Genomic DNA, 54534 nt, shown 5'->3' on the forward strand with positions numbered 1-54534 from the left:
TGTTGAAAGGCTGGGGTATCCATGATGGTAGACCTCAAGGTGATGGCCTACTTCAAGCTTAGCCTTTCAACACGTAATTGGGACATAGCCAAACTATTCTGGTGGTGGACGACTCGGCCTTTATCCGCAAGATGATCGAGACCACCCTGCGTACCGCTGGCTACAACGTGATCACGGCCAAGGATGGGGGAGAGGGGCTGGAGATGATGACGGATTTCGATCGTCTGGCCCAGGAGGAGAGAATGCCGGTGACCGGCTTCGTCAATGCGGTGATCACCGATGTGGAGATGCCGCGCATGGATGGCATGCACCTGCTCAAGCGGCTGCGGGATACCCCCTCCTACAAGGAGATGCCCATCGTGATGTTCTCCTCCCTGATGAGCGATGACAACCGCCAGAAAGCGCTGCAACTGGGGGCGAACGATACCATCACCAAGCCCGAGATAGGGCGCATGGTGGGGATGATGGATCACCTGCTGCTGGGGATTGCCCCGCCATCACCAGCCAACAACATTTAATGTCGGATTACCCGACCGCAGAACGGCCACTCCGACAGGGTGGCCGTTCTTTTTGGGCGGGCTAACCCGGATAGCCGGGAATCTGGTTTATCAGGAGGAAGAGCCGGCGCTGGCAGCGGAAGGGGCTAGTGGTAAAGTGGGCAAGAGCGCGGTGGGGGCCTTGGCGGCGGCTTCTGCCACGGGTTTGACGGGCGTGACCGGTTCAGTCGCCGCTGCGGATACAGCAGGAGTGAGTTGCTCAGTCACGGCCGAGGCAGATGGGGTCGCCGACTCGGTGGCAACCGCGGCCGATACCGCCGCTGGCTTGGTCTTATCCACGGCTGGTTTGTGCTGTTTGAGGCAGGGTTGCAGGCTGCCGATGGTGCTCAGTGACTGGCAAGGCACAGGCAGACCGATGGGGACCGGTGCCCCGAGGAACTTGGGCCCCTTGTCCAGTACATAGAGGTCGAGCAACCCCATCAGGCGGGCAAAAACTTCCCGCACCCGGGTGCGGATCCCCTGATAGGCGCTGGGATCCTCGGCATTAAAGCCGACCGCGTCGATACCGAAATGGCGGGCGATGAAAATGGCCCGCTCGTTATGAAAGCCCTGGGAGACCACGGTAAAGCGCTCTTGGCCGAACACTTCCTTGGCGCGAACCACTGAGTCGAGGGTGCGGAATCCGGCGAAATCCATATAGATGGCGGAGGCGGGGATGCCCGCCTTGATCAGGGCGCGGCGCATCTGGCGTGGCTCGTTGTACTGCACGGTAGCGTTGTCACCGGAGACGATGATGAAGTCCACCTTGGCATTGTTGTAGAGCTCGGCAGCCGCCTTGATGCGGTATTTGAAGTAGTGGTTGGGGCCGCCACCGGAGAGATATTTGGAGGTACCCAGCACCACCGCAACCCGGTTGTAGGGCACCTTGTCCACCCGATCGTAGGTGTAGTGACGGGCATCCGAGACGATCCACTCGCTGTAGCCCAGCAGCATGGCAATCAGGGTCAGCAGCAAAACAAGGCAGGCGAGGAGGATCTTGGCAAACTTCTTCATGCGCGGTGCGGTCAGGGTCTGAAGTTGGGAGTGGCTATCGGCATTCTATTACAACTCGGCCGCTGGCGTCAGGCTTGATAACGGGCGGGCACCTCATTCGGGCAGAGGTTGTCGCAGCAGAGGCGGGAGTGCGGGAAGATAACGTTAGGGGCTGCGGTGGCCGCTCACCTCGGCCACGGTGCTTGTTATCCTTTCAGGACAGACCCTGAATGGCGGCAAGCGTCTCACTCAGACGTTTTGGGCATGACTGTTTGCAACCGGGCAAGCTGGCCCAGTCGTTGGCGGGAAGGTTTGAGATTACCGCCGAGATCGGGCCAGGGGAGCCACTGGTCGGGCACCATAAAGCCGGGCAGGGTGTTGCGGATCCAGGCTGCCAGTTCGGGGTTGGGAACCGGTTCGCCGTGCCAGTCGATAAAGGCGGCGGGGCGTTGCCCCCACTCCTCGCTCGGTACCGGCACCACCAGCGCCTGGGCGACAGCGGGATGATCCACCAGTCGCTGCTCGATGGTCTCGGGCTGGATGTTTTCGCCACCCGAGATAAAGAGGTTATCGAGCCGTCCTTCTACCAGCAGTTCCCCTGCCGCAGTGAACCTCCCCTTGTCGCGGGTATGAAACCAGCCCTCGTCATCGAGGGGTCGTTCCAGCTCGCCATCTCGGTAGTAACCGGCAAACAGGGTGGCACCGCGCACGCAGATCTCCTGCTCCCTGATGCACACCTCCCGTCCCGGTAGCGGGCGGCCGACCACACCGGCATTGCCGGGGACCGCGGTGCAGACCTGACTGCCCATCTCGGAGAGACCATAACTCACCTTGGGTTCGAGCCCCATGGCGCAGAGGCGGCTCACCAGCGGCTGCGGGATGGCGGCGCCACCGAGCAGTAGCTCACGAAGGCGGGTACGGGCGGGGTCAAAACCCTCTGCCAGCAGGCGCCAGAGCTGGGTTGGCACCAACGAGAGGTGAGTGATGGGCTGGCACTCCAGCCGCTCCTTGAGGGAGCGTTCACGTTGATCCAGCACCAGCGTGGCACCCGCCAGAAAGACCCGAAACAGGATGGCGTAGCCGCCGACATGGAACAGCGGCAGGGAGAGCAGCCAGCCGCAGGCCTCATCGAGGGGAATAAGGGTGGCAGAGCCGCGTGCCGAGGCCAGGTGGTTGCAGAGCCGGTGCACCACAGCTTTCGGCGTGCCGCTGGAGCCCGAGGTGAGGATCATGTTGTTGAGCTGGGTCGATTCCAGCTGCCACGCTTCCTCGCTTGCTGGCAGTTCGCGCGTGAAGTCGAGCTGCAAGGGCTGCCAGTTGCCTGCCGGGATCACCCCTGCCGACCAGAAGGCATCGGCATCGAGTTGCACTGCCAGCTCGCGCTGCTTTTCGAGAGGAAAGGCGGGGTTGAGCGGGCAGAACACCACGCCGCTGCGCACGCAGGCCCATGCCAGCAGCACATCTTCCAGCGCACCGCGCACCACTGCAGCCAGATGATCGCCACGACGCACTCCGGCTTGTTTCAGCTGTTGGCACAGGCTGTTGATGCGGGCATCGAGTTGGCGGTAACTGAGAGGCGAGGCGGTGTGGATGGCAATGCGGTTCGGGGCTGAGATTGCCCGGTGGCGTACCGGGCAAGGTGTCTGTTCGGGTGAACGGGAGGGGTCAATCACGGTAATACAGTTGCTCCAGTCGACTCAGGTCCGGTTTGCCATCTTCCCCCAGCAGGTTGCCCGCCATCCAGCGGCGGGTATCCAGCCCCGGCGCCTGTTCCGGTGCCCACTCGCCAGCCAGATGAAAGAGCTGGTTCAGGCCCAGATCCGATTCGAAGCAGGAGGAGATGATCACCTTGAGCCGAAGTTCGCGGGCGCGGGCGATCAGCGCTTCGCAGTTGGCGAGTGAACCGAGCAGGGTAGGCTTGAGCACCAGGGCGCGCAGTTGCGGGATCGGCTCCCACGGCTTGCCTTGTGCCAGCAGTTCGTCCAGCGCCACCGGCATGCCGGTGCGGTTGGCGACAAAGGCGATGTCGGCAAAGTCGGCGCAAGGGTCTTCCAGATACTCGATGCGATTCGGGTCGAGGTGGCCACAGAAGGTCCATGCCTCCTCGCGGGTCCAGCCCTGGTTGGCATCCAGCACCAGCTTGAGGGAGGGGAGACGATCGCACAGCAGGCGGATCAGCGCCAGCTCGTCACGCATCGGGTAGCGCGCCACCTTCAGCTTGGCCTTGCCGGGCGTGCGGTGCAGCCACTCTTTCCAGTTGCGCAGCAGCTCCTGGGGGGAGCCTTGAATGAGGGGATAGGGCTCCGGTAGCGGGTTGCTCTGCGCGGGCCATGTCCGGCGTGCGCAGTCGAGGCCAAATTGCACCGACGGCAGCACAGGATTCGGGGTGTCACCGGCGGCCAGGGCCGCCAGCGTGGCAAGGGCTTCTGCCTCTGCCTGTTGCAGACTCTCTTTCGAGAAGCCGGGCAGGGGGGCAATTTCCCCCCAGCCGTCGTTGATGCGCAGCAACAGCCCCTCTCGCGCCACCTCCACCTTGCCGTGAAAGGTCAGTGGCTGGGTAAAAGGCAGTTGATAGCGATACAGGGCTAGTGTCATCAGGGGTTCCGCTTGTATTTGGAGAAGTCGGGGCGACGCTTTTCGTTGAAGGCGTTACGGCCTTCCTGACCCTCTTCGGTCATGTAGAACAGCATGGTGGCATTGCCAGCCAGCTCCTGCAACCCTGCCTGACCATCACAGTCGGCATTGAGGGCCGCTTTCAGGCAGCGCAGCGCCATCGGGCTGTTCTGCAGCATCTCGCGGCACCAGCGCACGGTTTCGCGCTCCAGATCCGCCAACGGCACGACAGTGTTGACCAGACCCATGTCGAGGGCTTGGCTCGCATCGTACATGCGGCAGAGGAACCAGATTTCGCGGGCCTTCTTCTGGCCGACGATGCGAGCCATGTAGGAAGCACCCCAGCCGCCGTCGAAAGAGCCGACTTTCGGACCGGTCTGGCCAAACTGGGCGTTGTCGGCGGCGATGGTCAGGTCACACATCATGTGCAGCACGTGGCCGCCACCGACCGCGTAACCGGCCACCATGGCAACCACAGGTTTCGGGCAGGTGCGGATGTCGCGCTGGAAGTCGAGCACGTTGAGGTGGTGAGTCCCCTCGTCATCCCGGTATCCACCGTAGTCGCCACGGATCTTCTGGTCGCCGCCGGCGCAGAAGGCTTTCTCGCCAAAACCGGTCAGGATGATGGTGCCGATATGATCGTCATAACGGGCATCGGCCAGCGCTTGCAGCATCTCTTTGACGGTGCGGGGACGGAAGGCGTTGCGCACCTGGGGACGGTTGATGGTGATCTTGGCAATGCCATCGTTGGACTTGTGATAGAGGATGTCCTCGTAACCGGCGGAGCAATCCTGCCACTCAACAGGAGCGTACAGTTCCGCTTCCGTCATTGCTTCAATCATGGTTTTTTCCTTCTGATCTGGGAGAGTGCAGTTGAGCACCGAGTTGAACACTAAGTTGAGCAATCCCGGCATGTTGAACAGGTGCATACAGTTCAGCTTCCGTCATTGCTTCAATCATGACTCGTCTCTTCTTGTTGGTTGACCCACTCCGCGAGGAGTCGGGCAAAGTGATCGGGCTGATGGGCGTGCAGATTATGGCCGCCATCCAGCACCAAGTGGTTGATTCTGCGATGCTGGTTCGCCAGCTGGCAAGCCAGCTGATGGAATTTGTGATCCCGCTTGCCACTCACATAAGTAACCGGCAGCTGGCTCGCCATGAGCCAGGGGGCGAGATCCGGCTGTTTGCCGAGCGAAGTGGCGCGCAGCATGGTGGCGATGCCCTGACCGTCGTTGCCAAGGCGTTTGGCGATCTGACGGGCGCGGGCCGCATCGTCAAGATCGGCAAACACCCCTTGCCGATACCAGTCTGTCAGCACGTCAGCCAGGGGCTCGCGCTCGAAACGCTGCGCCCAGCGTTCATCATGCTGGATGCGGGCGGTCCGTTCACCGGCTGGTAGCCCCGGATGGCAGTTCTCCAGCAGCAGCCCCCGTAGCCCGGCGGGCTCGCGGCTGGCGTGATAGAGGGCCAGTCGCCCCCCCAGCGAGTAACCCGCCAGCAGATAGCGTTCAATATTGCGGCTGGCCAGCTCGGCGACCAGCCACTGGTGGCTCTGCTCAAAGTCGCTGACGGTGAGAGCGCGATGCTGGCCGTGACCCGGCAGATCGAGGGCAATGCAGTGGATGGCGGGCAGCCGGTCGATGACCGGTTGCCAGTCGCCGCTATCCCCCAGCAGACCGTGCAGCAGCACCAGCGGTACATTTGCATCCTTATTTGCCACGGATGGCAGCCCCCAGCGCCTTGAGATCATCGGCCACCTGCTCGCTCGGTACCCGGATCTCGATCAAGGTAACGCCATGTTGGAGGGCAGCGCGGTAATCCTGTTCGAACTCGGGCAGGGTGGTCGGCGCCCGATAGGCGAGACCAAACATGGCGGCAGCATGTTCAAAACTGAGGCCGTGGGGCAGCCGGTAGTAGCTCTCCAGTAGCTCCCCTTCGGTGGGCACCGGCAACATACGAAAGATGCTGCCGCCATCGTTGTTGAGCAGGATCACCACCAGCGGTCGGCTCGCCTTGCTGAGCAGGGCGAGGCTGTTGAGATCGTGCAGGGCGCTGAGATCCCCAAGCAGCAGGGTGGTGGGATCATCACTGCCTGGCTCGAGCGATTGGGCAAACCCGTAGGCGGTGGAGATCAGGCCGTCGATGCCGGAGGCGCCACGGTTGGTCATCACCCGGCTCGGCCCCTTGCCCGTTTCGCCGAGCATATCCATCAGTCGGGCTGGCATGCTGTTGCCGACAAACAGTTGCCCTTCGATCAGGCGGTTGAGGCGATGGCAGACCCCAAGCTCGGAGAAGTGCTCGCAGGCAGCGGCGATCTGCTGGCTGGCGTTGTGTTGCAGCTCGGCCAATGTGTGCCAAGGGGCTTGTGTGGTGACCGGATGGGCCGCAGCAAAGGTGCTGGCACTGCAGAGCAGCCGGTTGCGCAGCCGGTAGTCGGGATCGAGCCGCGCCGGTTGCGGATCCACCAGCCAGTAATCCTGCCATGAATGCTGTTTGATGAACTGGCCGAGCCGCTTGGAGACAAGCCGCGCGCCAAATTGCAACAGCACCTCGGCGCGGCCCAGCTCGGCGATGAATTCAGAGTCGTTGAGTGCCATATCCATGTGGATGAGGTTGCGACTATCGAAGCGGACCTGGCTCTGCAGGTCCGCCAGCAGCGGCCAGCCGAGTTGCTCCGCCAGCGCGGCGGCGGTCTGTGCCTGCTTCGGGTCGGTAATGCGACCAGCCACAACGATGCCGCGCTGTTGCCGAAAGCTTTCCCATTCCGCCTGGGGTGGGCAGGTCGGCTCGCTTTGCTGCCACGGGCTCCAGGGCTTATGCGAGCCGAGCCAGTCACCGAGGGGGGCCAGATAGTCGGAGAAATCCTGATAGTGCTCGCCCGGATAGAGGGGCTCGGGGTACATGCAGTTGAAGTGCACCACTCCGGGAGTGAGTGCCTGTTTGGCCAGCGCCTGATCCACCGAACTCAGCACAAACGCCGCCGGAATGGTCGGGGTGGGGCTCGGCAGGTTCTGCTGATAGACGGGATAGCGGCCGAAGATCCCCTGCTGGTCGATCGCCTGATTGGCGCCGTTGTCGATAAGTTCGTGAGGACGATCGGCGGAGAGAATAATCAGCGGCACGCCGGTGAGCTGTGCTTCTGCCACGGCGGGCCAGAGGTTGGCTACCGCGGTACCCGACGTCATGATCACCGCCACCGGCCGCTTGCTCCCCTTGGCCAGCCCCAGCGCCATAAAGCCGAGACCGCGCTCGTCAAAGTGCAGGTGACGACGAAAGCCCTGATGGGCGGCGGCGGCCATGGTCAGCGGCGCGGAGCGGGAGCCGGGGGCCAGCGCGATGTCGCGCACCCCGAGGCGAAAGAGCTCCTCCAGCAAGAGGGAGGACCAGACGTGGTTGAAGGTGGCGTGCTGGCTCGAAAACAGGGGGCAGGCAAACTCTTCGCTGGCAGGCTCTTTACGGGTGGGCATAGGGGCTCTCGTAGCGTGAAAAGGGTGAATGACTATCCCAGCAGGGAGAGCACATTGGCGATCTTGTTGTCGAGTTCGGCCCACTCGGCGACAGGCTCGGAACCGGCGACAATACCGGCACCGGCAAACAGGGTGACGCTGCCCGGCTGAATGCGGGCGCTGCGAATGGCGACCGAGAACTCGGATGTCTCCCGGCTCAGCATGCCGCAGGCACCGGCGTACCAGCCCCGATCATAGGGCTCTAACTCGCGGATAAAGGCGAGCGCTGCCTCGCGCGGGGCACCACCCACCGCCGGAGTCGGGTGGAGGGCATCGAGCAGCTGCCAGTCGCAGACCCCGGGCTTGAGCTCGGCTTCGATATCGCACTTGAGGTGCTGCAGCAGCCGCAGTTTGAGAATGCGCGGTTCGGTCAGGGTGGCGTCGTGGGCCAGCGGTGCCAGTCGGCTGAGGATGTCGGCGTGGACCAGCCGGTTCTCCAGCCGGTTCTTGCTGTCGGCCAGCAGTTCGGCGGCCAGTTGGGCATCCACTTCTTCATCGCCGGAGCGGCGAATGGTGCCCGCCAGCGCCTCGGTAAAGAGGTGGCGATCTTCCCGGCGGTAGAGCCGCTCGGGGGAGCAGGCGATAAAAGCCTGCTCGGGGGAGAATTGAAAACCGAAGTGGAAGCAGTCCTGGGCATGGCGGGCCCACTGGTCGAGCATGGCCCAGGGATTGATATCCGCATCATGGTTCGGACTGGTCAGCAGGCTCTCCCGCGACAGCACCACCTTGGGAGTGTGGGCCTGAAAATCGGGGGCGGTGACGCGCTCCACCAGCGTCTGCCACTGGGCGGCGCCGGGGCAATCCTGTCGCTGCCAGGGCTGCTTTTGCAGGGCGGGCAGCGGAGCTTCCGGGTGCAGGGCATCGAGGGCGGCTTCGGCCGCCTGCAGTTCGGCCTCGAGATTGTCGTCATCCAGCCAGAGGTTGAGGCAGAGGCTGACGCACTCGCCACGGCGCACCAGCTCGATGCGGGGCAGCACGAAACGGCAGGGGCCAAACCCTTGCCAGCCGGATTGGGCCGGATCAAACGCCAGTCCGCCATAGTAGCGGGGGCTGTCGTCATGATGCTGGTTGGCTGTGTTAGTGCACACCTGCTTGATGGCGTGCGGCTCGGTCAGTTCATGGATGGCGCCCAGCGCGACATACTCGGGACGATCCTCTCCACGGGCCTGCCAGTAGATGCGGGGATAGAGGGTTTGCGCCGCGAGCCAGCCCAGAAAGGAGCGGATCTCGATGGCCACTCGCAACCGCACGAAGCCGCTGACGTTGCTGTGACGCAGGGCGTCCAGTTGTTGCTTGATATGGGTCTGAGCCAACATGGATTCTTTTCTGAGCCGGGTAGTAACGAGCGATCCGCTAGCAGGATGCCGTAGGTTTATGCCAAAGGGCGATGATTTCCTATATATTATCTGCCCATTCGTCCATGTAAATCGCCCGAGGGAGTTTCACTCTCCGGGGCCAAGTATACCCAAATCCGGTTCGATAACCCTTAACACGATCAATATCCGATTGTTTGGCCATCACAATATGACAAATACCTTCTCTGTTTGGTTGCTGGCGGCGCGTTTGCGAACACTGCCGCTCGCCTGCTCTTCCATCCTGCTGGGCTCGGGGCTGGCTGCCAGTCGTGGCGCCTTCGATGGCACCATCATGGCGCTCTCGCTGCTGACCGCCATCCTGCTGCAGATCCTCTCCAATCTGGCCAACGATTATGGCGATGCGGTTTCCGGCGCCGACAACGGTGAGCGGATCGGCCCGCAGCGGGCGGTGGTCTCCGGCCTCATCACCAAAAAGCAGATGTGCGTGGCGATGGGGCTGACCGCGCTGGCGGCGGTGGCCAGTGGCCTGCTGCTGCTGGGCTGTGCCTTCGGCGGCCAGTGGCTGCAGATTTTGGCATTTGTAGTGCTGGGTGGCGCGGCCATTGTCGCGGCGGTGACCTACACGGTCGGCAAGACTCCCTACGGCTATCGCGGGTTTGGCGATATCTCGGTGTTCTTATTCTTCGGTCTGTTGGGGGTGCTCGGCTCCTACTACCTCTTCACCAAGACGCTGGAGTGGGATCTGCTACTGCCCGCCACCGCCTGTGGCCTGCTGGCCACCGCCGTGCTCAATATCAACAATGTGCGCGACATCGAGACCGACGCCGCCAGCGGCAAGATCACCCTGGCGGTGCGCCTTGGCCGCAACCGCGCCATCGCTTATCACTGGGTACTGCTGGGGGCGGCGCTGCTGGCGACTATTGCCTTTATCCTGATTCAGCCCGCCAGTTTCTGGCCGTGGATCTTCCTGCCCGCCATGAAGCCCCTCAGCGATGCGGCCAAGACCCTGCGCGAAAGCTACGATGGCGAGGTGCTGACCGGTTCCCTCAAGAAGACAGCCATCAGCGCGTTTCTCTTCAGCCTGCTGCTCTCCATCGGGTTGGCGCTCTCCTGATGAGCGACCTGCTTGTTGTTATGTGAAACGGGCTCCCGAGGCGGGAGCCCTTTTTGTGTGCCGATGCGACGCGTTGGTACTGAATCAGTCAGACAGGAAGGCTGCCATGCGTGCATCACTCAAACAGAAAATCATTCAGGTATGCCAGCAAAAAATCGCCCAGAAGGGGGAGACGGTCGGGCTCTCCTTTTATGCTTTTTTTGCCAATCGCAATAACGATCCTGATTTGTTGATGGAGGCGGCGACCTGGTGGATCCAGACCCACAAGCTCGATCACTTTGAGAAGGCCAAGAAAATTCTCTTGTTGGTCGAGCAGGAGTGATAGTCGGCTGCCATGAAGCAGAGAGGGCTCCCAAGCGGGAGCCCTCTCTGTTGGTTAATGATGTTATCGACTAGCTGGCGCGAGCCACCCTGAGGGGGCGGCGGGAGAAGAGCAGGGTATCCAGCAGCCAGATGGCGACCATGGAGGCGCCCACCAGCGGGAAGGCGATCCCCAGCAGGATAAGCAGGGCGATGGCACCGCGCATCGGCGGGAGTTTGGCAGGCAGCGGCGGCGCGGCGAGACGGCCCTGCGGACGGCGGCACCACCAGATCCAGAGGCCGCTCACGGCGCTGGCCAGCACCATCAGACAGATGATCAGCATGGCGAGCTGATGGGGCCAGCCGTAGAGCTTGCCCATGTGCAGCATGACGCCGCTCTCCACCGTCTTGGCGACCGAGCCGTAATCCTGCCAGCGCACATCGGCCAGCACCTTGCCGCTGTATTGATCGATATGCAGGGTGGCGTCGTTGCGTGGATCGTCGGCAAACAGGGCGATGGTGTAGACGCCGGTATCACCGACCGGCGGGGTGATGCTGTAACCTGATTTGACCCCCCGCTCACTGGCGATCTCGACCACCCGTTGCAGCGCAATACGGTGGCTTGCCATCACCATTCCCTCGTGCTCGCCGTGGTTCATGGCGCCGTGATCGTGCCCCTCATCAACCGGCTGCGAGCTGGGCATGGGAGTGTTCTCCACCGCCCAGGGGACGGTCTGCTCGTGGGCCTGATTCAGGCTGCGGGCCAGCGGCGCCGATTTGGGCACCTCGTTCCACATGGCGGCGGGGAAGCGGTTCCAGACCGCAGCAAACTGATCGCCCCAGAAACCGGTCCAGGTCATGCCGCTCAACAGCAACAACAGCAGGAAACCGGCGCCCCAGAAGCCGACCACGGCGTGCAGATCCCGCCACCAGAGGCGGCCACGTTGGTTGACTCTGGGCCATAGGATGCCGCCTACCCCGGGCCCCTTGCGTGGCCACCAGAGATAGATGCCGCTGATGAGCAGCACTATCCCCCAGCCGGCAGCCAGCTCGATCAGCCGATCCCCCGTGGTGCCGAGCAGCAGCTCGGCGTGCAGAGAGCGGGCTACCGCTTGCAGATTCCACTTGTTATCCATGGTGCCGAGTAGGGCGCCGCTGGCGGGATCCATAAACAGGGTCAGTTCCTGTTCACCCCGATTGACGATGAACTGAGCGCTCAGGTCGGGAGCGGCAGGCGGCAGATATTTGCGCAGGCTGGCGTCCGGCATGGCCATCATCGCCTTGGCCAGCAGCTGGTCGGCACTCAGGGTCTGGCTGGCGGAGGTGACCTTCATCAGCTCTGGGTACATCAGGTTGTCGAGCTGGGGTTTGAACAGATAGACGATCCCGGTCAGTGACAGCAGGATCAGGAAAGGGGCGACAAAGAGACCGGCGTAGAAGTGCCAGCGCCAGATCCGTTGGTAATGGTTAGAATCCCTGCTTTTCATTGCCCGTCCTTGTTGAGAGTGTTCAAACGTTTCTGTAGGTGGAAGGTTTGTGGTGGCGCGGATAATAGCAGCAACGTTTCGTTAACTGCAATCACACATTTTGGCTATTCGTCTGACCATGCGAGACGATGCCGCCAGCGGGATATTCGCGACATAACCCGCTCGGGAAGGGCTGGAGGGAGACTGGATTTACCTGGACTTTTTCATATAAATTATTACGTTATGGTAACAATCAGATTTCGGATGCCAATGAAAAGAGGGACGCAAGGATGCAGCCGCACGGTCAATTCGAGATGGAACGCAGGGGACAGATGATGATCTGTCGGCCGAGCGGCCCCTTCAATCTGGCAGGCGCCATGGCCTATGAGGCGCGTTTTCATCACGAACTGGCCGGTCTGATGGATGGCCCCTGGGGGATTGTCGAGGTCGCGACCGAGTTCGAAGCGGCCGGGCCCGAGGTGCTGGCCCGTTTTCGTCGCCAGTTTGGCTGGTGTGCCGAGAGTGGCTGTCAGTTTCTGGCGGTGGTCCTGGCGGGGGGCTTCAAACGCTATCTGGCGGATAACATCTTCAAGGGATTGCCCTTTCGGGCGGTGCGTTACTTCGAGCAGGAGGCGGCCGCCATCCAGTGGCTGGGGGAGCAGCTCAACACCGCTCCCTGTGAACCTGCGAGCGCTTGACGACCCCGCATTTTGGCTGGCTCGGGTTTACTCCAGCTTGATAAACCACTTGTCCCGTTCGTCAACGCAGTCGGGCTCACCCATTTCGAATTCGCGGCAGATCAGCGGCCGTACCTCGTAGATACGGCACATCATGGTGTTGCGGTCGAGGGCGGCGCACCAGCCATCGTCCAGCCGGCGCATAACCGGTATCTCGCCATCCCGTTCCAGTACATAACGGTCCGGCACGCCGGTATCGGTAAAGAGCATCACTTCGAGGCGGCAGCAGCAGGCTTCGCAGTTCTGGCAGCTCACATCGGTTTGGATTGCTTGGGTCATGGTGCCTGTCTTGCCGCATGGCGGCATCGGAGATATGAAACAGGCGCCTGTCAGGCGCCTGTGGTCTGGCTAACGGCTTGCAAAGAACCTTAGCCCAGTTTGCGGGCGCGGTAGCTGCGACCCTTGATCTTGCCTTCCTGCAACCGCTTGAGGGCGGCGCTCGCCACGCTGCGCTTCACGGCGACGTAGGAGTACTGCTCGGAGATCTGGATCTTGCCCACATCGGCACCGGCAATGCCGCCTTCACCGGTCAGGGCGCCCAGAATGTCACCGGCCCGCACCTTGGTCTTGCGGCCTGCATCGATGGAGAGGGTCACCATCTGCGGGGCGATCGGCTTGATGTCGCGGCCGATGCTGTCGAGATCTCCCAGCGGCATCGGAGCCTGCTGGTACTCTTCGATAAAGTTGACGCGCTGGGCCTCGTTCGGCTGATAGAGACTCAGGGCCAGACCTTGCTGGCCGGCACGACCGGTACGGCCGATGCGGTGCACGTGCACTTCCGGATCATAGGTCAGCTCGTAGTTGATGACGGCGCCCAGCTCCTTGATGTCGAGGCCGCGGGCCGCCACGTCGGTGGCCACCAGAATGGTGGCGCTGCCGTTGGCAAAGCGCACCAGCACCTGATCCCGCTCGCGCTGTTCCAGATCGCCGTTCAATGCCAGCGCCGAGAAGCCCTTGGCAGCCAGATGGTCGGCCACGTCGTTACAGGCGCGCTTGGTGTTGCAGAACACCACGCAGGAGCTGGGTTGGTAGTGGCTCAGCAGCCAGGTGAGGGCATCGAGGCGCTGACCAAAGGGGACTTCGTAGAGCTTCTGTTCGATGGCGCTGCCTTCGTGCAGGGACTCGACGCTCACCTCGACCGGATTGCGCTGCACGCCACGGCTCATCTGGGCGATCCCTTCCGGATAGGTAGCGGAGAACAGCAGGGTCTGGCGGCGCTCGGGGGCATAGCTGATGACCCGGTTGATGTCTTCGCCAAAGCCCATGTCCAGCATGCGATCCGCTTCATCCAGCACCAGCGTTTCCAGGCTCGAGAGCTCCAGTGTGCCCTGCTCCAGATGCTTGAGAATGCGGCCCGGGGTGCCGACGGCGATGTGGGCGCCAAAGCTCAGGGTGGCGGATTGCGGTGCAGTCGGGGTGCCGCCGCACAGGGTCACCAGCTTGACGTTGGGCAGGGCGCGCGCCAGACGACGGATCTCGGTAGCCACCTGATCCGCCAGTTCGCGGGTCGGACAGAGCACCAACGCCTGTACGTCGACACGGTTGACGTTGAGGCGGGAGAGCAGGCCGAGGGCGAACGCAGCGGTCTTGCCGCTACCGGTTTTTGCCTTGGCGATCAGGTCTTTGCCTTCGAGCACCAGGGGCAGGCTCTGGGCCTGGATCGGGGTCATCTGCAGGTAACCCAGGCTGGTGAGGTTCTCTTGCAGGGCGGGGGAGAGATTGAGGCTGCTAAATTCGCTGTTGTTCACAAAAGGACTCTATTTCGGAGAAAACGGGGATGCGCGAGCGCTAAGGCCGCGCATCATACCAGAATGTGGCACCGGATGTGGCGGATTTTTGAACGGCTGACCAGCAGGCCGCAGGTTGGGTTCATTTGTTGCCAAACTGCGCACACTAATAACAGAAAATGCGATAAAGACTGTTTTTCAAACACGCACCCAATTATTTATCGCAGATAAACGTTTTCCGTTTTCAGTATTTCAATATAATGACTGGAAAATATTCTACGAGCAGCTGTAGTACCACATGGCGTGTTGCGAAAATGCTACTTTAATATTTTCAAAAAACATTAAAACGGCGCCATCATTGCCCAACATGATGTTTTAAAAGGATTTATGTTATCTGTGTTGTGTGATTAATATCAGCTCATTGCGTAATTAATTTAAAAACGTTTGTATCATCCTGCATCCATAATATTGCGCGGGATTGTGATGGCTATCTGATTTTTAAATGTGCAAATGTCTATGATGGCGCCGGTCAAAAATTACAATTTACTCAGGTGCTACAGGTATGGAATACGTTCACTTTGTGCTCGGACTGGTGATGGTCCTCGCTCTCTCTCTGCTGGCTAACCGCCACAACTGGAAACAGATCAAACTGCGTTATATCGGCCAACTGCTGGTGGTCGAACTGGCGCTGGCCTGGTTCATGCTGAACTCCGAAGTGGGTCTGGCCGTGGTGGGTGGCTTCGCGGCCGGTTTCACCAAGTTGATGGAGTTTGCCAAACAGGGTACCGACTTTGTGTTCGGTGGCCTGGTCAACGAAGGGGCCTTCTCCTTCTTCCTGATGGTGCTGATGCCCATCGTCTTCATCTCCGTGCTGATCGGTATCCTGCAGTACATCCGTCTGCTGCCGCTGGTGATCCGCGGTATTGGCACCGTGCTGGCCAAGATCAACGGCATGGGCAAGCTGGAGTCTTTCAACGCCATCAGCTCGATGATCGTCGGTCAGTCCGAGAACTTCATCGCCCTCAAGAACACCCTGCCGCACCTGAACGAGAAGCAGATGTACACCCTGGCTGCGACCGCGATGTCGACCGTCTCCATGTCCATCGTCGGTGCCTATATGCAGCTGATCGAGCCGCGTTACGTGGTCGCCGCGCTGGTGCTCAACATGTTCAGTACTTTCGTGGTGCTCTCTCTGATCAACCCGTACGAGCCGGATAACTCCGTGACCGACATCAAGGCCATTGCCGAAGGTGACGAGCACCACACGCCGAAGAAAGAGAACTTCTTCGAGATGCTGGGCGAGTACATCATGGCCGGTTTCTCCGTCGCTGTTATCGTTGCCGCCATGCTGGTGGGCTTCATCGCCCTGATCGCGCTGGTCAACTACCTGTTCGAGATGGCATTTGGCGTCAACTTCCAGTTCGTCATGGGCTACCTCTTCTACCCGATCGCCTGGATCCTGGGTATCCCGAGTGGTGAAGCGCTGCAAGCCGGCTCCATCATGGCGACCAAGCTGGTGACCAACGAGTTCGTGGCGATGATGGATCTGGGCAAGGTGGCTGCCGAACTCTCTCCGCGCACCGTCGGCATCCTCTCCATCTTCATGGTCTCCTTCGCCAACTTCAGCTCCATCGGCATCATCGCCGGTGCGGTAAAAGCGCTGAACGAAGAGAAGGGCAACATGGTTTCCCGCTTCGGTCTGAAGCTGGTCTACGGTTCTACCCTGGTCAGCCTGCTCTCTGCTGTTATCGCTGGCATCATGATCTGATCCTCTAGTGGTTCGCACCACTGCTTGGGCCCCTGACCTTGTCAGGGGCCTTTTTTGTTTCTGGCTTACAGGCGCCAGCCGCACCACCAGCCCGCCACCAGCAGGGTGAGGGTGCAAAAGCCGGTTTCGATGGCGCCGCCACTGCGCAGCGGCCAGCCCGGCAGGCGGTAACGGCGTTTGATGGGCCAGAAGAGCGGAATGCCCGCCGGGGTGAGCCAGTCCCCCAGCAGATGGCTGAGGTAGCCGACGATAAGCGCATCCTTGACCCCCATGGGCAGGGTGCCCGGCGGCAGGCTCTGGTTAAGCCCCCAGACGGCAGCCGCAACCGCCAGCAGACTGTGGGTGAAGCCACGATGGCCGAACAGCCGCGACAGAGGTTTCGAGAGCCACGGCAGGCGCTGCCCCAGCACCGATTTGGGGTGGTCGAGGTCGGGCAACAGGGCGCTGGCCAGCGCGGCAGGGATGGTCTGCCACAGGCTGGCATCGGCCAGTGCCGGAGTGAGCTGCAGTTTATGGGCGATCAGGGTGCAGGTAACGGAAAACAGCAGGTGCCCTTGGGCGGTCATGATGATTACGGCGTGGACAAGATGGCGGCGCATCTTACCAGCCTGACGGTTGTGGTCAGCTCTTATTTTAAAAATCAGGATGTTACGGCGAAAAAGCGCCCAGGTAGGGCGCCTTTAGGGTCTCTTTACAGCTTGCCTTTGATCAGCCACTTGTCGAGGGCGTTGGCGAAACGCTGTTTGTCAGCGGCATTGAAGGGGGCCGGACCGCCGGTCTGCACGCCGGCCGAGCGCAGCTCTTCCATAAAGTTGCGCATGCCGAGCCGCGCCTTGATGGTCTCGCGGGTGTAGATCTCGCCGCGGGGATTGAGCGCCTCGCCACCGGCATCGATAACCCAAGAGGCGAGGGGGATGTCGCCGGTGATCACCAGATCGCCGGGCTGAACCTGCTGGGCGATGACATGATCTGCCACATCGAATCCCTTTTCCACCTGCTGGGTTTTGATGAAAGGCGAGGGGGGCACTCGCAACCCCTGATTGGCCACCAGGGTGGTGACGACCTGGGCGCGGTGGGCGGCGCGGTAGAGGATCTCCTTGACCGGAATGGGGCAGGCATCGGCATCAACCCAGATGGGCATGGCATGGTTTCCTGTAGTGAAAGCGGATGTAAAACGAGAGCGGCCATGTTAACACAGGCCTCCCCTTCCCCGCGCGGGGCTGAGTCGGCACCGCCTTTGGTGTAAGCTGGGGCCAGCACATGAAACGAGAAGGAGACGAGATGGATCGGGTGCCCGGTGAAGTGATTTATGCCCTGACCCTGGATGGCAAGGGTGGCATGACGCCGCTGATGGCGGGAAGCGAAGTCTCGGCGGCGCATCCCGGCTGGCTGCATCTGGATTACGGCAATCCCGATTCGGCGCGCTGGCTGTTGCAGACCCCCTTGCTCAGCGAGGCGGCCAGGGAGTCGCTGCTCGGCCAGAGCAATCGTCCCAAGCTGGTGCGGATGGGGGAGACGGTGCTGCTGATCCTGCGTGGCATCAACCACAACAAGGATCACAGGCCCGAAGAGATGGTGGCGCTGCGTATCTTCATCACCCCGGATCTCATCATCAGCAGCCGTCGTCGTCCGCTGCTCTCCGAGCAGGATGTGTTCAACCAGCTCAAGCTGGGGGCGGCGCCAATACCCCGGCCGACTGGCTGGTGGAGATCTGCGATGCCCTGACCGATCGGGCGGGGGAGTTTGTCGAGGAGCTGCACGACAAGATCCTCGATCTGGAGGAGATGGTGCTGATGCGCGACATGCCCGCCAATGGCCGGCTGGCGCTGATCCGCAAGCAGCTCATCATGATCCGCCGCTACCTCTCCCCCCAGCGGGATCTGGTGGCACGGCTGGCCAACGAGAAGATCAGCTGGCTGGATGAGGATGATCGCCGCCGTCTGCTCGATATCGCCGACCGGCTGCGGCGCTGGCTCGATGACCTCGATGCCGGGGTGGCACGTACCGCCGTGCTGGCAGACGAGATCAACAATCTGATGGCAGAGGCGACCAACCGCCGCGCCTACCAGATGTCGGTGATGGCGCTGCTCTTTTTGCCTGCCAGCTTCCTGACCGGCCTGTTTGGCATCAACCTCGGCGGTATCCCCGGGGCCGAGAGCCCGACCGCCTTCTGGGTTTTCTGTGGATCCTTGGTGGCGCTGGCAAGCGGGCTGGCGATCTGGCTCAAGCACCGACGTTGGTGGTAAGGAGGCATAACCCATGTGGCAATCAATTGGCCTGACCCTGCTGCTGTTGCTGGGTCATACCCTGATCCGGCGGCTTATTCACAAGAGCCTGCTGGCACTCGGCCAGAGCAGGCAGGTGAGCGAGAACCGGGTGCTCTACGTGGCCCATGTGTTCCACTTCCTGCTCGGTTGCGCCACCTTGCTGGTGCTGGCCGGGGTATGGGGGCTCGACTTCTCCCGGCTGGTGGTGCTCGCGTCGTCCTTCTTCGCGGTACTGGGGGTCGCCATGGTGGCCCAGTGGTCGATCCTCTCCAACATCACCGCCAGCATCACCATCTTCTTCGCCTTCCCCTACAAGATTGGCGACCGGATCCGCATCCTCGACAAGGATGATTCGGTCACTGGCGTCATCACCGAGATTGGCCTCTTCTATGTGCGGGTGCGTGATGACAACGGCGATCTGGTCACCTATCCGGCCAACCTGATCCTGCAAAAACCGGTCAGGAAGCTGGAGGGCAAGGTGGCGGAACCGCTGCAACCGGAATAGACAGTAACCGGAATAAGAAAAAGGCTCCTCGGGAGCCTTTTTGCTGTGTGGCCGGTGCTGATCTAGCGTTCGAAGAAGCGGTAGAGGTGCTCCACCTGCATCGGGCAGTCGGCCACCAGATGCACATGTTCGCGGGCCTGATCGACGGTGCCGAAACTGACCGGGCAGCCGAGGGTGTCGGTCAGCTCGTAGAGGGCGCCATCCTTGCCTCTGAATTCGATGAGCCAGCCGGGAATGGCCACATCGTGGAGTATTTCGGCCTCTTGCAGGATCTGTTGCTGATAGAGCTTACGAAGTTCACTGACTGTCATGATGCTCTCCTGTGGGGAATATCCAGCTCCAGTCTATGCCTGCTCTTTATATGCGGCAACAGTGGTGCGGTAACTGCGGGTCGGCAACAGAAAGGCGGCAACGGGATCATCCCCGCAGGCACTGCCAGGCCCAGCGGATACGGATAAAGGTCTCGGCATTGCCGCCCCGATCCGGATGGTGTTGCAGTGCCAGCTCCCGCCAGCGGCGGCGGATCGCCTCCTGACTCGCCCCCTCATTCAACTCGAACAGGGTTAGCGCCTCGGCTTTGTGCCCCTCACTGTCATAGGCGCGCCAGAAGCGGTTGAGCAGGGCCTCCACTTCGGCACGGTCGGTCTGCCAGAACACCTGCCAGTCGAGATAGTAGCTGCGCAGCGCCTCGCCCCGTTCGAGTGCACTCCCCGCATCAGCATTGGAAGCAAGCGGTTCGAGGCGAATATCCAGGGTGCTGATCACCAGCCACCAACCCTCTTGCCAGAGATCGGCCTGCAACTGGTAGAGGGCGTTCATGATCAGGAAGTTGACCCGAAACAGCTGGATCTGCTCGTCGTCGGCCAGCCGGGGGATCGCTCCCTGCTGGCGCAGAGCAGCCATCAGTTCATGCACCTTGTAGCTGCCCGCCGCCTGCTGCAGCAGCACCAGCAGCGGGGCGATCAGCGGGTTGGCGCTCTGGTCGCTCATGGGGTGCGATTCCTCCGGATGAGAGCTGTGGTGACTGCTGGGGCCACCGTACAGGCGAGGGGGTGATGAGTCAGAGTGACATCTGCCAGAGGTCGGAGCAAGACGCAGTGGCCCGCGCGGTGCAGAAAAAGACCGCCAGCAGGCGGTCATGTCATTTCATGTGGCCGGATTAGATGGGGCTCTCCTTGTGGAGCTCGCCGACACAGTCGGCCAGCGCCAGTACCAGTGCGGAGCGCACCATCTGATCGAGCCGGTTGAGCTGCATCTAATCCTCTTCGTTGGCAGGGGGCTCCAGCTTCATCATGCCGCCCTGATTGACCCCGTGCAGGCGGTCGAGCAGATCGCGGATCGGCTTGTCGCTGAAGCGGTAATCCTTGGGGTCGCGCACCAGAAAGTCGCGGATCTTGATATAGGCTTCGATATCCTGGTAGCGCTCGAGGGAGATGAGGCCGAGGGCGAAGATGAGCTTGAGGCGTACCTCCAGCTGGCCGAGGGGACCGCTCTGGTTGAGCAGGGGTTCGATGGCGTATTTGACGGCATACTCCTCCTGACGAAAGGCGCGTCGCATCAGGGAGTCGACCGCTTCTTCCAGGATGGTCACGGCTTCGAGAAAGAAGCCGCGAGGGCCATCCTGCTCGTTCAGTCGTTCCAGTACTTCATCTTCCTGGTGTGTGGTCATAGGTGCATTGGGTCCGGCTGACAAAGGAGAGAGTCAACCTCTCTCCCGGTTTTTATCATATGGGGCGTATTTCCTTGTGATTCAATCAATTGGAGCATCCGGTCATGCGCCGCCAGCAGGGTCATTACAGGGTTTCGTAACGGGCGACGATGAGGGCTCTTTTGCGGCTGTTCGATGGGGGGAAATGCAGGGTGTGATTGCGCTGCTGATGTTCGGGGCGCTTGCAGTGCAGTGCTGGTAGCAGATAAAAACAAACCGCCAGCAGGCGGTTTGTCGGTTTTGGCGATCTGGCCCCAGTCGGGGGCTGCGGCTTAGTAGAAACCCGCATCCTCGGGGGAGGGGCGGGTCTTGAAGCGGCGATGGAGCCACATGTACTGCTCCGGCGCCTTGCGCACGGCGGCTTCAATCTCGCGATTGGCGCGGGCGGCATCGACCATGTCATCTCCGTTCGGGTAGTCGGCAAGGGGCGCGCCGATATGCAGGGTGTAACCCTCGCTGGTGCGGATGTTGTAGCAGGGCAGGGTGATGGTGTTCTTCACCCGCGCCAGCGTGGCGGTGCCGGTGATGGTGGCCGCCTGCTCCACCGCGAAGTAGGGCACGAACACGCTGGCGTGGCTGCCGTAGTCGTGATCCGGCGCGTACCAGAGGGCGTCGCCGTTGCGCAGCGCCTTGATCATCCCCTTCACATCCATCCGGTCCACCAGATATTTGTTGGAGGCACAGCGCCCGTGGTACTGGGCATACTCCAGCACCGGGTTGGTGTTGGGGCGATAGACCCCCACGCCGGGGCGAACCAGACCGAAACAGCGGGCGTTGAGTTCAAGCGTCAGGAAGTGGCAGGAGAGCAGCAGCATGCCCTGACCTTTTTCCATGGCGGCGATGACGTGCTCTTCCCCTTCCACCTTCATAAGGTTGCGCATCCGCCAGTCTGGCCAGAACCAGGCGATCCCCACCTCGAACACGGCGCAGCCCACGCTCTCGAAGTTTGCTTTAAGCAGTTTCTCCCGCTCATCCCGGCTCAGCTCGGGCATCGCCAGCTCCAGATTGCGACGGGCAATCTTGACCCGGGACTTCAATATCCTGGCGGCGAGGCGACCGAGCTGACGGCCCAGCCACATCTGGCTGCGCCATGGCAGCAGAGTCAGCAGCCAGAGCAGGCCGAGGCCAAACCAGCTGGCCCAGTAACGGGGATGAAACAGGCGGGGCTCCAGGCGGGGAGCGTTGTCATGGGCCATGGCTAATCTCTTGTTCGCAAACACAATCGGGGGATTCTAGCCGAAAAGGGGGGGCGGGGGCGAATGGCTGTGTGCTGGTCAGAGGGGTAGCCTGCGTCCGGTTAGCGTGACAGCGGCGGCAACTGCGATCGGCTTTTTCTACACCGGATAAAAGAGTGTGATAAAATCGCCCGCTGATTTTTCAGGTTTTGAGAGTCGATACAGATGAAGATCACCCTGCCCGATTTTGAAAAAGCCCGCGTTCTGGTCGTTGGCGATGTCATGTTGGACCGTTACTGGCATGGCCCCACCGGCCGGATCTCCCCCGAGGCGCCGGTGCCCGTGGTCAAGGTTGAACACATTGAGGAGCGTCCTGGTGGCGCGGCCAACGTGGCCCTCAACTCCGCCGCCCTTGGCGCTCACGCCGTGCTGCTTGGCCTGACCGGTCAGGACGAGGCTGCCGATGCTTTGGCTGGCCAGATGGCTGGCGTCAAGGTGGCCTGTGATTTCGTTCGTCTGGCCGACTTCCCGACTATCACCAAGCTGCGGGTGCTGTCACGCAACCAGCAGCTGCTGCGTCTGGACTTTGAAGAGCCCTTCCACTCCGTCGATGCCACCCTGCTGATGAGTAAGGTCGAGCAGGCGCTGCCGAACAGCGACGTGATGATCCTCTCCGACTACGGCAAGGGTGCGCTGAACGACGTGCCCGGCATGATCCAGCGGGCCCGCGCCGCCGGTATTCCGGTGCTGGTCGATCCCAAGGGCAGCGACTTCGAGAAGTACCGCGGTGCCACCCTGCTGACCCCCAACATGTCCGAGTTCGAGGCCGTGGTGGGCAAGGTGAAGAGCGAAGAGGAGCTGGTCGCCAAGGGGCTGGATCTGGTCAAACGCTTCGAGCTGGATGCCCTGCTGGTCACCCGTTCCGAGAACGGCATGACCCTGATCCGCGAAGGTCAGCCCGAGCTGCATCTGCCGGCTCAGGCCCACGAGGTTTACGATGTGACCGGTGCCGGTGATACCGTGATCTCCACTCTGGCTACCTCACTGGCGGCAGGCAAGAGCCTGGATGAAGCCTGTGCGCTGGCCAATACCGCAGCCGGTATCGTGGTCGGCAAGCTGGGTACCTCTACCGTCAGCCCGGTCGAGCTGGCCAACGCCCTCTATACCGAGCAGGAGACCGGCTTCGGCGTCATGTCCGAAGCCCAGCTGAAAGTGGCGGTTCGTGCCGCCCGTTTGCGTGGCGAGAAGGTGGTGATGACCAACGGCTGCTTCGACATCCTGCACGCCGGCCATGTCTCCTATCTGGCCAACGCGGGCAAGCTGGGGGATCGCCTGATCGTGGCGGTCAACACCGACGAGTCGGTTCGCCGTCTGAAAGGGCCGGGTCGTCCGGTCAACCCGACCGAGCGCCGCATGGCGGTGCTGGCTGCGCTGGGCGCGGTGGATTGGGTGGTACCGTTCGGTGAAGATACCCCGCAGCGGCTGATCGCCGAGATCCTGCCGGATCTGCTGGTCAAGGGCGGTGACTACAAGCCGGAGGATATCGCCGGTTACGCCGAGGTGACCGCCAACGGCGGCGAGGTGCGCGTGCTCAACTTCGAGGATGGCTGCTCCACCACCGATATCATCAAGACGATTCGCGAGCGCAGCTAACTGCTCCACTGGCCCCGTAATCTGGCGGGGCTCACTATCGGCGGCTGCAAGCCGACAGAAATACGGATAACAAAAAGGCGACCTTGCGGTCGCCTTTTTCATGTCCGATAGCGGCTATCAGCCTTTGGCTTTTGCCGTGGCAGGCATCAGACCCTGGTTTACTTCCACCAGATCCTGCGCCTCCAGCACACCGGCAGCCTGTTTCAGGCTCAGGATATTGAGGATGTAGTTGTAACGGGCAGCAGAGAGTTTCTGCTTGGCATCGTACAGCTTGCGGGTGGAGTCCAGCACGTCGACGATGGTACGGGTACCCACTTCATAACCTGCTTCGGTCGCCTTCAGGGCGCTGTCGGCGGAGATGACGGATTGGCTATAGGCACGAACCGAGCCGATGCTGGCGTTCACGTTGTTGTAGGAGGAGCGCACTGTGCTCTGTACCGAGCGGAAGTTCTTCTCCAGCAGCTCGCTGGCGGCTACGTAGTTGAATTGGGCCTGCTTCACCTTGGAGCTGGTGGCGCCACCGCTGTAGATGGGCAGCTTGAAGGTCAAACCGATGTTGCCTTGAGAGTTTTCACTGCTCATGCCCGGCGTGTCGTTCTTGTAATCGGTATTGCTGGTCTGCAAACCGGCTCCCAGATCCAGGGTTGGCTCATGACCGGTCTTCTGCAGATCGATCTGCTCCTTGGCAATGTCCTTGCTGATGCGAGCACTGTGCAGTTGCAGGTTCTTGTCCAACGCCAGTTCCAGCCACTTGTCGGAGCCGAAGGCTGTCTTCTGCGGGCTGAAACGCTCGGTGTTGAGCACGTCCAGATTGCGATGATCGACGCCAGTCAACTCACGCAGCGTCTCATAGCTGTTGTCCAGCGCGTTCTCGGCGTTGATCTCGTCGGCCAGCGCCTGGTCACGGGACGCTTCCGCTTCATGAACGTCGGTGATGGCGGTCAGGCCCACCTCAAAACGCTGCTGGGTTTGTTCCAGCTGACGCTCTACCGCAACCTTGTTGGCACGGACGAACTCCAGGGTATCCATCGCCTTGAGCACGTTGAAATAGGCGGTGGCGCTGCGCACCATCAGGTTCTGGATCTCGAGGTTGTAGGCAACGTCATTCTGGGTTGCGCTCTTCTCGGAGATATCCAGGTTGATCCAGTTGCTGCGACGATAGATGGACTGATCCAGCGAGAGGTTGCCGCTGGCAGTGGTGCCAGTCTGGGTGTCCCCCTTGTTCTGCAGGTAGTTCAGGCCTGCCCCCAGGTTGATCTGGGGCAGCAGGGCGGCGCGGGATTCATTGATCTTCTCGAAGGCCTGGTCGCGAATGGCTTTGGACTGCAGCAACTGCGGGTCTTTGATCTGGGCTTGCTGGTAGATGTCGAGCAGGTTTTCGGCATGGGCACCGGCACTGACGCCCAGCAATACCATGACGGACAAAAGAGTTCTTTTCATAGATCGTTTTAACCTTATGTAGTAACCCAAAACGGTTGCTGGAGAGGGCAAATATTGTCACCGACCAAGCTTGATTGCAGCTTAATCACTCTACTATAAGCAAAATTTAATGCTAAGAGTCTCAGGTCCGGTGACGGGAACGTCAAGAACCGGACGCAGTTTTCTCCCCGCGCGCCTAGCCAAATGGTCTGTGGCTGCTAAAATCCACCCCTCATTGCCATGGTACGCCGAGTGAATGAACGTTCATTCATGTTCCTCGGATTTTATGGTCAAACTGATACAAGTCAAGCTGACGGGAGTCCAGGATGTCGCAGCAACCCTTGCCACAAGATCGGCATTACGCCGCCGATGATGTGAAAATCATCGAAAAATCAGCTGGATATAACGGCTTCTTCAAGGTGAATGTCTATCGTCTGCAGCATCGGTTATTTGCAGGCGGCTGGAATCAGCCCATTGTGCGCGAGCTGTTCGAGCGGGGCCATGCTGCCGCGCTGCTGCCCTATGATCCGGTGCGCGACCAGATCGTGCTGGTGGAACAGTTCCGTATCGGCGCCATGGAGACCTGTCCGACCCCCTGGCTGCTGGAGCTGGTGGCCGGCATTATCGACGAAGGGGAGACCGCCGAGGCGGTGGTGCGCCGCGAAGCGGTGGAAGAGGCCGGGATCGAGGTGGCCCGCTGCGAGCATGCCATCAGCTATCTGGTGAGCCCGGGCGGCAGCACCGAGCGGATCGAGGTCTTTGTGGGCGAGGTGGATGCCAGCAAGGCCGAGGGACTGCACGGTCTGGCCGACGAAGGCGAAGATATCCGGGTCCACGTGGTGAGCCGCGAGCAGGCCTACGCCTGGCTCAAAGAGGGACGCATCGACAATGCGGCCTCGGTCATCGCCCTGCAGTGGTTGGCCCTCAATCATGGCGAGCTGCGTGCCCGTTGGCTGGCGGATCGCTGAGGTGGCGCTGACCCTGCAACAGAGCAGGCGCTATGTGCCCGATCTGATGTCCTTGCAGCGTACCTGCGAGGTCAACTACTCACGGGTGTTGATTGATGGAGTTTTGCGATGCCGTTAGTTCAATCCCGGACCAAACGTTATGTGCCTGATCTGATGTCTTTGCAGCGTACCTGCGAGGTCAACTACATGGCATTGATGAAACTGCTGCCGCCTGATGGGGAAGTCGGTGCCGAGCGCCGCTATCGGGTCGGCAACGATCTGCAGTTCCAGCTCACCATCATTGGCGAGAGTCGCTTCACCAATCAGGTGATCCTGAGCCAGCACAACCCCGAATTGCCCGAATATTTACAAGCTCAGATAGAGATTCGTTTGTATCATGATGTGCGGATGGCGGAAGTGTGTGCAGCGCAACAGATTTCCCGTTTGCAACCACGTTATGATTATCCCAATAAAAAGATGCACCAGCGGGACGAAAAGGAGCAGGTAAATCTGTTTCTGGCCGAATGGCTAAAATTTTGTCTCAGACATGGTACCAGCCCGATCAATATCTCCAGTTGAACAAATAAAAAGAAGCGTGATTTTGGAAACAGAGCTCCCCCAGGCGCAGGACGGCAGTGTGCGCCTGTTGCAAATTACCGACACCCACCTCTTCGCGAGTGCCGAAGGACGGCTGTTGGCTGTGCGCACCGCAGAGAGTCTGGCCGCCGTGCTGGAACAGGTGCAGGCCAATGAACACCCCTACGAGGTGATTCTGGCGACCGGCGATCTGTCGCAGGATCACAGCCCGGAATCCTATCAGCGTTTCGCCTCCATGATGGCGCCCCTTGGCCGCCCCATCTACTGGCTGCCGGGCAATCACGATGACAGCCCGCTGATGACCGAATATCTCCATGCCGCCGGGATCAGCGAAGCCAAGCAGCTGGTGGGTGACCACTGGCAGGTGATCTTGCTCGATACCCAGGTGCGCGGCAAACCCCACGGCATGATTGGCGATCACCAGCTGGCCGCCCTCGACCGCGCCCTGCGCCAATATCCTGATCGCCATGCCCTTATCACCCTGCACCATCAGGCGGTGCCGGTGGGCTGCGCCTGGCTGGATCAGCACAATCTCAAGAATGCCGATGACCTGTTCGCCGTGCTCGCTCGTCATCCGCAGCAGAAGACCATCCTGTTCGGCCACGTTCATCAGGAGTTTGACGAGGTGCACCGCGGAGTGCGGCTGATTGCCAGCCCATCGACCTGCATTCAGTTCAAGCCGCTATCCGACGGCTTCGCGCTGGACGAATCTGGCCCGGGCTGGCGCTATCTCACCCTCTATCCGGATGGGCGGGTGGCCAGCGAGGTGTGGCGCCTGCCGGTGGGGCAGTTTGTGCCCGACCCCAACGCCACCGGTTATTGAGGAGAGCATTGCATGAAGTCGGTTCTCCTTTATCTGCACGGTTTCAACTCCTCACCGGGCTCCGCCAAGGCGCAGCAGATGGCTGCCTGGGTGGCCGCCAACCGGCCCGACATCGAAGTGATCATTCCGGCTCAGCCCAATACGCCAGCGGCGGCCTGGGCGGCCATCGAGCAGACCATTGCCGATCTGCAGCGTCGTTATGGTAGTGAATACAAGCTCGGCGGCGTGGGCAGCTCCCTCGGCGGCTTTATGGCGACCCGGGTGAGCGAGCAGTACGGCTGCCGCGCAGCGCTGATAAATCCGGCGGTGCGCCCGCACGAGCTGCTCTGTGACTACCTCGGCCCCCAGACCAACCCCTACACGGGGGAGCAGTATCAGCTGTTGCCTGAACACATGGACGAGCTGCGGGCGTTGGCTGTGCCAGTGGCTGCCCCCGAGCGACTCTGGGTGCTGCAACAGCAGGGGGATGAAGTGCTCGACTATCGCAAGGCGCTGGACGAGTACCGCTTTGCCCGTCTCTCGCTGGAGTGTGGCGGCAACCACGCCTTTGTCGCGTTCGAGCGCTACCCCGCCCAGATCATCCGTTTCCTCGGGTTATAGTCAGGTTTGAGTCAATAAGGGCGGTCTCGCCCTGCTTGTTCTTCTCCAGATCAAGCTTTCGGTGCGGGGAGTTTGTTCTACCCCCGCCTAGCAGTTAAGATTCCCTCCAAACGTCAATTCGCAAGGCCCTCCATGTCTACTCAATACAATGCGGATGCCATTGAGGTCCTCAATGGCCTTGAACCGGTGCGTCGCCGCCCCGGCATGTATACCGACACCACCCGGCCCAATCACCTCGGCCAGGAGGTCATCGACAACAGCGTCGATGAAGCGCTGGCAGGTCACGCCCGTACCCTGGAGGTGACCCTGTATGAAGACCAGTCCCTCGAAGTGATCGACGACGGCCGCGGCATGCCGGTCGATATCCACCCGGAAGAGGGTGTCAGCGGGGTGGAGCTGATCCTCTGCAAGCTGCACGCGGGCGGCAAATTCTCCAACAAGAACTACCAGTTCTCCGGCGGTCTGCATGGGGTGGGTATTTCGGTAGTAAACGCCCTCTCCGATCGGGTCGAGGTGACGGTGCGTCGCGACGGTCAGGTCTATGACATCGCCTTCGAGCGCGGCGAGAAGGTGCAGGAGCTGACCATCACCGGCACCTGCGGCCGTCGCAACACCGGCACCCGGGTGCGCTTCTGGCCAGAGGCGAGCTACTTCGATTCGCCCAAATTCTCGGTCACCAAGCTGGAGCACCTGCTCAAAGCCAAGGCCGTACTCTGCCCCGGCCTCACCATCAAGTTCCTCGACAAGAACACCGGCATCAAGCTGGAGTGGTGCTACGAAGATGGCCTCAAGGATTATCTGGTCGACGCGGTCAAGCAGTTCACCTGCCTGCCGGAGCAGCCCTTTATCGGCTCGTTCAGCTCCGAACAGTCGGCGGTGGACTGGGCGCTCTGCTGGCTGCCGGAAGGGGGCGAATGCCTCGCCGAATCCTATGTGAACCTCATTCCCACCGCGCAGGGCGGCACCCACGTCAACGGTCTGCGTCAGGGGCTGCTCGACGCCATGCGCGAGTTCTGCGAGTTCCGCAACCTGCTGCCGCGTGGGGTCAAGCTGACCCCGGAAGATATCTGGGATCGCTGCGCCTACATCCTCTCCATCAAGATGCAGGATCCGCAGTTCGCCGGTCAGACCAAGGAGCGCCTCTCCTCCCGTCAGAGCTCGGCGTTCGTCTCCGGCGTGGTGAAGGATGCTTTCAGCCTCTATCTGAACAGCAACACCGAGCTGGCGGAGCAGATCGCCGAGCTCTGTATCTCCAGCGCCCAGCGCCGGATGCGTGCCGCCAAGACGGTGGTGCGCAAGAAGATAACGCAAGGCCCGGCGCTGCCCGGCAAGCTGACCGACTGTGGCTGCGCCGATCCCATGCAGGGGGAGCTGTTCCTGGTGGAGGGTGACTCCGCGGGCGGCAGTGCCAAGCAGGCGCGGGATCGCGAGTTTCAGGCCATCATGCCGCTGCGCGGAAAGATCCTGAACACCTGGGAGGTGGAGGCCGGTCAGGTGCTCGCCTCGCAGGAGGTGCACGATATTTCCGTGGCCATCGGTCTTGACCCCGACTCCGACGATCTCTCCGGTCTGCGCTACGGCAAGGTGTGCATCCTCGCGGATGCGGACTCGGACGGTCTGCACATCGCCACCCTGCTCTGCGCCCTGTTTGTGAAGCATTTCCGCACGCTGGTGGAGAAGGGCCACGTCTATGTGGCCATGCCGCCCCTCTACCGGATCGATATCGGTAAAGAGGTCTACTACGCCCTCGACGAGGACGAGAAGAACGGCGTGCTGCAGCGGGTCGAGGCCGAGAAGAAGAAGGGTAAGGTGATGGTGACCCGATTCAAGGGCCTGGGTGAGATGAACCCGAAACAGCTGCGGGAAACCACCATGGATCCCAACACCCGTCGTCTGGTGCAGCTCACCATGGATCCGGCAGGGGAGAGTGAAGGGGATGCGGCTGACGAGACCCTGCAGCTGATGGACATGCTGCTGGCCAAGAAGCGGGCGAGCGATCGCCGCGAATGGCTGGAAGAGAAGGGCAACCTCGCCATCATCTAAGCCGGTCAAGTGCGTGACCTGAATGGCAGGAAGAGCCGTTAACTCTCGCGTGTGCGGCCCATATACAAGGAGACAGGATGATAGCCAATACTCCCGAGCCCCCTTACTACGCAGTGATTTTTACCTCTCTGCGAACTGACGAGGATGCAGGTTACGGCGCGATGGCCGAACGGATGGTCGAGCTGGCTCAGCGACAGAGCGGCTTTCTTGGTATGGAGTCAGCGCGTGACGGAGTGGGTATCACGGTTTCCTACTGGCGCGATCTCGAGTCCATTCGCCACTGGAAGGCAGAGCTGGAGCACAAAGAGGCCCAGCGGCTCGGGCGCGAGAAGTGGTATAGCGCTTTCAAGACACGCATTGCACGGGTAGAGCGCGATTACGGCCTGTAAGGTGCTCGCCCCTCGATTTTTTGCGGCCAAGGCCGCGACCCAAATAATGAAGAGAACTATCACATGAGTGATGCTATCGAGCTCAGTCTGGACGGGGTAGAGCGCCAGCCAATGCGCACCTTTACCGAACAGGCTTACTTGAACTACTCCATGTACGTCATCATGGATCGGGCCCTGCCGCATATCGGCGACGGCCTCAAACCGGTGCAGCGGCGCATCATCTACGCCATGAGCGAGCTGGGTCTGTCGGCCCTCTCCAAGCACAAGAAATCCGCCCGTACCGTGGGTGACGTGCTGGGTAAGTACCACCCCCACGGCGACAGCGCCTGTTATGAGGCCATGGTGCTGATGGCCCAGCCCTTCTCCTACCGCTACCCGTTGGTGGACGGTCAGGGTAACTGGGGTGCGCCGGACGATCCCAAATCCTTCGCTGCCATGCGTTATACCGAAGCTCGCCTGTCGCGCTTCTCCGAGCTGCTGCTCTCCGAGCTGGGTCAGGGCACGGTGGAGTGGACGCCGAACTTCGACGGCACAATGAAAGAGCCAGTGGTGCTGCCCGCCCGCCTGCCGCACATCCTGCTCAACGGGGTGACCGGTATCGCGGTGGGCATGGCGACCGATATTCCGCCCCACAACGCGCGGGAAGTGGCCTACGCCTGTGCCGAGCTGCTCGACAACCCCAATGCGGGGCTCGATGCATTGATGGCGCACATTCAGGGGCCGGATTATCCGACCAACGCCGAGATCATCACCCCGCGCGACGATATCCGCAAAATCTACGAGACCGGCAAGGGCTCCATCAAACAGCGTGCGGTCTGGAGCGAGGAGGATGGCGACATCGTCATCACCGCGCTGCCCCATCAGGCCTCCGGCGCCAAGATCATGGAGCAGATCGCCGCCCAGATGGTGGCGAAAAAGCTGCCGATGGTTACCGATCTGCGCGATGAATCTGACCACGAAAACCCGACCCGTCTGGTGATCATCCCCCGCTCCAACCGGGTGGATGTAGAGGGGCTGATGGCCCACCTGTTCGCCACCACGGATCTGGAGAAGAACTACCGGGTCAACCTCAACATCCTCGGCCTCGACAACCGGCCGCAGGTGAAAACCCTCAAGATGATCCTCTCCGAGTGGATCATCTTCCGCCGCGAGACCGTGCGTCGCCGCCTGCAATTCCGCCTCGACAAGGTGCTGGCTCGCCTGCACATCCTCGAAGGCTTGCTGATCGCCTATCTCAACATCGACGAGGTGATCGAGATCATCCGCACCGAAGATGAGCCGGGCAAGGTGATGGTGGAGCGCTTCAACATTACCGAGACCCAGGCCGAAGCGATCCTCGAGCTGAAACTGCGCCATCTGGCCAAGCTCGAAGAGTTCAAGCTGCGCGCCGAGCAGAACGAACTGGCCGAAGAGCGCGACAAGCTGGAGCTGATTCTGGGCTCCGAGCGTCGCCTCAACACCCTGCTCAAGAAAGAGCTGCTGGCCGATGCCGAGAAGTACGGCGACGATCGCCGCACCCCGCTAGTGGAGCGTGCTACCGCCGTGGCGCTTACCGAGAAAGAGCTGGTGCCCAGCGAACCGGTCACCGTCATCCTCTCCGACAAGGGGTGGGTACGCGCCGCCAAGGGCCACGACGTGGATGTGGCGGGGCTCTCCTACAAGGCGGGGGACAGCTATCTTGCCCACGCCTGTGGCCGCAGCAACCAGCAGGCGGTGTTCCTCTCCACGTTGGGGAGAACCTACGCCCTCGAATCTCACACCTTGCCATCCGCGCGCAGTCAGGGCGAACCGCTCACCGGCCGCTTTGCGCTGGGGGCAGGGGAAGAGGTGCGCCATCTGGTGATGGGCAACGAAGGTGAGCCCTACCTGATCGCCAGCGATGCCGGTTACGGCTTTGTCTGCACCTATGACGATCTCATCGGCAAGAACAAGAACGGCAAGGCGCTGCTCACCGTGCCGGAAGGGGGTCAGGTGATGGCACCCCAGAAGATTGGCTCGCCGGAGACCGATCTTTGCATGGCCATCTCCAACGAAGGGCGCATGCTGCTGTTCCCGCTCAACACCTTGCCGGTGCTCGGCAAGGGCAAGGGCAACAAGCTGATCAGCATCCCCTCTGCTCGCGTGAAGGTGCGGGAGGAGTTTGTGGTGATGGCTGCCGTGATCCCGCAGGGCCAGTCGGTCACCCTGTTTGCCGGCAAGCGCAAGCTGACCTTGAAACCCTCTGATCTCGACTACTACCGTGGCGAGCGCGGCCGCCGCGGCGCCAAGCTGCCCCGCGGTTTGCAGCGAGTCGATCGCATCGAGATTGAACCCGCTGCCGGTGCTGAACCGGTAGCCGGGGAAAATCAGGAAGGGTAATTAATAATGAAGGGCGCGAAAGCGCCCTTTCTGTTTAATATGAATTATTTCACTGGAGATGAAGAGAGATACTTTTTGCTGACCCATCCATATACGCCACTCTTGCTAATATATGCCCACTGATTTTCTTGGTGGTGCAATAAAACAAAGTCCCCTTTAGAAAGAGATGTATTTATATTAGCTTTGATAGTTGGTGATGTACGTACGTTCAATTTTTTAGGAATAACATACCTTACCAATACGTTCGTAGATGAAGGTGCAGGCTTTTTGCTTTTTTCCTGATTTTCTATCGGAGATGAGTAGGTATAGGTGTTTTTATGGCAAGTTTTACTCCATGAAATACATGAGTTTCCACATGGCTGCCCCTTTTTACAGTTTTTGGCATAGGCTGGGGGAATTAGTAGAAGGATGCTTGAGAATAATATAATCATCGTTTTTTTCATAAATAGTAAACTCACTTAAGCTAGGTTTATGTTTTTGGTTGGCTTTAGCAATATTATCAGAGTTGAGAAATGATATTCTGTGACTTATATCATTTATATTACAGGTGTTAATGGTTGTTATTTTATGGCCGTTCTGTCAACAAAATGATCTTTATCACACCTCTCAATTGACAAATGTGTTATTTTGTTTTTTTGTAATTAAAACCAGTGAGTCTAAGATGAAGAAATTTCTATTTTTTATAGTGTTAACATCACTTATGAGTGGTTGTGCTGTATCTTATGACCCAAGTACATAATCAAAATCCACTCCGGTTGATTTTCCTCCACTTGGTCAGGTTAATACTGCATATGTGGGTGACAGTATGATGTCAAAAGGAATTCTTTTTGAGGGGGAGGCCATTGTACTTAAAAACGCTATAGATGGCGTAGCTTATGACATACCAAGTGGAACTTACGACAAACTAGGTTATAATAATACAGCTGATGTATTTAAAACAGTTACTAGAGAAGGGCAAATTGTTATACAAAATCCTTTCGCCGATCCGTACCAAGCACTTGGAGTGAAGAAAAATAATCCAAGTGAGTTATGTGTTATTACGGTTTTCGGAATGTATTCTTGCTATGCTGCAAATTTTGAAGTAAAGAAAGTTTCTTCTATTAACTCAGCATCATTTCAACAAACTTTGATTTATAGTGGTAAGGTCGGAAATAAAATTAATATCGGGTATCGTGAAACTAGTAATGACATTGCTCGCCCTGCATTTAATAATGATGTCGAGTATGATTTAGGTGAGTCACAAGAAATTGGCTATAAAGGTGCTGTAGTTGAAGTGATTTCTGCTGACAATCAAAAAATAACATATCGAGTGGTAAAGTCATTTAGATAGTTATATATGGCCATAGGTTTACTTGGTGAAGCGTAATCAGACGATCTGCGGCAATTCAGCTGGAACGCCAACGGGTTTCTCCTGTCCATAACCACCGAGATTACGGTGTGGACGATTACGCTTTGCTAATCGACCCTAATTCTCTCTGTTTTCTTTAACGTTCTGCTGCTTGTCGATGGCTTCTGTTGTGATGGTTTGTTTCCCCTCATCCCCGACCCTTCTCCCGCAAGGGGAGAAGGGAGCCCAGATCGCAGCAATTTTGGAATGCGTGACAGCTACGACTACAGGTTGGCAGACGCTGATCCCCTCTCCCCTTGGGAGAGGAAGGAAATCTGGGACACCCACATTTTTGACAGCGGCGTAATCCTGTACTTGGCTTGAAGAGTTACTGTCGAGGGATGCGCCATGACCATTGCCCGTTCACGTCAAATCAGTTTGCAGGATACGCCTTACTACCACGTGGTGAGCCGTTGTGTGCGGCGAGCGTTTCTGTGCGGGGAAGATGCCCATTCTGGCCAGAGTTACGAGCATCGTCGCCAGTGGGTGGTCGACAAATTGGGGCAACTGTCGCGGCTATTTGCCATCAGTGTTTGTGCCTATGCGGTGATGAGCAATCACTATCATCTGGTGCTCAAGGTGGAGCCAGATACCGCAGCCAACTGGAGTGAGCGGGAGGTGGCGGAGCGTTGGGCGGCTCTGTTCCACTGGCCGCTGCTGGTCAGGCGTTGGTATCAGGGCGAGTCACTGATTGAACCTGAACTGGCGGTTGTGCAGCAATTGTTGGCCCAATGGCGAGAACGGCTTTACTCCATCAGCTGGTTTATTCGGTTACTCAATGAAAATCTGGCCCGTCAGGCCAATCAGGAAGATGGTTGTAAGGGACATTTCTGGGAGGGCCGCTTCAAGAGCCAAGCTTTGCTTAACGAATCAGCCTTGTTGGCCTGTATGGCGTATGTTGACCTCAATCCGATACGAGCCGCGCTGGCCGACCGGCCCGAGCTGAGCGACTATACCAGTATCAAGCAGCGCCTGGACGAACCTGCACCTGCTGAGGTTTTACCACCACTGTTGCTGCCATTTGCCAGTCAGGGGAGGCCTGAAGAGTTGTCCTATGCTTTCACTGACTACCTGATGCTGGTTGATTGGACGGGTCGTGCGATCCGTTCCGATAAGCGGGGTTATATTCCAGCCACGCTTGCTCCTGTTTTGCAACGGTTGGGGCTGGACGGGGAGCGTTGGCTAAAGCAAGTGGTTCTTTTCAGGCGACCAGGCATCAGAGCGGTGGGAGATCGGGAACATTGCCAACAGTTTGCCCACCACTGTGGCCAGTTACGATGTCATCAGCCGTCTCGCTGATCTGTTTGCTGGCTGCTCGGTGATTAACAAAGCGTTTTAGCTGTAGATAGCTCTGTAACGACAGGCGTTGTTTATAGCGACATTCCCTTATTTACTGGTCCAATTGCCCTATTCCCATCTCGAATCCATTCCCTTGAACGTGCTGTAAGGAGCCTCGCTTGATTTTGCTGTGCCTTGCTCGAAAAGGTGGGCAAAAGGTGGGTGTCCAAAAAGGAAAGGTATCTGCAAGCTGGGGGCGAGTCTGCCGGGCAGAGAGGCTGATCCTTTCTGCCCAGAATGAGGGCCATGATTGGGGTCAGTAATTGAAATGCCACTGGATGGGCAGCTCGAGATCAAACAGCAGCTCGTTTTCTTCCAGACGAAATGGGATGGCGATCTGGTGCTGCTGATACTCATCGACGATAAGGCAGCACTCGAAGAAGTTGGATTCGTAGCAGAGGTGCGCCAGCCCTTGGCTGCCATCTTGTGAGAGCGCGACGCGCAGTACTCGCGGTTGGTGCTCCAGACTGAGATTGACGGCGGGATTTCCCTCGTCCACCAATCGCTCCAGCAGGGGGAATAGGTCCTGCTTGTGAGCCTCGATCGTGCGGGCCACCGCCTGCTCCCGTTCGGTGCGCGTGTTGAGTGGGCCTGCCAGCCGATAGCGGGTCTGGATCCTATCTTGCGTCATGATCTGCTCCTTTATCTGGTTCCCTGATGGCCTTTACCTCAGGCTGAGCTGTCTTTACTGAAAAATATCTGCTTGGTCAGGGGCTCTTCTCGCCAGTACACCAAGAATGTCATGGCTCATCTTGTCAAAACTATAGCGTCAGCCGCTCAAGGGCGGTCTGGTTGCCGACAATGGTGTCGTGCGGTTCGCCATTAGAGGGCAGAGCGAAAAGCACAACGCCCGGCGAACCGGGCGTTGAGTTATCAGAGATGGAGCATCAACACATCAGAGGGCGAAAACGCCCCTAGAAGTCGTGGTAGAGCGGCCAGCCGAGCAGCGGGTGCTTGAGACCGGCGCGCATCTCGACGTTGTCGAGCTTCTCCGGCGAGGCGTTCTCTTTTTGCAGCAGCTGGTACTGGCGCACAAAGCCGAGGGTGTGGAGCAGGTTGGGCACAAAGCCCGGGCTCAGCTCCTGGCGCAGGGCGGCGGCCATGTCGGCAGGCAGCGCGCTTAGCATCAGGGCGAGCTGGGCGGCGAGGTAGTCGGTGTCATACCAGCCCTCGTCGAGCTCAATCTCCCGCGCCAGTTTGCGCTTGAGATCCTGCTTCACCTTGAGCGGGGCGGCGCCACTGCCCTTGCCACAGAGGATGCGGTAGAGCAGCGCTTCGGCCAGCTTGTCCTCCATGGTCGGGTGGTCGCTCTCGCAGGCGAAGAAGTGCTGGTCGATGAGCTCCATCAGGCGGCTCTTGTTGTGCTCGCTCAGCGCCTTCTCGTACTCCTGCCACCCTTGCCACTCCTCCACATCGGGCGGGCTCGAGATCTTGTCCAAGAGCCGGGCATCCACGTCACCGTAGAGGCTGTTGCCAGCCTGCTTGGGGCTGACGGTGATGAGCATCGACCAGCCCTTCTGGAACGGCTTGATGGGGCCTTCCGGCGCCTGCAGCAGCGCCAGCGCCTTGGCCGGATCCCGCGCCGAGAGATCCTGCAGGCCGAGGCTCACCACGCCGATGACGTCGTGGGCCGCCTGCTCCAGCAGGTGCATCTTGTACTTGTTGTAGTACTTGTCGGCGAATTTGAGGCTCATCAGCACCGCCTTGCCCTTGATGGCGGCCAGCTGTTGCTGACTCAAGAGTTCGTTGTCGCGGCCAAAGCGCAGCACCTGGGTCAGAAAGGGGCCCTGGTTGGCATCGCGAATGACTAACTGCATGAATGGGCTCCTTAATCCAGAAAGCTGAACATGTCGTCGACGTCGCCGTACTCGTCTTCCTCGACCTTGTTCTTCTCTTTGGCCTGCATCACCAGCTCGGCGGCAAACTTGTTGATGATGCCGTCCCAGCTGGAGTGCTCGTTACGCAACAGCGCCTTGATGGCTTTCTCCACCTCGGGGGCCAGCTCGCGGATCAGCATCAAGAGGCTGCGCGGGTCATCCAGCGCGTAGTCGTGGAGATCCTCGCTCTGCTGGCGCTCGCTGTAGCGCTGGGACTCTTCGAGATCTTCCTCTTCAGCGTGCAGCACGTCGCGATAGCCTTCGTCCTCTTCATAGCGATCGCCACGATAGAACTCGATAAAGGGGATGGCGAGGTAGAAGAGACCGGCCGGATCTTCGGCCACGCACTCGAGGATCTCGCGCTGCTTGGCTTCGCTATCCTGGGTGCGGATCAGATAGTTGAGGAAGTCGAAGGTGTGCTGTTGCAGCTCGTCGGCGTTGTTCTTGATCGCCTCTTCCCAGTAGAGCGGCTGCTGGCAGACGATGTCGCGGATCCGCTCCGGGGTCATCAGCTCGGAGATGATGGAGGGGAAGGAGATATCGTGCTGGCCGTTAATCTGGGTGAGGGTAACGATATCAATGTTTTCAATCACTTCTGCCAGCTGGTCGTCAGACATGGTCTTGGCGATCAGCTCGAACTTCTCGCTGGCCTGCTTCGGCTCGATAACGGCCAGCTCTTTGATCTCGATGGCGGTAATTTCTATCAGACTGTTGCTCATGCCTTGCCCCAATTAGAAACGGACTTCGTCGTACATATCCTGATCGCCGTCGTCATCACCATAGCGGTCACTGCCGCCGTGGTAGTCGGCGTCGGCATCTTCCCCGTCTTCATCTTCTTCGTCGCGCAGCTCATAGTCGTCATCGCCGCGGTGGCTACCGCGCGGTAGCGGGTTGTCGAGCAGGAACAGCACGGCGCAGGCTTCCATCAGCTGATCTTCGCTCTGGGCCCGCACTGCCTTGACCAGCGGCAGGGCGGCGTTGTTGAAGCCGACACTCACCTTGAACTCGTCCCAGCTTGGCTGCTCGCCGCTGGCGAGCCACTTGTTCCACTGCGACTTGGCCTTGGCCGGGAACTGCACCCGGCCATAGAGGGCCAGCGGCAGATACTCGGGCATAAACTCCAGCATGCTCATATCGGCCAGCAGCAGGCTCTTCATCTGGTCGGTGAACTGTTCCAGCCCCTTGGGGTCGTCCTGATCCCGGTAGGATTCGATGTTTTCGCTGGCATCGCTTTGCAGCGCCTTGAGCCGCGCCTGGTCCCATCTCTTTTGCATAGTTGCTCTTTCTGCCTGCTGTTTCAGGGGTAGAACTGATCCCACATCTCCTGCATGGCGGAGGCGGGGTCGGTCACGATGACGTTGTTGAAATCCTTGATAAAGGCGGCCCGCTGTTTCGGATCGGACAGCACTTCATAGGCCTGCTTTACCTGGTGCAGCTTGATGGCTGCCTGCTCTTTCTCTTCTTCACTGGCCCCGTGCAGCTTGTCGGGGTGGTACTGGTTCGACAGCCGACGATAGGCTTTCTTGATGTCGTTTTCGCTGGCGTTGGACTTGACGCCCAGCACCCGAAAGTAGTTGTTCATGGCAGATCCTGCATCACTGGCATCATAGGATTCACGCTGCGAGTGCCTGATGGTGGGGATTGGCAAACCAGGCACGGCAAAAACCCGTCATTTTAACGGAAACAGCCCGCCAACGCGATGAGTTGGGCGATCAATTAACGGGCGAGATGAAGAGGTGTCAGTTGAGCGTCTATTGTTGCCAGTCGGTCTGGCCAGTGCAAGGGGCGAGCACGGGAAGGCGATGAAAAAATGGTCAGGGGCGAGTGTGGGGTGAGATGGCGGCGGCAGCGCAAATCGGGCTGCCGCCGCAGGGGTTACTCCTCCCAGAAGGAGGCGGAGGTGTGGTAGATCATCTTCTTGCTCATCCCGCCATCGACCACCAGATTGGCACCGTTGATAAAGTCGTTGCGGGGATCGGCCAGAAAGAGGCAGACGCGGGTGATGTCGTCGGGGCGCCCGACCCGGCCGCTCAGGTGCTGGCGATGATCCGCCTCGGTCAGGGTGTGGTAATCCTCCGCCTGGATCCAGCCCGGACTGATGGCATTGACCGTGATGGGGTAGTCGGCCAGCGAGTTGGCGAGGGACTGGGTGAGGGCGACCAGCGCTCCCTTGGAGGCGCCATAGGCATCCCAACCCGGTTCGTTCTGCTGCCAGCGAGTGGAGGCAATATTGATGATGCGGCCATAGGGCAGATCGCGGTTGGCCTGCACAAAAGCGCGGGCGCAGAGCATGGCGCCGCGCACATTGACCGTCATCACCTGATCGAACTGGGCTGCGCTCAGCTCCTCGAAGCGGGTGTGGAACTTGCTGATGGCGCCGTTGTTGATCAGTAGATGGATGCCGCCATGCTGCGCGCGCACCTCGGCAAAGAGGCGTTCGATGGCCTGCTCATCCCGCAAATCGAGCGGATGAAAGTGGATCTCGGGATGGTCAAAAGCGTGAGGAGCCAGATCGGTGGCGATCACCCGATAACCCGCTTCGGCCAGCCCGATGCAGAGCTGGCGGCCAATCCCGCCAGCGGCGCCGGTGACCAGTGCAATTTGGGGTTGGTTGGTCAGCTCGTTCATTGTGCCGCTCCATTGCGTGCCCGCAGCACCTTGATGAGGGCTGACACCTCCTGCTGACCAAACCCTTGCGCCACCCCTTCCTCAAACAGATCGGCGGCAAAACGCGGGAAGCGGCTGTCGATCCCGGCATCGGTGGCATGACCGGCCAAGCGACTGATGGCGGCGCTCCAGGTTTTCAGGCTGGCGTAGGGGTGATCGAAATCGCCACTCGCCAGCGTCTTGCCCAGATGGGCCACATCGCCACCGAGAATGGGGGAGAGCTCGCTGAACTGGGCGCACACCTTGGCCACCGGTAGTCCTTCCGCCTCGCAGATCAGCGTGCCGTGCAGGGCACCGAGCAGACCACCGGCAAAGTAGGCGGCGACGGCACAATCTTGCGCAGCGGCGGCGCCTACCGCCTCGGCCACCTGGTCGAGGGTAGGGGCGAGCAGGCGCAGCACCGGCTCGGCCTCGCTAAAGGCGACGCTGGCCCCCGAGCAGATGATGCTGGCATCAGTGGTGCCGATCTGATCCGGGAAGCAGAGGATGGCGCCATCGAGATAACGGGCGCCGCGGGCGTGGCTCCAGCTCTCCAGCGCTCTGGCCCTCTGCGGGCTGCCAGTGGAGAGCTGCACCAGCAGCTTGCCCGCCACGGCGTCGCTCGCCTCGTCCAGCAACTGCTGGCTGACGGCGTAGTTATCGACGCAGACAAGGGTCATATCGCTTGCGGCAATAGCCGCGCCAACCGAGGGGGCGAGAGTCGCACCCAGCGCTTGCAGCGAGGCTGCCTTGGCGGCGCTGCGATTCCAGACGGTGACCGGATAGCCCGCCTTGAGCAAGGTGGTGGCGAGGGCGGAGCCCATGGCCCCGAGGCCGATGACAGAGAGATGGCGCATGATGGCTCCTGGCTGTGTTGATAGACGCTGATATAGAAAATTGGGATGCCTTGTGGCAGGTAAGCCACTATATTTGCCCCGTGTCGCTGTGAAAAATGGCTTTTATGACTATCTGGTATAGGTGAATTCTATGGATGTGCGAACCCTGCGTGCGTTTGTGGCTGTCTTCGAGGAGCGCAACATCACGGCGGCGGCCACCCGCCTCTTCATTACCCAGCCCACCCTCTCCACCACCATCAAGACGCTGGAGGATGAGCTGGGGGTGACCCTGTTTGTGCGGCAGGCGCGCGGGGTGGAGGGGACCGAAGCGGCGCACCGGCTCTATCCCCGCGCCAAGCGGCTGATCGCCGATACCGACTCCCTCGCCCGCGAGTTTCGTGAAACCTCCCCCTGTCTCGAGCTGACGGTGGGGATTGAGGCGGATTTGGGTGATGGCGTGGTGGGGGCGCTGGTGCAAGGGGCGCTTGCCCACGAGGAGATCCTGCTGACTCTGGAAGAAGGCTGCTGTGGCGATGTGCGGCTGGGGTGCGAATCCCTGCGTTGTGGCGACGAGCTCTTTATCCCCCTGCTGGAGGAGGCGTTCGTGCTGGTGCTGCCGCCGGATCACCCGCTGGCGGGCAAGGGGGCGCTCACCCCGGCAGCGTTGGCGGATGAACCCTGGGTCACCTGCCCGCGCCACGACTCCCACCTGCGGCTGATCGCCATTCTCGGTAATCAGGCGCCGCTCTATCCACGGCGGGCAGGGTCGCTGCGACTGGCGGCGACTATGGTGGCCGCCGGGGCGGGGATCGCCTGGCTGCCCCGTTCCCTCTGTCCGCACGGCTGTACGGTCGCCGAGCTGGCGGCCTCTTCCTTCAAGCGGCGGGTGGGGCTCTGCTACGCCCCCGATGCGTTGCGCTCGATAGCGGTAACTGCCCTGCTGGAGCAGGTGCGCGGGATGCAGCTCCCCGTCTGATGTCGGGATAAAAATGTCGGCATAAAAAAGGGCCATCCGGTGGGATGGCCCTGTTGCAGGCAATGTTGTTGCGTGGCTAGAGCGACGCCCACCAGAGCCGCAGCTGCAAGCCCCACTTCGAGCTCCAGCCGGTGGTGCTGCTCACCAGCTTGCCATCCTTGATAACGAGGAAAGTCGGGGTGACGCCTACCTGCCACTTGGCGGCCAGCGCTCCCGACTCGTCGTTGTGGGTCGGGAAGGTGAGCCCCTTCTTGCTCATTCCTTTGGCTAACTGTTCCGAATTGCCGGAGCGCAGCGCCACCGTCAGCACGTTTTCCCCCTCCTGCCAGAGCTGCTGCACCGCCGGGGTGGTGAAGCGGCACACCCCGCACCAGCTGGCCCAGTAGTAGACCAGCAGCGGCTTGCCGCGGCTCAGGGTGGCGAGATCCGTGCTGCTGCCATCTTGCAGGGTGACGGGGGCGCTCATCGCCCCCTCTGGCAGGGTTGGGCTGCGCCACAGATCCAGCAGGGTCGAGATGATCAGCGCCATCAGCAGCAGCCAGAGCGCCTCCTTGCCCCAGCGTCGCCAGCGGGGTTGAGGGTTGGTGGTCATCCCTTACCCCAGCTTGGCCAGTTCGGCCTTCACCAGCTGCTCCAGCTCCTCATAGGGAACGGCGCCCGGCACCAGCTGATTGCCAATCAGGGTTGCCGGTGTGCCCTGCACCCCCAGAATGGTGCCGATGCGCAGGCTGTTGCGCAGCTCTTCGGTCGCCTTGGGCGCGGGCTTGAGCGCCACGTTGCCGGTGGCGGCCAGCGCCTTGTTGATATCCGCCTCGGTCAGCATCCCCTGCTTGCTCATCAGCTTGTCATGCAGGGCGAGGAAACGGGCCGGATCCTGCTGCCACAGGGTCAGGCTGTATTGGGCCGCCTTGGCAGAGCTCTGCCCCTTGAACGGCAGCAGCTTGATCACCAGCCCCAGATCGTCCGGATAGGCCTTGAGCAGCTTGGTCAGCTGGGGATCGAACTGCTTGCAGTAGGCGCAGTTGTAGTCGGTGAACAGCACCAGCGTCAGCTTGGGGTTTCTGGCGCCGAGGCGCGGGCTGGTTGGGCTGTTGAACAGCACATCCTTGTTGCCCTTGATGAAGTTGCCAAGCTGCGCCTCCTGGGCTGCCGCATTCTGCTTCTCCCAGGATTCGGCGGCCTCGTCGAGGATCTTGGGGTTGGCGATCAGGGTCTCGCGGATCAGCTCCTTGATACGAGCCTCCTGCTCCGGGGTGAAAGGGGCTGCGTGCAGGGCCGGAGCAGTCAGCGAGCCGGCAAACAGGGCGGTGAACAGGGCGATGGAGCGCAGGTTCATGGAGTTCTCCTTAAAAATGGGTGGCGTCGGTCTGGATCAGACCGGCCTGATTCAAGAGGGTAAGCAGATCGGCCTTGTCGAGCAGGGGCGATAACGTGACTCCCTGCGGCAACTCCGGGCCGTAAATCTGGTTGAAGGGAACCGCAGCCGCGCCCCGCTTACGCAGGAAGGCGGCGATGGCATCGTTCGGTTTGCTCCAGTCGCCGCGCAGGGCCACCACATCGGGGGCCGAGAGGGCGTTTTGCACCTCATCGCGCAGCAACACGTTGTATTTGTTGGCCTTGCAGGTGACGCACCAGTCGGCGGTGACATCGATAAAGACCCGCTTGTTCTGGGCCAGCGCATCTGCGATGGCGCGTTCAGAGAGCGGCTGCCAGACCACCTTGTCAACACTGGCCGAGCCCTGCGCGCTAAAGGCGCCACTCAGCAGCAGGGGGCTGCCAATCAGGGCGGTAAGGGCGATCGCCAGTGTGAAGCCGCGGATGCCGTAACGCCAGATGATGCCAATCAGCAGTGCCAGCAGCATGGCAACCATCAGCCAGCCGGTGGCATAGCCGCCGAGATGGTTGTCGAGCAGACTGGTGAGCCAGAGGCTGGAGCCCAGCATCATCAGGCCGAGTAGGATGCGCAGATGGTTCATCCAGCGCCCCGGTTTCGGCAACCAAAGGGCGAGCCGTGGCAGGGCTGCCACCAGCAGCCAGGGCAGGCTCATGCCAATTCCGAGCGCGGTGAAGATCAGCCAGAGCTGGCCGAGCGGTGCCGCCAGCGCAAAGGCCACTGCCGTGCCGAGGAAGGGGGCCGAGCAGGGTGTCGCCAGCAGTGTGGCGAAGCTCCCCTGCAGGAAGTGACCGCCGAGGCCGTTGCCGCCGCTGGTGGCGAGGCGGGTGTTGAGGTTGCTCGGCAGGCGGATCTCGAACAGCCCCAGCAGGTTGGCGCAAAACAGCAGGGTCACCAGCACCATAAAACCGATAAAACCGGCGCTCTGGAACTGGATGCCCCAGCCGACGGCCCCTTGCGTGGCGCGCAGCAGGCTGCTCATGGCCGCCAGCACCCAGAAGGAGGCGATGATCCCGGCGCTGGCGGCGAGGAACTGCTTGCGCACCGCTCCCTGTTCACGCTGCTGATGTTGCAGCACAGTTCCCAGCTTGAGCGCCAGCACCGGCAGTACGCAGGGCATCAGGTTGAGGATCAGGCCGCCGAGCAGCGCAGCCCCCAGCAACCAGAACAGCGAATGGCTCTGGTTGGGCAGCGCGAGCGGCGCGCCGATCGTCCCCTTGCCCTGCCACGCTTGCTCGCCACTGGTGAGCAGCAGGCCGAGGGATTGGCCGCGCAGATCCGGCGCATCCCCCTGCCAGCCATCGCTCACCGGCACCCGGGCGATCAGGGTGTTGCCCTCGACCTCGAGCACTGGTTTGCCAAACTCGGCCCCCTCCAGAGCGTCGATAAAGAGCGCCGGTGATTGCCAGCCCTCTGCCCGCTCGGCGCGCAGTTGCAGCTGGTTGTGCTGATAACCGAGCTCGACCCGGGTTTCGGCAGGCAATTGCTGGGGCAGGGTACTCATCGCCTTCGCCCAGGCAAAATCGAAGTCGGCTGGGGCCTGCCCATCCACCGCGAGGGTGAAAGGGAAGTCGGTCAGGATGCAGACATTGCTGCAGGTCGAGAGGCGCAGAGTCCCCTTGAGCGGTTGCCCGGTTGGGTAATTGAGGCTGAGGGGGAAGGTCACGTCCTCCTGATAACCCTGAGTGCTGAGCCCGGCCACCTCGAAGTGGCGCGGAGCGGGCCAGCGCCACTGGAAGTCGCCGACCGGCTCATCCCACAGGATCTGGGGCGCAATTCCCCCTTCGCCCGGGCTGTGCCAGTAGGTCTTCCAGCCGGACTCGAGGGCCACGTCGAGCAGGATGCGGGTGTGGTCAGGGGCGTTGCGGTCGGCTTGCAGCCGAACCCTGGCGTGATCATTCTGTGGGCTGGTGAGCCAGCCCGTGTCGCTGGCCAATCCCATGGATTGCCACAGCAGACCGCCCAGTAGCAGGGCCACCTTGAAGAGATTCGACATCTTTTTAGTCTCGCAAAAATGAGTGACAGCTAACGAAAGAACGCTGCCGAACTCATTCCCGCCAGACGCACAGGGTGAGGTGCAGACGCCGCTCGGGCGGCGAGATGACTCTGGGAGGGGGCAGTGGCGGTGTGTAGCGCCAAAGGGGGGCCAGCAGGGCGATCAGCACCGCCACGGCAAAGAAGAGCTGTTCGACGCAGAGCAGGGTGGCGGCGCTCAGCCACTTGCCGTTGAGCTGGCAGCTGGTGGGCTGCGGGCTGGCCGGTTTGGCATCCTCTTGATCCGTTGCCGAGCCTGGAACGGGCAGTGCCTGACAGCTGAGGGCGTGATCGAGCAGGGCAAGCCGGGCCAGCGGCTGGGCCGCACAATTGAGCACCAGTAGGCAGACCAGCAGCAGGAGATGTTTCGCTACCCGTTGTTGCAACATCATGTTCGCCCCGTCCATCAAGATGGGGCCATCCTAACGACCAATGGCGGGTGGGGCAAGTCGGTGGGGTATTTCTGACCGGTGAACCACCAGGGCGGGTGGTCGGTTCTGTTTGGCGAACGCTTGTTCGCTAAAAGGGGGATCAGTATACTGCGCCGAGTTAAAACTCGAGGTGTTCGATGCTCAAAATTGCCCGTGTGCTGCTGCTTGGTCTGCTGCTCATTTTCTGGTTCCTGTTCGGCCTGCTGCTCTGTCTGGTTCGTCCGCGCCATCCCAACAACGTCTATGTCTTCGCCCGCATGTATCACGCGGTCTGCCCGCTGATCGGGCTGCGAGTCAAGGTGACGGTGGCCGATGAGGTCAAATCGGTCGGCCCGGCGGTCTACGTCTGCAACCACCAGAGCAACTTCGACATCTTCACCGTGACCGGTGCGGTGCAGCCCGGCGTGGTGGCAGTGGGCAAAAAGAGCCTGCTCTGGCTGCCGCTGTTCGGCCTTATCTTCTGGCTCTCCGGCAACGTGCTGATCGACCGCTCCAACCGCTCCCGTGCCATCGGCACCATAGGTCAGGTAGTGGATCGCATCAAGAATCGCGGCACCTCCATCTGGATGTTCCCGGAAGGGACCCGTTCCCAGGGACGTGGCCTGCTGCCGTTCAAGGCGGGCGCTTTCCACACTGCGGTACAGGCTGAAGTGCCGGTGGTGCCCATCGTCTGCTCCAGCTACTTCGGTCAGGTCGACCTCAATCGCTGGGACAACGGCGAAGTGCTGGTGGAAGTGATGGCGCCGGTCTGCAGCAAGGAACACGGTGCCAGCGGCATTCGCGATCTCTCCGATACCTGCCGCGCCCGGATGGAGGCCAAGCTGGCCGAACTGGACAGCAAACTGGGCCACAGCCACGCCGCCTGACGGATAGCGCAGCTGAATCGACAAGGGAGCCACAGGCTCCCTTTTTTGTTGGTAAAAATCACCACATGGTTGGCTATTCTCACCAATAAACGCATCTTGAATTTCCTCGGTAAACTCCCATCTATATGTAAAACAACAATAATTTTTCTTGGCACGGTTCTTGTAATGCAATGGGAAGAGATAGCCATCCCATCAACAAGGAGCCAGACCATGAGCGTATTCAGCCGCCTGACCGACGTGATTAATGCCAACCTGCACAGCCTGCTCGACAAGAGTGAAGAGCCGGAGAAGATGCTGCGCCTGATGATCGAAGAGATGGAGCAGGTGCAGGTCGAGATGCGTACCCAGGCCGCCCGCGTGATTGCCGAACAGAAACAGCTGGAGCGTCACCAGCAGGCGTTGCAGGCGCAGATCCTGGAGTGGTCGGCCAAGGCCGAGCTCGCCATCCAGAAAGGACGTGAGGATCTGGCCCGCGCCGCCCTCACCGAGAAGCTGGCAGAGGTCAAAAAATGTGAACAGCTGGAGCAGGACAAGGCCCGGGTGGCCGAGGTGCTGGTCCAGCTCACCGCCGACAGCGAGCGACTGGCGGCCAAGCTGACCGAGGCGCGCGAGAAGCAGAAACTGCTGACCCTGCGCGAGCAGACTGCCCACAGCCGCATTCGTGCCCGCGCCCAGGTGGACAACCAGCGGATGCATGAGCTGATGGCGCGCTTTGATGGTTTTCAGGGCCGGGTTGATCAGCTGGAAGCCCAGCTGGAGGCGGCCACCCTGGGGCAGAATCCCTCGCTGGAGGCTCAGTTCCGCGAGCTGGAGCTCAATGACGAGATCGAGCGCGAGCTGGCTCGCCTCAAAGGCCAGAAGGCGGAGGTGTAATCATGAGCCCCTGGCCCAAGGATCTGGTGCATCGCAAGCTGACCGGGGTCTGCGCCGGTATTGCCAGGCGGTTGGGGGTCTCCAGAGTCACGGTGCGGGTGGTGGCGCTGCTCGCTCTGATCCTGATGCCGCCGCTGGCTCTGGCCGCCTATCTGCTGGCGGTGCTGGTGATGCCGCCCCGTTATGAATTGAAGCGCTGGCTGGATTGACCGAAGGGTTGACCAGCCGGCAGACAAGGTACTGATAAGGAGCAAGTTATGCTGGAATTTTTCATATTGCTGGTGGTGCTGCTGGTCATGGCACTGACCGGTTTTACCCTGGTAGCCATGTTGCTGGTGAGCGGCCTGTTCGTGCTGCTTGGGGCACTGGGCGGCATGCTTGCTCTGATCATCAAGCTGGCCCCCTGGTTGCTGCTGGTGCTGGCGGTTTGCTGGCTGATCAGCAACCGCAGCAAGCGTTCCAATACCTACCTCTAACCCGCCTGAGGTTGTGCAAGACGTTGTGTGATGCTCCCTGATTGCCCCTTTCCGGCCACTCATCGAGTGGCCTTTTTTTGCCTGTCGTCCTCAAGGCTGGGTGGCTGCGGGTAACCACTGGGGGCTCCAGCTCTGCCAGAGTGCCGGGCTGTGGATCAGCTGCTCCTTGAAGGATTTCGGCTGCTGCTTGAGGCGATATTCGATGCGCAGAGCCGCCCCCTTCTCGCCGACTTCCTGTTGCCACGCCAGCGTCAGTGGCCCCTTGCCGCGCAGGGCGCGAGCGCCCTTGCCACTCTGGTGCTGGCGCAGGCGGCGCAGCGGATCCGTGCTGATCCCGGTATAGAGCAGGCCGGTGGCTGTACGTACCATATAGACAGACCAGCGGGAAGGGGCGGAAGGTTGCGGCGCTGGAGTGGTGGTCGCGGGTTCTCTCATTCAAATTCTCTGTGCCAAACTCAAAGCAGCTCAAGGAGGTGCGATGAGAGTCTGGTTCTGGTTGTGGTTACTGTTGTCGGTCCCGGCTCTGGGGGAGACGATCCGTCTCTACGATTACCATCAGCATCCGCCCTTCAATACCGGTGGAGAGGCTGGGTTGAGCCACGAGCTGGTCAAGTATCTCAATGAAAAGCTGGGGGGGGAACCCAGGATCGAGCTCTGGCTGGTCAATCGCGCCCGGCTGGCGCTGGAGATGTCGGATCCCGACTTTGACGGTCTGGTGGTCTGGGTCAATCCCGCCTGGGTGGGGGATCCCCAACGCGAGCGCTATCTCTGGACCTTTCCGGTGATGCGCGACACCAACGAGTTGATCTCGAGCATCGACAAGCCGATCACCTATCGCGGGCCAGATTCCCTCAAGGGGCTGGTGTTTGGCGGGGTGGAGGGCTATCGCTACCAGGGGATCGATGAGGTCGCCACCGGGGGGGAGCTGGTGCGCCACGATGCCAAGAAGGTGAAGATCAATCTGGAGCTGCTGGTGCGCGGGCGCATCGACGTGACTCTGGTGCCCGGGTCGGCCCTCGCATTTTTCACCCATGTCCCGTCCTATGAGGGCAAGCTGTTTATCTCGCCCTTCCCCCAATCCAGCTATACCCGCCATATCCTGGTGCCCAAGTCCCGCCCCGAACTTCATGCCCGGCTCAACGACATCGCCGAGCAGATGGACCGGGATCCCCGTTGGCACAAGGTGCTGGAGTCCTATCGCGGTACGCCCTGAGGCCGGCGACGCTTGAGCCGGTGCAGCGGTAGCAGGCTCACCAGCAGACCTGCCCAGACGAAGGCGAAGCCGACCGCCTTGATGGGGTCCGGCGCCTCACCAAACCAGTAGATAGCGAGCAGGAAGGCGAGGCTGGGCTCGATATATTGCAGCAGCCCCACAGTGCTCATCCGGGTTCTCGCCACTGCGTAGCAGAACAGCCCCACCGGCAGCAGTGTGGCGGGCGCACTGCCCATCAACAGCAGCTTGTCGGCCAGATCCCCGTTCACGAATGCCCCTTCCCCGTGCCACGCCAGCGTGCCGATGATGATCAGCGCGACGGGCAGTTGCACCATGGCTTCCAGATAGAGGCTGGTGCCGGTGTTGTAGTGGATCTTCTTCTTGATAAGGCCGTAGCAGGCGAAGTTGGCCCCCATGATGAGGGAAAACCAGGGGAGCTGGCCGTAGCAGAAGAGCATGTAGGCGAGACCCGCCAGTGCCAGAGCGACTGCCAGATGCTTTTGCGGGGTGAGTCGCTCTTTGAGGAAGATGACGGCGAATACGATATTGAACAGCGGGGTCATAAAGAAGGCGAGGCTGGTGGTCAGCACCTGCCCGGTAGTGAGGCACCAGGTGAACATGCACCAGCTGATCGACATAACGGGGCCCGCCAGCAGAATGAGGCCAAGCTGGCGCGGCTCGCTGCGCAGTTTTGCCCAGGGCACCTTGTGGCCAAGCAGCAGAAACAGAGCACCCAGCAGCACCACAGACCAGAGCACCCGGTGGGAGATGAGCTCCCACATGTTGACCTCGGGCATGAATTGATAATAGAGCGGCAGCATCCCCCACAGAATGAAAGAGAGGGTCGCGGTGCCGGTACCTAGCCAGTTTTTCATTATTGTCCGTTTATTAAATTAAACACCCATAGCGATAGTAGGGGGAGCGTCCTGTTTCCACAAGAGGGAAAACAGGGAAATACTGGTACTATCAACGTCATGCAGCGAATCGATAAGTTGTTTGAGCAAATCAGGGCCTGCCGTCTGTGCGAGGCTCATCTGCCGCTGGGGCCTCGTCCGGTGATCCGCGGGGCCGAGAGTGCCCGCCTGCTGATCATCGGTCAGGCGCCGGGCACCCGGGTGCATGCCAGCGGGATCCCGTGGGATGACCCCTCCGGTGACCGGCTGCGCCACTGGCTCGGGGTCGATAAGGCCACCTTTTACGACGAATCCCGCATCGCCATCATGCCGATGGGGCTCTGCTATCCCGGCAGGGGAAAATCCGGTGATCTGCCGCCCAGACCCGAGTGCGCGCCCACCTGGCACGACAAGGTATTGATGCTGTTGCCCAATATCGAACTGACCCTGCTGATCGGCCAATATGCACAAGCCCATTACCTGCGGGGGGCAGCCAAGGGATCGCTCACCGATACGGTGCTCAGCTGGGCCGACTATGTCCCCGGCTGGCTGCCGTTGCCGCATCCCTCCCCGCGCAATACCATCTGGCTCAAAAAGAATCCCTGGTTCGAGGATGAGATCGTCCCCCATCTGCAGCAAAGGGTCGCCCCTTTGCTGGAACGACCCTGAGCGCTTAAAGCGCCGGTTCGGCCAGCGGTTTTGGTTTGCTGCGCGCCATGGCGATAAGCGGCAGGACGATGCAGATACAGCCCAGCAGCAGCGGCAGGCCAGGTTGCTCGTCAAACAGCCACACCCCAATGGCGACGGCCATCAGCAGACCGGTATATTCCGCCGAGGCGATCTTGCTCGCCTCCGCCTTGCGATAGGCCACTACGCACAATCCTGCATAGACCATGATCAGCGCCGAGGAGCCGAAGGCGGGCCACCACATCTGCCACTGCCAGTCGCCCCCTTGCCACAATGCCAGCGCCAGAATGAAGGGCATGCTCAGCACGTTGGTGAAAAACAGGGTCTGGGCGATGGGCTGCTTGAGCGGGATCCGCTTGATCAGCAGGTTGTTGAGCGCCATCGACAGCGCCACCCCGAGCGCCGCCAGTGCGGCCCAGTTAACTTCGGTCGGGCGCAGCACGATCAGTACCCCGATAAACCCGATAACCGCGGTCAGCACCTTCTGGCGCGAGATCGCTTCCCCCGCCATCCACACCGCCAGCGGCACCATCATCAGGGGGGCGGCATAGAAGAGGGCATTGGCAGTTGCGAGCGGCAAGCGGGTGAGGGCCACTACCATCAGGCAGACGCCGACCGCCCAGATATGGGCCCGCAGCAGGTGCCACTTGATGGCCACCGGTGGATTGCGGCGCCATGACCAGAGCAGCCAGGGCATCAGCAGAATGGCGGCCGAGAGCTGGCGGAAAAAGACAAACTGGAAGATGGGCTGATCCGGCTCCAGCACCTTGACCAGCGCATCGGAAAAGACCGCCACCATATTGCCCAGCACCAGATAAAGGATGCCGATCCCTACTGCATTCATACCACCTCCCACTTCAGATGAGGGGAGGGTAGCGTGCCGGTTGATATCCAGTAAAATGATAAAAAATGACCACTCATGAGATATTTAGATAATGAAGCTTCCTCCTCTGCGTGCGGTGCAATATTTCGAGGTAGTGGCCCGGCTGCTCAGCTTCTCCCGCGCCGCCCTTGAGCTGAACGTTAGCCAGAGTGCGGTCAGCCATCAGATCCGCCTGCTGGAGGATTTTCTGGGCGAGCGCTTGCTGCTGCGTCAGGGGCGGCTGCTCTCGCTGACACCGCAGGGGGAGAGCTACTTTGAGGGGATTGCCGCAGGGCTCAGCCAGATTGCCCAGAGCAGCGAACAACTGCGCGGTGGCGGCGAGATGCGAGTCCGGCTCGCGGTCTACAGCTCGTTTGCGGTGAAGTGGCTGATCCCGCGGTTGGCCGGATTGCGCCAGCTTTACCCCGAGTTGGATTTGAGTCTGGAGATGGTGGCGGAAGATCCCGAGCTCTCTGATCGGGTGGCGGACTGTTTTATCACTGTGTCGCCTCACGGGCGCGGCTACTGTCACGATCTTATCTATCAGGAGCGGCTCTTTCCGGTCTGTAGTCGCCGCTTGTTGCAGCAGATCAGCGGGGAGTGGCCTGAGGCCATCTGGCAGTTGCCGCTGCTATCGGTGCAGTCCATCTACAAGGCGCGGGGGGAGGATTGGCTGCGCTGGGCCAAGGCGGGTGGCTTGGTGATCCCTGACGAGGCGCGGATGCACCACTTCAGCCATGTGTTGTTGGCGATGGAGGCGGCGGCCTGGGATCAGGGGGTGGCGTTCGTGAATGACTACATGCTGCGGCCCGATGATCCCCAGCTGGTGGCCTTGCCGGTACACCAGCTGGAGACGGGGGATGCCTTCTATTTCACCTGTAAGCGCTCACGGGCCCATGAGCCCGCCATCAACCGGTTACGCCAGTGGCTGATGATGGAGACACGCCAGAGCATGCCGCTCTAGCCTGCGACGTTACGCTCTCTTGAACTGACTCAGTACAAACAGGCTGGTGGCACAGACCACTACTGACGGGCCCGCCGGAGTATCCTGATACCAGGAGAGGGTCAATCCACCCAGCACGGCGAGGCAGCCGATCAGCGCGGCAAAGCCGGCCATCTGCTCCGGCGTCTGGCTGAAACGGCGGGCGGTGGCGGCGGGGATGATCAGCAAGGAGGTGATGATCAGCGCCCCGACAAACTTCATCGCCACGGCGATCACCAGCCCAATCAGCAGCATCAATACGCAGCGCAGCACATCGACCCGGATCCCCTCTACCCGTGCCAGCTCTTCCGAGATGGTCATGGAGAGCAGGGGATCCCACAACCGCCACAGGGTGAGCAGCACCAGCGCGCCACCGCCATAGATCCAGAGCAGGTCCATCGGTTGTACCGAGAGCAGGTCGCCAAACAGGTAGGCCATCAGATCCACCCGCACGTTATCCATAAAACTCAAGGTAACCAGACCGAGGGACAGGGCGCTGTGGGCCAGAATGCCGAGCAGGGTATCGGTGGCCACCTGCTGGTTGCGGCTCATGATCACCAGCAGCATCGCCATGGCGAGGCAGCAGACCACCACTGCCAGGGTGAGATCGACCTGCAGCAGGATGCCCAGCGCGATGCCGAACAGGCAGGCATGGGAGAGGGTGTCGCCAAAATAGGCCATCTTGCGCCATACCACGAAGCTGCCGAGGGGGCCGGCCAGCAGGGCGATGCCGAGACCGGCCGCGAGGGCGTATAACAGAAAGCTGTCCACTTGAATGTCCTGTTGCTTGCGCTATTTGCTGTGAGCGTTGTTGCGAGAGGGCAGGCGGATGACGGGGGCCTGCGGTTCATGATGATGGTGTTCGCCATCGCAGTGGTGATGGTGGGTATAGACCGCCAGCACCTCCTGCTCCGGTCGCCCGAACAGGCGGGCAAATTCGGGGTGGCGGGCCACGCTTTCCGGCTCGCCATGACAGCAGACGTGGCGATTGAGGCAGATCACCTCGTGGGTGCTGGCCATCACCAGATGCAGGTCGTGGGATACCATCAGCACGGCGCAATTGAATTCGGCGGCGAGCTGGCCGATCAGGGCGTAGAGCTCGATCTGGCCGGTGATATCGACCCCTTGCACCGGCTCGTCCAGCACCAGCAGCTCGGGCTTGACCAGCAGGGCGCGTGCCAGCAGAACCCGCTGCATTTCACCGCCGGAGAGCTTCTGCATCCGGTTCTCCAGCAATCCTTCTGCGCCCACCCGGGTCAGAGCCTCCTCAATGGAGAGACGGCTGTTTTTGCCCAGTTGCAGGAAGCGGCGCACCGTCAGCGGCAGGGTGGGATCCAGATAGAGGCGCTGTGGCACATAGCCGACTCTCAGATCGCGGCTGCGGGTGATCTTGCCCGAATCCGGGGTGAGCAGACCCAGCACCAGCTTGCTCAGGGTGCTCTTGCCAGCCCCGTTGGGGCCGACCAGGGTGGTGATTTTGCCTTTATTGAGGGTAAAGGAGACCTTGTCGAGCACTGAGCGTCCATCGAACGAAAGACAGACCTCTTTCAGCTCTACCAGTTGGGTCATGACAGCTCCGGGGTTTACAGCCAGTGAGAGTTATAATATAACAAAAAACAGAAGCTGTTATATTATCACATACTCACCCCCTGACGAGATTCACCAATGAGAATTATTGCGCTTTTCACTGCCCTGCTGGCGGTGAGTTTGCCTGTTCGTGCCGTGGAGGTACTGACCACCATCAAGCCGCTCGGCTTCATCGCTGCGGCAGTCACTGACGGGGTGAGCGAGCCCAAGGTATTGTTGCCGACAGGCGCCTCTCCCCACGACTTTTCCCTGCGCCCTTCCGATATTCGTAGCATCAACAGCGCTGGCTTGGTGGTGTGGGTCGGCCCCGAGCTGGAAGGCTTCATGGCCAAGCCGCTGGCTAATCATCCCCATGCACTGGCCCTGACTCAGGTTGAGGGGATGCCGCTGTTCAACTACGCGACTCAGGATAGCCACGATTCCCATGATCATGATGCGCACGATCATGACCACGCGGCCCACGAGCACGGTGACCATGATGAAGGACATGAGGGGCATCATCACGAAGGGGTCGATCCCCATATCTGGCTTGGCCCGACGCAGGCCAAGGTGATTGCCAAGGCGATCGCAAGTGAACTGGGCAAACTGGATCCGGCCAATCAGGCTCGCTATGCCTC

The 54534-nt window shown here is 60.6% G+C and carries 58 protein-coding genes and 3 pseudogenes (1 of these 61 only partly in view); 26 read left to right on the forward strand and 35 right to left on the reverse strand.

Annotated features, from left to right (window positions below; genetic code table 11):
* Positions 1-86: 86 nt before the first annotated feature.
* Positions 87-518 (forward strand): annotated as a pseudogene (locus ACW5W8_RS10895) (response regulator); the annotation flags it as partial.
* Between the two features lie 90 nt (positions 519-608).
* Here ACW5W8_RS10895 and ACW5W8_RS10900 read toward each other — a convergent pair.
* The 8 genes from ACW5W8_RS10900 to ACW5W8_RS10935 form a co-directional block, all read right to left on the reverse strand.
* Positions 609-1550 (reverse strand): SanA/YdcF family protein, encoded by a 942-nt coding sequence (locus ACW5W8_RS10900; RefSeq protein ID WP_498627867.1) that lies wholly within the window; start codon positions 1548-1550, stop codon positions 609-611.
* Positions 1551-1774: 224 nt separating this feature from the next.
* On the reverse strand, positions 1775-3202 hold the full coding sequence (gene menE / locus ACW5W8_RS10905; RefSeq protein ID WP_498627869.1) for an o-succinylbenzoate--CoA ligase: 1428 nt from the start codon (positions 3200-3202) through the stop codon (positions 1775-1777).
* Positions 3195-4124, reverse strand: coding sequence for an o-succinylbenzoate synthase (gene menC, locus ACW5W8_RS10910; RefSeq protein WP_498627870.1), 930 nt, complete (start codon positions 4122-4124; stop codon positions 3195-3197). Before menC ends, menE begins: the two co-directional genes overlap by 8 nt.
* Positions 4124-4984 carry a 1,4-dihydroxy-2-naphthoyl-CoA synthase gene (gene menB, locus ACW5W8_RS10915; RefSeq protein ID WP_498627872.1) on the reverse strand — a complete coding sequence of 287 codons (861 nt, stop codon included), beginning with the start codon at positions 4982-4984 and terminating at the stop codon, positions 4124-4126. Before menB ends, menC begins: the two co-directional genes overlap by 1 nt.
* Positions 4977-5102, reverse strand: coding sequence for a hypothetical protein (locus tag ACW5W8_RS10920; RefSeq protein ID WP_258224330.1), 126 nt, complete (start codon positions 5100-5102; stop codon positions 4977-4979). The genes menB and ACW5W8_RS10920 overlap by 8 nt, the downstream gene beginning before the upstream one ends.
* A complete protein-coding gene (gene menH / locus ACW5W8_RS10925; RefSeq protein WP_498627874.1) occupies positions 5095-5892 on the reverse strand; it encodes a 2-succinyl-6-hydroxy-2,4-cyclohexadiene-1-carboxylate synthase in 798 nt (265 codons plus the stop codon). The genes ACW5W8_RS10920 and menH overlap by 8 nt, the downstream gene beginning before the upstream one ends.
* On the reverse strand, positions 5852-7564 hold the full coding sequence (menD, locus tag ACW5W8_RS10930) for a 2-succinyl-5-enolpyruvyl-6-hydroxy-3-cyclohexene-1-carboxylic-acid synthase (RefSeq protein ID WP_498627941.1): 1713 nt from the start codon (positions 7562-7564) through the stop codon (positions 5852-5854). The genes menH and menD overlap by 41 nt, the downstream gene beginning before the upstream one ends.
* 77 nt (positions 7565-7641) lie before the next feature.
* Positions 7642-8964, reverse strand: a complete 1323-nt coding sequence (locus ACW5W8_RS10935; protein ID WP_498627876.1) for an isochorismate synthase — start codon at positions 8962-8964, stop codon at positions 7642-7644.
* A 208-nt stretch (positions 8965-9172) separates the two neighbouring features.
* Here ACW5W8_RS10935 and ACW5W8_RS10940 point away from each other — a divergent pair, with 208 nt between their 5' ends.
* Both ACW5W8_RS10940 and ACW5W8_RS10945 read left to right on the forward strand, forming a co-directional pair.
* Positions 9173-10078: a 1,4-dihydroxy-2-naphthoate polyprenyltransferase gene (locus tag ACW5W8_RS10940; protein WP_005363134.1), complete on the forward strand. Its 906-nt coding sequence runs from the start codon at positions 9173-9175 to the stop codon at positions 10076-10078.
* Between the two features lie 106 nt (positions 10079-10184).
* Positions 10185-10400, forward strand: coding sequence for a DUF6500 family protein (locus tag ACW5W8_RS10945; protein ID WP_498627879.1), 216 nt, complete (start codon positions 10185-10187; stop codon positions 10398-10400).
* A 70-nt stretch (positions 10401-10470) separates the two neighbouring features.
* Here ACW5W8_RS10945 and ACW5W8_RS10950 read toward each other — a convergent pair whose 3' ends face one another.
* Complete coding sequence (locus ACW5W8_RS10950) at positions 10471-11865, reverse strand: PepSY-associated TM helix domain-containing protein (protein WP_498627881.1); 1395 nt, start codon at positions 11863-11865, stop codon at positions 10471-10473.
* A 269-nt stretch (positions 11866-12134) separates the two neighbouring features.
* On the opposite strand from ACW5W8_RS10950, the gene ACW5W8_RS10955 reads away from it, so the two are divergent.
* Positions 12135-12542, forward strand: coding sequence for a hypothetical protein (locus ACW5W8_RS10955; protein ID WP_498627882.1), 408 nt, complete (start codon positions 12135-12137; stop codon positions 12540-12542).
* A 27-nt stretch (positions 12543-12569) separates the two neighbouring features.
* On the opposite strand, the gene ACW5W8_RS10960 is transcribed toward ACW5W8_RS10955, so the two are convergent.
* On the reverse strand, positions 12570-12860 hold the full coding sequence (locus ACW5W8_RS10960; protein WP_005335921.1) for a YkgJ family cysteine cluster protein: 291 nt from the start codon (positions 12858-12860) through the stop codon (positions 12570-12572).
* 89 nt (positions 12861-12949) lie between these two features.
* The gene (gene dbpA / locus ACW5W8_RS10965; protein WP_498627885.1) at positions 12950-14329 is read right to left on the reverse strand and encodes an ATP-dependent RNA helicase DbpA; all 1380 of its coding nucleotides are present in this window, start codon (positions 14327-14329) and stop codon (positions 12950-12952) included.
* Between the two features lie 541 nt (positions 14330-14870).
* Here dbpA and ACW5W8_RS10970 point away from each other — a divergent pair.
* A complete protein-coding gene (locus ACW5W8_RS10970) occupies positions 14871-16076 on the forward strand; it encodes a NupC/NupG family nucleoside CNT transporter (RefSeq protein ID WP_498627886.1) in 1206 nt (401 codons plus the stop codon).
* Between the two features lie 65 nt (positions 16077-16141).
* Here ACW5W8_RS10970 and ACW5W8_RS10975 read toward each other — a convergent pair whose 3' ends face one another.
* Together ACW5W8_RS10975 and ACW5W8_RS10980 are read right to left on the reverse strand one after the other, a co-directional pair.
* Complete coding sequence (locus ACW5W8_RS10975) at positions 16142-16642, reverse strand: metal-dependent hydrolase (RefSeq protein WP_498627942.1); 501 nt, start codon at positions 16640-16642, stop codon at positions 16142-16144.
* 125 nt (positions 16643-16767) lie between these two features.
* Positions 16768-17217: a YaiI/YqxD family protein gene (locus ACW5W8_RS10980; protein WP_335817697.1), complete on the reverse strand. Its 450-nt coding sequence runs from the start codon at positions 17215-17217 to the stop codon at positions 16768-16770.
* 140 nt (positions 17218-17357) lie between these two features.
* Here ACW5W8_RS10980 and zntB point away from each other — a divergent pair.
* Positions 17358-18322 (forward strand): annotated as a pseudogene (zntB, locus tag ACW5W8_RS10985) (zinc transporter ZntB).
* A gap of 13 nt (positions 18323-18335) precedes the next feature.
* Entirely contained in the window at positions 18336-18848 is a 513-nt protein-coding gene (locus ACW5W8_RS10990) for a mechanosensitive ion channel domain-containing protein (protein WP_005354921.1), read from the forward strand.
* Positions 18849-18910: 62 nt separating this feature from the next.
* On the opposite strand, the gene ACW5W8_RS10995 is transcribed toward ACW5W8_RS10990, so the two are convergent.
* The 4 genes and pseudogenes from ACW5W8_RS10995 to lpxL all read right to left on the reverse strand — a co-directional run bounded on the left by ACW5W8_RS10995 (position 18911) and on the right by lpxL (position 21752).
* The gene (locus ACW5W8_RS10995; RefSeq protein ID WP_042057543.1) at positions 18911-19159 is read right to left on the reverse strand and encodes a hypothetical protein; all 249 of its coding nucleotides are present in this window, start codon (positions 19157-19159) and stop codon (positions 18911-18913) included.
* 106 nt (positions 19160-19265) lie between these two features.
* Complete coding sequence (locus ACW5W8_RS11000) at positions 19266-19838, reverse strand: DNA-J related domain-containing protein (RefSeq protein WP_498627887.1); 573 nt, start codon at positions 19836-19838, stop codon at positions 19266-19268.
* A gap of 169 nt (positions 19839-20007) precedes the next feature.
* Positions 20008-20517: pseudogene (locus ACW5W8_RS11005) on the reverse strand (MltR family transcriptional regulator).
* A 311-nt stretch (positions 20518-20828) separates the two neighbouring features.
* Positions 20829-21752 carry an LpxL/LpxP family Kdo(2)-lipid IV(A) lauroyl/palmitoleoyl acyltransferase gene (gene lpxL / locus ACW5W8_RS11010; protein WP_498627888.1) on the reverse strand — a complete coding sequence of 308 codons (924 nt, stop codon included), beginning with the start codon at positions 21750-21752 and terminating at the stop codon, positions 20829-20831.
* A gap of 204 nt (positions 21753-21956) precedes the next feature.
* Here lpxL and hldE point away from each other — a divergent pair, with 204 nt between their 5' ends.
* The gene (gene hldE, locus ACW5W8_RS11015; RefSeq protein WP_498627890.1) at positions 21957-23384 is read left to right on the forward strand and encodes a bifunctional D-glycero-beta-D-manno-heptose-7-phosphate kinase/D-glycero-beta-D-manno-heptose 1-phosphate adenylyltransferase HldE; all 1428 of its coding nucleotides are present in this window, start codon (positions 21957-21959) and stop codon (positions 23382-23384) included.
* A 117-nt stretch (positions 23385-23501) separates the two neighbouring features.
* Here the strand turns inward: hldE and tolC are convergent, their stop codons facing one another.
* Positions 23502-24824, reverse strand: a complete 1323-nt coding sequence (tolC, locus tag ACW5W8_RS11020; protein WP_498627891.1) for an outer membrane channel protein TolC — start codon at positions 24822-24824, stop codon at positions 23502-23504.
* A 305-nt stretch (positions 24825-25129) separates the two neighbouring features.
* Between tolC and nudF the strand changes: the two genes are divergently transcribed.
* From nudF to parC, 7 genes are all read left to right on the forward strand, one after another.
* Positions 25130-25771 carry an ADP-ribose diphosphatase gene (gene nudF / locus ACW5W8_RS11025; protein WP_075113239.1) on the forward strand — a complete coding sequence of 214 codons (642 nt, stop codon included), beginning with the start codon at positions 25130-25132 and terminating at the stop codon, positions 25769-25771.
* A 108-nt stretch (positions 25772-25879) separates the two neighbouring features.
* Positions 25880-26329: a DUF1249 domain-containing protein gene (locus tag ACW5W8_RS11030; RefSeq protein ID WP_042052480.1), complete on the forward strand. Its 450-nt coding sequence runs from the start codon at positions 25880-25882 to the stop codon at positions 26327-26329.
* Between the two features lie 22 nt (positions 26330-26351).
* Positions 26352-27170: a 3',5'-cyclic-AMP phosphodiesterase gene (gene cpdA, locus ACW5W8_RS11035; protein ID WP_498627892.1), complete on the forward strand. Its 819-nt coding sequence runs from the start codon at positions 26352-26354 to the stop codon at positions 27168-27170.
* A 12-nt stretch (positions 27171-27182) separates the two neighbouring features.
* Entirely contained in the window at positions 27183-27770 is a 588-nt protein-coding gene (locus tag ACW5W8_RS11040) for a YqiA/YcfP family alpha/beta fold hydrolase (protein WP_498627893.1), read from the forward strand.
* A 132-nt stretch (positions 27771-27902) separates the two neighbouring features.
* Positions 27903-29813 (forward strand): DNA topoisomerase IV subunit B, encoded by a 1911-nt coding sequence (gene parE / locus ACW5W8_RS11045; RefSeq protein WP_498627894.1) that lies wholly within the window; start codon positions 27903-27905, stop codon positions 29811-29813.
* Positions 29814-29890: 77 nt separating this feature from the next.
* On the forward strand, positions 29891-30202 hold the full coding sequence (locus ACW5W8_RS11050) for an antibiotic biosynthesis monooxygenase family protein (protein WP_429021876.1): 312 nt from the start codon (positions 29891-29893) through the stop codon (positions 30200-30202).
* 63 nt (positions 30203-30265) lie between these two features.
* Positions 30266-32560, forward strand: a complete 2295-nt coding sequence (gene parC, locus ACW5W8_RS11055) for a DNA topoisomerase IV subunit A (protein WP_498627896.1) — start codon at positions 30266-30268, stop codon at positions 32558-32560.
* Positions 32561-32604: 44 nt separating this feature from the next.
* Here parC and ACW5W8_RS11060 read toward each other — a convergent pair whose 3' ends face one another.
* The gene (locus ACW5W8_RS11060; protein WP_111901451.1) at positions 32605-33003 is read right to left on the reverse strand and encodes an SH3 domain-containing protein; all 399 of its coding nucleotides are present in this window, start codon (positions 33001-33003) and stop codon (positions 32605-32607) included.
* 362 nt (positions 33004-33365) lie between these two features.
* Here ACW5W8_RS11060 and ACW5W8_RS11065 point away from each other — a divergent pair, with 362 nt between their 5' ends.
* Both ACW5W8_RS11065 and ACW5W8_RS11070 read left to right on the forward strand, forming a co-directional pair.
* The gene (locus ACW5W8_RS11065) at positions 33366-33890 is read left to right on the forward strand and encodes a hypothetical protein (protein ID WP_498627897.1); all 525 of its coding nucleotides are present in this window, start codon (positions 33366-33368) and stop codon (positions 33888-33890) included.
* A 405-nt stretch (positions 33891-34295) separates the two neighbouring features.
* Positions 34296-35246: a transposase gene (locus ACW5W8_RS11070; protein ID WP_498627899.1), complete on the forward strand. Its 951-nt coding sequence runs from the start codon at positions 34296-34298 to the stop codon at positions 35244-35246.
* Between the two features lie 295 nt (positions 35247-35541).
* On the opposite strand, the gene ACW5W8_RS11075 is transcribed toward ACW5W8_RS11070, so the two are convergent.
* The 7 genes from ACW5W8_RS11075 to ACW5W8_RS11105 all read right to left on the reverse strand — a co-directional run bounded on the left by ACW5W8_RS11075 (position 35542) and on the right by ACW5W8_RS11105 (position 40665).
* Positions 35542-35916 carry a hypothetical protein gene (locus ACW5W8_RS11075; RefSeq protein ID WP_498627901.1) on the reverse strand — a complete coding sequence of 125 codons (375 nt, stop codon included), beginning with the start codon at positions 35914-35916 and terminating at the stop codon, positions 35542-35544.
* A gap of 283 nt (positions 35917-36199) precedes the next feature.
* On the reverse strand, positions 36200-37102 hold the full coding sequence (gene atcC / locus ACW5W8_RS11080) for a cold adaptation protein AtcC (protein ID WP_498627902.1): 903 nt from the start codon (positions 37100-37102) through the stop codon (positions 36200-36202).
* 11 nt (positions 37103-37113) lie between these two features.
* Entirely contained in the window at positions 37114-37881 is a 768-nt protein-coding gene (gene atcB, locus ACW5W8_RS11085) for a cold adaptation protein AtcB (RefSeq protein ID WP_201937896.1), read from the reverse strand.
* A gap of 12 nt (positions 37882-37893) precedes the next feature.
* Complete coding sequence (gene atcA, locus ACW5W8_RS11090; protein ID WP_120415377.1) at positions 37894-38436, reverse strand: cold adaptation protein AtcA; 543 nt, start codon at positions 38434-38436, stop codon at positions 37894-37896.
* A gap of 23 nt (positions 38437-38459) precedes the next feature.
* Positions 38460-38744: a cold adaptation protein ActJcold adaptation protein ActJ gene (gene atcJ, locus ACW5W8_RS11095; protein ID WP_005343121.1), complete on the reverse strand. Its 285-nt coding sequence runs from the start codon at positions 38742-38744 to the stop codon at positions 38460-38462.
* A gap of 293 nt (positions 38745-39037) precedes the next feature.
* On the reverse strand, positions 39038-39790 hold the full coding sequence (locus tag ACW5W8_RS11100) for an SDR family NAD(P)-dependent oxidoreductase (protein WP_498627905.1): 753 nt from the start codon (positions 39788-39790) through the stop codon (positions 39038-39040).
* Positions 39787-40665 carry an NAD(P)-dependent oxidoreductase gene (locus ACW5W8_RS11105; RefSeq protein ID WP_498627906.1) on the reverse strand — a complete coding sequence of 293 codons (879 nt, stop codon included), beginning with the start codon at positions 40663-40665 and terminating at the stop codon, positions 39787-39789. The genes ACW5W8_RS11100 and ACW5W8_RS11105 overlap by 4 nt, the downstream gene beginning before the upstream one ends.
* Before the next feature lie 130 nt (positions 40666-40795).
* On the opposite strand from ACW5W8_RS11105, the gene ACW5W8_RS11110 reads away from it, so the two are divergent.
* Positions 40796-41620: a LysR family transcriptional regulator gene (locus ACW5W8_RS11110; RefSeq protein WP_498627908.1), complete on the forward strand. Its 825-nt coding sequence runs from the start codon at positions 40796-40798 to the stop codon at positions 41618-41620.
* A 76-nt stretch (positions 41621-41696) separates the two neighbouring features.
* Here the strand turns inward: ACW5W8_RS11110 and ACW5W8_RS11115 are convergent, their stop codons facing one another.
* Genes ACW5W8_RS11115 through ACW5W8_RS11130 form a run of 4 tightly spaced genes read right to left on the reverse strand, consistent with a single transcriptional unit; the run spans position 41697 to position 45439 of the window.
* A complete protein-coding gene (locus ACW5W8_RS11115) occupies positions 41697-42212 on the reverse strand; it encodes a protein disulfide oxidoreductase (RefSeq protein WP_498627909.1) in 516 nt (171 codons plus the stop codon).
* A gap of 3 nt (positions 42213-42215) precedes the next feature.
* Positions 42216-42956 (reverse strand): DsbA family protein, encoded by a 741-nt coding sequence (locus ACW5W8_RS11120; protein WP_498627911.1) that lies wholly within the window; start codon positions 42954-42956, stop codon positions 42216-42218.
* Positions 42957-42966: 10 nt separating this feature from the next.
* Positions 42967-45009 (reverse strand): protein-disulfide reductase DsbD family protein, encoded by a 2043-nt coding sequence (locus ACW5W8_RS11125; protein ID WP_498627912.1) that lies wholly within the window; start codon positions 45007-45009, stop codon positions 42967-42969.
* Positions 45010-45061: 52 nt separating this feature from the next.
* The gene (locus ACW5W8_RS11130; protein WP_005354882.1) at positions 45062-45439 is read right to left on the reverse strand and encodes a hypothetical protein; all 378 of its coding nucleotides are present in this window, start codon (positions 45437-45439) and stop codon (positions 45062-45064) included.
* Between the two features lie 176 nt (positions 45440-45615).
* On the opposite strand from ACW5W8_RS11130, the gene ACW5W8_RS11135 reads away from it, so the two are divergent.
* The 4 genes from ACW5W8_RS11135 (at position 45616) to pspG (ending at position 47693) form a co-directional block, all read left to right on the forward strand.
* Complete coding sequence (locus ACW5W8_RS11135) at positions 45616-46344, forward strand: 1-acylglycerol-3-phosphate O-acyltransferase (RefSeq protein WP_019446682.1); 729 nt, start codon at positions 45616-45618, stop codon at positions 46342-46344.
* A 210-nt stretch (positions 46345-46554) separates the two neighbouring features.
* A complete protein-coding gene (gene pspA, locus ACW5W8_RS11140; protein ID WP_498627914.1) occupies positions 46555-47217 on the forward strand; it encodes a phage shock protein PspA in 663 nt (220 codons plus the stop codon).
* A gap of 2 nt (positions 47218-47219) precedes the next feature.
* Positions 47220-47426, forward strand: a complete 207-nt coding sequence (locus tag ACW5W8_RS11145) for a PspC domain-containing protein (protein WP_005335873.1) — start codon at positions 47220-47222, stop codon at positions 47424-47426.
* A 48-nt stretch (positions 47427-47474) separates the two neighbouring features.
* Complete coding sequence (pspG, locus tag ACW5W8_RS11150; RefSeq protein WP_005335871.1) at positions 47475-47693, forward strand: envelope stress response protein PspG; 219 nt, start codon at positions 47475-47477, stop codon at positions 47691-47693.
* Between the two features lie 90 nt (positions 47694-47783).
* Here pspG and ACW5W8_RS11155 read toward each other — a convergent pair whose 3' ends face one another.
* Entirely contained in the window at positions 47784-48128 is a 345-nt protein-coding gene (locus ACW5W8_RS11155) for a GIY-YIG nuclease family protein (RefSeq protein WP_123172323.1), read from the reverse strand.
* Between the two features lie 43 nt (positions 48129-48171).
* On the opposite strand from ACW5W8_RS11155, the gene ACW5W8_RS11160 reads away from it, so the two are divergent.
* Positions 48172-48906 carry a substrate-binding periplasmic protein gene (locus ACW5W8_RS11160; RefSeq protein WP_498627916.1) on the forward strand — a complete coding sequence of 245 codons (735 nt, stop codon included), beginning with the start codon at positions 48172-48174 and terminating at the stop codon, positions 48904-48906.
* Here ACW5W8_RS11160 and rarD read toward each other — a convergent pair.
* Positions 48888-49781, reverse strand: coding sequence for an EamA family transporter RarD (gene rarD, locus ACW5W8_RS11165; protein WP_498627918.1), 894 nt, complete (start codon positions 49779-49781; stop codon positions 48888-48890). The genes ACW5W8_RS11160 and rarD overlap by 19 nt on opposite strands.
* Positions 49782-49880: 99 nt before the next feature.
* On the opposite strand from rarD, the gene ACW5W8_RS11170 reads away from it, so the two are divergent.
* Positions 49881-50468, forward strand: coding sequence for a uracil-DNA glycosylase family protein (locus tag ACW5W8_RS11170; RefSeq protein ID WP_498627919.1), 588 nt, complete (start codon positions 49881-49883; stop codon positions 50466-50468).
* Positions 50469-50472: 4 nt separating this feature from the next.
* On the opposite strand, the gene ACW5W8_RS11175 is transcribed toward ACW5W8_RS11170, so the two are convergent.
* Positions 50473-51330: a DMT family transporter gene (locus ACW5W8_RS11175; protein WP_498627920.1), complete on the reverse strand. Its 858-nt coding sequence runs from the start codon at positions 51328-51330 to the stop codon at positions 50473-50475.
* A 91-nt stretch (positions 51331-51421) separates the two neighbouring features.
* Between ACW5W8_RS11175 and ACW5W8_RS11180 the strand changes: the two genes are divergently transcribed.
* On the forward strand, positions 51422-52312 hold the full coding sequence (locus ACW5W8_RS11180; protein WP_498627921.1) for a LysR substrate-binding domain-containing protein: 891 nt from the start codon (positions 51422-51424) through the stop codon (positions 52310-52312).
* A gap of 9 nt (positions 52313-52321) precedes the next feature.
* Here ACW5W8_RS11180 and znuB read toward each other — a convergent pair whose 3' ends face one another.
* Positions 52322-53101: a zinc ABC transporter permease subunit ZnuB gene (gene znuB / locus ACW5W8_RS11185; protein WP_005354863.1), complete on the reverse strand. Its 780-nt coding sequence runs from the start codon at positions 53099-53101 to the stop codon at positions 52322-52324.
* Between the two features lie 21 nt (positions 53102-53122).
* The gene (gene znuC / locus ACW5W8_RS11190) at positions 53123-53899 is read right to left on the reverse strand and encodes a zinc ABC transporter ATP-binding protein ZnuC (RefSeq protein ID WP_498627922.1); all 777 of its coding nucleotides are present in this window, start codon (positions 53897-53899) and stop codon (positions 53123-53125) included.
* A 96-nt stretch (positions 53900-53995) separates the two neighbouring features.
* Here znuC and znuA point away from each other — a divergent pair, with 96 nt between their 5' ends.
* Positions 53996-54534, forward strand: the 5' portion of a protein-coding gene (gene znuA / locus ACW5W8_RS11195; protein ID WP_498627924.1) for a zinc ABC transporter substrate-binding protein ZnuA. The gene runs 400 nt beyond the window's last position; the window shows 539 of its 939 coding nt (coding positions 1-539); its start codon is at positions 53996-53998; its stop codon lies off the right edge, out of view.

It is taken from the genome of Aeromonas aquatilis (assembly GCF_054052405.1).

Coding starts and splice junctions, on each gene's coding strand:
- ACW5W8_RS10900 (WP_498627867.1), bottom strand. CDS start 1,550: ATGAAGAAGTTTGCCAAGATCCTCCTCGCCTGCCTTGTTTTGCTGCTG.
- menC (WP_498627870.1), bottom strand. CDS start 4,124: ATGACACTAGCCCTGTATCGCTATCAACTGCCTTTTACCCAGCCACTG.
- menB (WP_498627872.1), bottom strand. CDS start 4,984: ATGATTGAAGCAATGACGGAAGCGGAACTGTACGCTCCTGTTGAGTGG.
- ACW5W8_RS10920 (WP_258224330.1), bottom strand. CDS start 5,102: ATGATTGAAGCAATGACGGAAGCTGAACTGTATGCACCTGTTCAACAT.
- menH (WP_498627874.1), bottom strand. CDS start 5,892: ATGATCTCAAGGCGCTGGGGGCTGCCATCCGTGGCAAATAAGGATGCA.
- ACW5W8_RS10935 (WP_498627876.1), bottom strand. CDS start 8,964: ATGTTGGCTCAGACCCATATCAAGCAACAACTGGACGCCCTGCGTCAC.
- ACW5W8_RS10940 (WP_005363134.1), top strand. CDS start 9,173: ATGACAAATACCTTCTCTGTTTGGTTGCTGGCGGCGCGTTTGCGAACA.
- ACW5W8_RS10945 (WP_498627879.1), top strand. CDS start 10,185: ATGCGTGCATCACTCAAACAGAAAATCATTCAGGTATGCCAGCAAAAA.
- ACW5W8_RS10950 (WP_498627881.1), bottom strand. CDS start 11,865: ATGAAAAGCAGGGATTCTAACCATTACCAACGGATCTGGCGCTGGCAC.
- ACW5W8_RS10955 (WP_498627882.1), top strand. CDS start 12,135: ATGCAGCCGCACGGTCAATTCGAGATGGAACGCAGGGGACAGATGATG.
- ACW5W8_RS10960 (WP_005335921.1), bottom strand. CDS start 12,860: ATGACCCAAGCAATCCAAACCGATGTGAGCTGCCAGAACTGCGAAGCC.
- ACW5W8_RS10970 (WP_498627886.1), top strand. CDS start 14,871: ATGGAATACGTTCACTTTGTGCTCGGACTGGTGATGGTCCTCGCTCTC.
- ACW5W8_RS10975 (WP_498627942.1), bottom strand. CDS start 16,642: ATGACCGCCCAAGGGCACCTGCTGTTTTCCGTTACCTGCACCCTGATC.
- ACW5W8_RS10980 (WP_335817697.1), bottom strand. CDS start 17,217: ATGCCCATCTGGGTTGATGCCGATGCCTGCCCCATTCCGGTCAAGGAG.
- ACW5W8_RS10990 (WP_005354921.1), top strand. CDS start 18,336: ATGTGGCAATCAATTGGCCTGACCCTGCTGCTGTTGCTGGGTCATACC.
- ACW5W8_RS10995 (WP_042057543.1), bottom strand. CDS start 19,159: ATGACAGTCAGTGAACTTCGTAAGCTCTATCAGCAACAGATCCTGCAA.
- ACW5W8_RS11000 (WP_498627887.1), bottom strand. CDS start 19,838: ATGAGCGACCAGAGCGCCAACCCGCTGATCGCCCCGCTGCTGGTGCTG.
- lpxL (WP_498627888.1), bottom strand. CDS start 21,752: ATGGCCCATGACAACGCTCCCCGCCTGGAGCCCCGCCTGTTTCATCCC.
- hldE (WP_498627890.1), top strand. CDS start 21,957: ATGAAGATCACCCTGCCCGATTTTGAAAAAGCCCGCGTTCTGGTCGTT.
- tolC (WP_498627891.1), bottom strand. CDS start 24,824: ATGAAAAGAACTCTTTTGTCCGTCATGGTATTGCTGGGCGTCAGTGCC.
- nudF (WP_075113239.1), top strand. CDS start 25,130: ATGTCGCAGCAACCCTTGCCACAAGATCGGCATTACGCCGCCGATGAT.
- ACW5W8_RS11030 (WP_042052480.1), top strand. CDS start 25,880: ATGCCGTTAGTTCAATCCCGGACCAAACGTTATGTGCCTGATCTGATG.
- ACW5W8_RS11040 (WP_498627893.1), top strand. CDS start 27,183: ATGAAGTCGGTTCTCCTTTATCTGCACGGTTTCAACTCCTCACCGGGC.
- parE (WP_498627894.1), top strand. CDS start 27,903: ATGTCTACTCAATACAATGCGGATGCCATTGAGGTCCTCAATGGCCTT.
- ACW5W8_RS11050 (WP_429021876.1), top strand. CDS start 29,891: ATGATAGCCAATACTCCCGAGCCCCCTTACTACGCAGTGATTTTTACC.
- parC (WP_498627896.1), top strand. CDS start 30,266: ATGAGTGATGCTATCGAGCTCAGTCTGGACGGGGTAGAGCGCCAGCCA.
- ACW5W8_RS11060 (WP_111901451.1), bottom strand. CDS start 33,003: ATGAAAAAAACGATGATTATATTATTCTCAAGCATCCTTCTACTAATT.
- ACW5W8_RS11065 (WP_498627897.1), top strand. CDS start 33,366: ATGATGTCAAAAGGAATTCTTTTTGAGGGGGAGGCCATTGTACTTAAA.
- ACW5W8_RS11070 (WP_498627899.1), top strand. CDS start 34,296: ATGACCATTGCCCGTTCACGTCAAATCAGTTTGCAGGATACGCCTTAC.
- ACW5W8_RS11075 (WP_498627901.1), bottom strand. CDS start 35,916: ATGACGCAAGATAGGATCCAGACCCGCTATCGGCTGGCAGGCCCACTC.
- atcC (WP_498627902.1), bottom strand. CDS start 37,102: ATGCAGTTAGTCATTCGCGATGCCAACCAGGGCCCCTTTCTGACCCAG.
- atcB (WP_201937896.1), bottom strand. CDS start 37,881: ATGAGCAACAGTCTGATAGAAATTACCGCCATCGAGATCAAAGAGCTG.
- atcA (WP_120415377.1), bottom strand. CDS start 38,436: ATGCAAAAGAGATGGGACCAGGCGCGGCTCAAGGCGCTGCAAAGCGAT.
- atcJ (WP_005343121.1), bottom strand. CDS start 38,744: ATGAACAACTACTTTCGGGTGCTGGGCGTCAAGTCCAACGCCAGCGAA.
- ACW5W8_RS11100 (WP_498627905.1), bottom strand. CDS start 39,790: ATGAACGAGCTGACCAACCAACCCCAAATTGCACTGGTCACCGGCGCC.
- ACW5W8_RS11105 (WP_498627906.1), bottom strand. CDS start 40,665: ATGCGCCATCTCTCTGTCATCGGCCTCGGGGCCATGGGCTCCGCCCTC.
- ACW5W8_RS11110 (WP_498627908.1), top strand. CDS start 40,796: ATGGATGTGCGAACCCTGCGTGCGTTTGTGGCTGTCTTCGAGGAGCGC.
- ACW5W8_RS11115 (WP_498627909.1), bottom strand. CDS start 42,212: ATGACCACCAACCCTCAACCCCGCTGGCGACGCTGGGGCAAGGAGGCG.
- ACW5W8_RS11120 (WP_498627911.1), bottom strand. CDS start 42,956: ATGAACCTGCGCTCCATCGCCCTGTTCACCGCCCTGTTTGCCGGCTCG.
- ACW5W8_RS11125 (WP_498627912.1), bottom strand. CDS start 45,009: ATGTCGAATCTCTTCAAGGTGGCCCTGCTACTGGGCGGTCTGCTGTGG.
- ACW5W8_RS11130 (WP_005354882.1), bottom strand. CDS start 45,439: ATGATGTTGCAACAACGGGTAGCGAAACATCTCCTGCTGCTGGTCTGC.
- ACW5W8_RS11135 (WP_019446682.1), top strand. CDS start 45,616: ATGCTCAAAATTGCCCGTGTGCTGCTGCTTGGTCTGCTGCTCATTTTC.
- pspA (WP_498627914.1), top strand. CDS start 46,555: ATGAGCGTATTCAGCCGCCTGACCGACGTGATTAATGCCAACCTGCAC.
- ACW5W8_RS11145 (WP_005335873.1), top strand. CDS start 47,220: ATGAGCCCCTGGCCCAAGGATCTGGTGCATCGCAAGCTGACCGGGGTC.
- pspG (WP_005335871.1), top strand. CDS start 47,475: ATGCTGGAATTTTTCATATTGCTGGTGGTGCTGCTGGTCATGGCACTG.
- ACW5W8_RS11155 (WP_123172323.1), bottom strand. CDS start 48,128: ATGAGAGAACCCGCGACCACCACTCCAGCGCCGCAACCTTCCGCCCCT.
- ACW5W8_RS11160 (WP_498627916.1), top strand. CDS start 48,172: ATGAGAGTCTGGTTCTGGTTGTGGTTACTGTTGTCGGTCCCGGCTCTG.
- rarD (WP_498627918.1), bottom strand. CDS start 49,781: ATGAAAAACTGGCTAGGTACCGGCACCGCGACCCTCTCTTTCATTCTG.
- ACW5W8_RS11170 (WP_498627919.1), top strand. CDS start 49,881: ATGCAGCGAATCGATAAGTTGTTTGAGCAAATCAGGGCCTGCCGTCTG.
- ACW5W8_RS11175 (WP_498627920.1), bottom strand. CDS start 51,330: ATGAATGCAGTAGGGATCGGCATCCTTTATCTGGTGCTGGGCAATATG.
- ACW5W8_RS11180 (WP_498627921.1), top strand. CDS start 51,422: ATGAAGCTTCCTCCTCTGCGTGCGGTGCAATATTTCGAGGTAGTGGCC.
- znuC (WP_498627922.1), bottom strand. CDS start 53,899: ATGACCCAACTGGTAGAGCTGAAAGAGGTCTGTCTTTCGTTCGATGGA.